The 57,671-nt window shown below is 73.2% G+C and carries 43 protein-coding genes and 1 pseudogene (1 of these 44 running past the window's edge); 27 read left to right on the forward strand and 17 right to left on the reverse strand.

The genetic code is table 11. The annotated features are described in order from the left end of the window. Nucleotides 1-127 precede the first annotated feature (127 nt). Nucleotides 128-421, forward strand: a complete 294-nt coding sequence (locus tag RM445_RS20045) for a hypothetical protein (RefSeq protein WP_311558293.1) — start codon at nt 128-130, stop codon at nt 419-421. On the opposite strand, the gene RM445_RS20050 is transcribed toward RM445_RS20045, so the two are convergent. From RM445_RS20050 to RM445_RS20070, 5 genes are all read right to left on the reverse strand, one after another. Next, entirely contained in the window at nt 346-3,204 is a 2,859-nt protein-coding gene (locus RM445_RS20050; protein WP_311558294.1) for a helix-turn-helix transcriptional regulator, read from the reverse strand. The two genes, RM445_RS20045 and RM445_RS20050, sit on opposite strands and share 76 nt — an antisense overlap. A 66-nt stretch (nt 3,205-3,270) precedes the next feature. Continuing rightward, entirely contained in the window at nt 3,271-3,906 is a 636-nt protein-coding gene (locus RM445_RS20055; RefSeq protein ID WP_311558295.1) for an RNA polymerase sigma factor, read from the reverse strand. A 144-nt stretch (nt 3,907-4,050) separates the two neighbouring features. Next, nucleotides 4,051-6,465 (reverse strand): phosphoketolase family protein, encoded by a 2,415-nt coding sequence (locus RM445_RS20060; protein ID WP_311558296.1) that lies wholly within the window; start codon nt 6,463-6,465, stop codon nt 4,051-4,053. Between the two features lies 1 nt (nt 6,466). Then, a complete protein-coding gene (locus RM445_RS20065) occupies nt 6,467-6,862 on the reverse strand; it encodes a DUF6401 family natural product biosynthesis protein (RefSeq protein WP_311558297.1) in 396 nt (131 codons plus the stop codon). Nucleotides 6,863-7,048: 186 nt separating this feature from the next. After that, complete coding sequence (locus RM445_RS20070; RefSeq protein ID WP_311558298.1) at nt 7,049-7,300, reverse strand: hypothetical protein; 252 nt, start codon at nt 7,298-7,300, stop codon at nt 7,049-7,051. A 206-nt stretch (nt 7,301-7,506) separates the two neighbouring features. On the opposite strand from RM445_RS20070, the gene RM445_RS20075 reads away from it, so the two are divergent. Both RM445_RS20075 and RM445_RS20080 read left to right on the forward strand, forming a co-directional pair. Then, entirely contained in the window at nt 7,507-8,946 is a 1,440-nt protein-coding gene (locus RM445_RS20075) for an MFS transporter (protein WP_311558301.1), read from the forward strand. A 57-nt stretch (nt 8,947-9,003) separates the two neighbouring features. Continuing rightward, entirely contained in the window at nt 9,004-9,366 is a 363-nt protein-coding gene (locus RM445_RS20080) for a hypothetical protein (RefSeq protein WP_311558303.1), read from the forward strand. 19 nt (nt 9,367-9,385) lie between these two features. Here the strand turns inward: RM445_RS20080 and RM445_RS20085 are convergent, their stop codons facing one another. After that, nucleotides 9,386-9,841, reverse strand: a complete 456-nt coding sequence (locus RM445_RS20085) for an STAS domain-containing protein (RefSeq protein ID WP_311558304.1) — start codon at nt 9,839-9,841, stop codon at nt 9,386-9,388. A gap of 375 nt (nt 9,842-10,216) precedes the next feature. Between RM445_RS20085 and RM445_RS20090 the strand changes: the two genes are divergently transcribed. Further along, nucleotides 10,217-11,809: an alpha-amylase family glycosyl hydrolase gene (locus RM445_RS20090; protein WP_311558305.1), complete on the forward strand. Its 1,593-nt coding sequence runs from the start codon at nt 10,217-10,219 to the stop codon at nt 11,807-11,809. Between the two features lie 80 nt (nt 11,810-11,889). On the opposite strand, the gene RM445_RS20095 is transcribed toward RM445_RS20090, so the two are convergent. Further along, the gene (locus RM445_RS20095; protein WP_311558306.1) at nt 11,890-13,881 is read right to left on the reverse strand and encodes an APC family permease; all 1,992 of its coding nucleotides are present in this window, start codon (nt 13,879-13,881) and stop codon (nt 11,890-11,892) included. A gap of 234 nt (nt 13,882-14,115) precedes the next feature. Here RM445_RS20095 and RM445_RS20100 point away from each other — a divergent pair, with 234 nt between their 5' ends. Together RM445_RS20100 and RM445_RS20105 are read left to right on the forward strand one after the other, a co-directional pair. Beyond that, a complete protein-coding gene (locus tag RM445_RS20100) occupies nt 14,116-14,772 on the forward strand; it encodes a glutathione S-transferase family protein (RefSeq protein ID WP_311558307.1) in 657 nt (218 codons plus the stop codon). A 108-nt stretch (nt 14,773-14,880) separates the two neighbouring features. Next, on the forward strand, nt 14,881-16,536 hold the full coding sequence (locus RM445_RS20105; protein ID WP_311558308.1) for a VWA domain-containing protein: 1,656 nt from the start codon (nt 14,881-14,883) through the stop codon (nt 16,534-16,536). Between the two features lie 13 nt (nt 16,537-16,549). Here RM445_RS20105 and RM445_RS20110 read toward each other — a convergent pair whose 3' ends face one another. Beyond that, on the reverse strand, nt 16,550-17,788 hold the full coding sequence (locus RM445_RS20110) for a polyhydroxyalkanoate depolymerase (RefSeq protein ID WP_311558309.1): 1,239 nt from the start codon (nt 17,786-17,788) through the stop codon (nt 16,550-16,552). A gap of 240 nt (nt 17,789-18,028) precedes the next feature. Here RM445_RS20110 and hutH point away from each other — a divergent pair, with 240 nt between their 5' ends. From hutH to hutI, 5 genes are all read left to right on the forward strand, one after another. Continuing rightward, nucleotides 18,029-19,597, forward strand: a complete 1,569-nt coding sequence (gene hutH / locus RM445_RS20115; protein WP_397469375.1) for a histidine ammonia-lyase — start codon at nt 18,029-18,031, stop codon at nt 19,595-19,597. Then, complete coding sequence (gene hutU, locus RM445_RS20120) at nt 19,594-21,258, forward strand: urocanate hydratase (RefSeq protein WP_311558310.1); 1,665 nt, start codon at nt 19,594-19,596, stop codon at nt 21,256-21,258. Before hutH ends, hutU begins: the two co-directional genes overlap by 4 nt. 126 nt (nt 21,259-21,384) lie before the next feature. Next, a complete protein-coding gene (locus tag RM445_RS20125) occupies nt 21,385-22,596 on the forward strand; it encodes an allantoate amidohydrolase (RefSeq protein ID WP_311558489.1) in 1,212 nt (403 codons plus the stop codon). After that, nucleotides 22,593-23,912: a formimidoylglutamate deiminase gene (locus tag RM445_RS20130; protein WP_311558311.1), complete on the forward strand. Its 1,320-nt coding sequence runs from the start codon at nt 22,593-22,595 to the stop codon at nt 23,910-23,912. Before RM445_RS20125 ends, RM445_RS20130 begins: the two co-directional genes overlap by 4 nt. Continuing rightward, on the forward strand, nt 23,909-25,066 hold the full coding sequence (gene hutI, locus RM445_RS20135) for an imidazolonepropionase (RefSeq protein WP_311558312.1): 1,158 nt from the start codon (nt 23,909-23,911) through the stop codon (nt 25,064-25,066). Before RM445_RS20130 ends, hutI begins: the two co-directional genes overlap by 4 nt. A gap of 171 nt (nt 25,067-25,237) precedes the next feature. Here hutI and RM445_RS20140 read toward each other — a convergent pair whose 3' ends face one another. Beyond that, a complete protein-coding gene (locus tag RM445_RS20140) occupies nt 25,238-25,576 on the reverse strand; it encodes a DUF1330 domain-containing protein (protein WP_311558314.1) in 339 nt (112 codons plus the stop codon). 112 nt (nt 25,577-25,688) lie between these two features. On the opposite strand from RM445_RS20140, the gene RM445_RS20145 reads away from it, so the two are divergent. Both RM445_RS20145 and RM445_RS20150 read left to right on the forward strand, forming a co-directional pair. Next, a complete protein-coding gene (locus RM445_RS20145; protein ID WP_311558316.1) occupies nt 25,689-26,528 on the forward strand; it encodes a helix-turn-helix domain-containing protein in 840 nt (279 codons plus the stop codon). Nucleotides 26,529-28,997: 2,469 nt separating this feature from the next. Continuing rightward, nucleotides 28,998-30,683 (forward strand): annotated as a pseudogene (locus tag RM445_RS20150) (HAD-IC family P-type ATPase); the annotation flags it as partial. Between the two features lie 563 nt (nt 30,684-31,246). Here the strand turns inward: RM445_RS20150 and RM445_RS20155 are convergent. Beyond that, nucleotides 31,247-32,548: a S8 family peptidase gene (locus RM445_RS20155; protein ID WP_311558317.1), complete on the reverse strand. Its 1,302-nt coding sequence runs from the start codon at nt 32,546-32,548 to the stop codon at nt 31,247-31,249. 233 nt (nt 32,549-32,781) lie between these two features. On the opposite strand from RM445_RS20155, the gene RM445_RS20160 reads away from it, so the two are divergent. The 10 genes from RM445_RS20160 to RM445_RS20205 all read left to right on the forward strand — a co-directional run bounded on the left by RM445_RS20160 (nt 32,782) and on the right by RM445_RS20205 (nt 44,928). Continuing rightward, nucleotides 32,782-34,158, forward strand: a complete 1,377-nt coding sequence (locus RM445_RS20160; RefSeq protein ID WP_311558319.1) for an MFS transporter — start codon at nt 32,782-32,784, stop codon at nt 34,156-34,158. 95 nt (nt 34,159-34,253) lie between these two features. After that, complete coding sequence (locus RM445_RS20165) at nt 34,254-34,637, forward strand: DUF6394 family protein (protein ID WP_311558321.1); 384 nt, start codon at nt 34,254-34,256, stop codon at nt 34,635-34,637. Between the two features lie 46 nt (nt 34,638-34,683). Beyond that, a complete protein-coding gene (locus tag RM445_RS20170; RefSeq protein ID WP_311558322.1) occupies nt 34,684-36,501 on the forward strand; it encodes an NAD-binding protein in 1,818 nt (605 codons plus the stop codon). A 127-nt stretch (nt 36,502-36,628) separates the two neighbouring features. After that, complete coding sequence (locus RM445_RS20175) at nt 36,629-37,039, forward strand: GAF domain-containing protein (RefSeq protein WP_311558323.1); 411 nt, start codon at nt 36,629-36,631, stop codon at nt 37,037-37,039. Between the two features lie 73 nt (nt 37,040-37,112). Beyond that, nucleotides 37,113-38,003: an SMP-30/gluconolactonase/LRE family protein gene (locus RM445_RS20180; RefSeq protein ID WP_311558324.1), complete on the forward strand. Its 891-nt coding sequence runs from the start codon at nt 37,113-37,115 to the stop codon at nt 38,001-38,003. A gap of 27 nt (nt 38,004-38,030) precedes the next feature. Next, a complete protein-coding gene (locus RM445_RS20185) occupies nt 38,031-39,074 on the forward strand; it encodes a Gfo/Idh/MocA family protein (RefSeq protein WP_311558326.1) in 1,044 nt (347 codons plus the stop codon). Between the two features lie 56 nt (nt 39,075-39,130). After that, the gene (gene araD, locus RM445_RS20190; RefSeq protein WP_311558328.1) at nt 39,131-40,867 is read left to right on the forward strand and encodes an L-arabinonate dehydratase; all 1,737 of its coding nucleotides are present in this window, start codon (nt 39,131-39,133) and stop codon (nt 40,865-40,867) included. Between the two features lie 82 nt (nt 40,868-40,949). Then, complete coding sequence (locus tag RM445_RS20195; protein WP_311558329.1) at nt 40,950-42,386, forward strand: aldehyde dehydrogenase family protein; 1,437 nt, start codon at nt 40,950-40,952, stop codon at nt 42,384-42,386. A 135-nt stretch (nt 42,387-42,521) separates the two neighbouring features. Continuing rightward, nucleotides 42,522-43,370: an alpha/beta fold hydrolase gene (locus tag RM445_RS20200; protein ID WP_311558330.1), complete on the forward strand. Its 849-nt coding sequence runs from the start codon at nt 42,522-42,524 to the stop codon at nt 43,368-43,370. Between the two features lie 343 nt (nt 43,371-43,713). After that, a complete protein-coding gene (locus RM445_RS20205; RefSeq protein WP_311558332.1) occupies nt 43,714-44,928 on the forward strand; it encodes an FUSC family protein in 1,215 nt (404 codons plus the stop codon). A gap of 92 nt (nt 44,929-45,020) precedes the next feature. On the opposite strand, the gene RM445_RS20210 is transcribed toward RM445_RS20205, so the two are convergent. The 5 genes from RM445_RS20210 to RM445_RS20230 all read right to left on the reverse strand — a co-directional run bounded on the left by RM445_RS20210 (nt 45,021) and on the right by RM445_RS20230 (nt 51,479). Beyond that, entirely contained in the window at nt 45,021-45,887 is an 867-nt protein-coding gene (locus tag RM445_RS20210) for a sugar phosphate isomerase/epimerase family protein (protein ID WP_311558334.1), read from the reverse strand. A gap of 3 nt (nt 45,888-45,890) precedes the next feature. Then, nucleotides 45,891-46,928, reverse strand: a complete 1,038-nt coding sequence (locus tag RM445_RS20215) for a Gfo/Idh/MocA family oxidoreductase (RefSeq protein ID WP_311558335.1) — start codon at nt 46,926-46,928, stop codon at nt 45,891-45,893. Between the two features lie 32 nt (nt 46,929-46,960). Next, a complete protein-coding gene (locus RM445_RS20220; RefSeq protein WP_311558336.1) occupies nt 46,961-47,911 on the reverse strand; it encodes a TIM barrel protein in 951 nt (316 codons plus the stop codon). Continuing rightward, entirely contained in the window at nt 47,908-49,806 is a 1,899-nt protein-coding gene (iolD, locus tag RM445_RS20225) for a 3D-(3,5/4)-trihydroxycyclohexane-1,2-dione acylhydrolase (decyclizing) (RefSeq protein ID WP_311558337.1), read from the reverse strand. Before iolD ends, RM445_RS20220 begins: the two co-directional genes overlap by 4 nt. Nucleotides 49,807-50,027: 221 nt before the next feature. Beyond that, the gene (locus RM445_RS20230; protein WP_311558339.1) at nt 50,028-51,479 is read right to left on the reverse strand and encodes an FUSC family protein; all 1,452 of its coding nucleotides are present in this window, start codon (nt 51,477-51,479) and stop codon (nt 50,028-50,030) included. 145 nt (nt 51,480-51,624) lie between these two features. Between RM445_RS20230 and RM445_RS20235 the strand changes: the two genes are divergently transcribed. Together RM445_RS20235 and RM445_RS20240 are read left to right on the forward strand one after the other, a co-directional pair. Beyond that, complete coding sequence (locus RM445_RS20235; RefSeq protein ID WP_311558341.1) at nt 51,625-52,617, forward strand: LacI family DNA-binding transcriptional regulator; 993 nt, start codon at nt 51,625-51,627, stop codon at nt 52,615-52,617. Then, nucleotides 52,614-53,405 carry a DeoR/GlpR family DNA-binding transcription regulator gene (locus RM445_RS20240; RefSeq protein ID WP_311558342.1) on the forward strand — a complete coding sequence of 264 codons (792 nt, stop codon included), beginning with the start codon at nt 52,614-52,616 and terminating at the stop codon, nt 53,403-53,405. Before RM445_RS20235 ends, RM445_RS20240 begins: the two co-directional genes overlap by 4 nt. 10 nt (nt 53,406-53,415) lie before the next feature. Here the strand turns inward: RM445_RS20240 and RM445_RS20245 are convergent, their stop codons facing one another. Both RM445_RS20245 and RM445_RS20250 read right to left on the reverse strand, forming a co-directional pair. Then, nucleotides 53,416-54,240, reverse strand: coding sequence for an IclR family transcriptional regulator (locus RM445_RS20245; protein ID WP_311558343.1), 825 nt, complete (start codon nt 54,238-54,240; stop codon nt 53,416-53,418). A 156-nt stretch (nt 54,241-54,396) separates the two neighbouring features. Continuing rightward, nucleotides 54,397-55,380: a LacI family DNA-binding transcriptional regulator gene (locus tag RM445_RS20250; protein WP_311558344.1), complete on the reverse strand. Its 984-nt coding sequence runs from the start codon at nt 55,378-55,380 to the stop codon at nt 54,397-54,399. 342 nt (nt 55,381-55,722) lie between these two features. On the opposite strand from RM445_RS20250, the gene RM445_RS20255 reads away from it, so the two are divergent. Further along, nucleotides 55,723-56,481: an RraA family protein gene (locus RM445_RS20255; protein WP_311558345.1), complete on the forward strand. Its 759-nt coding sequence runs from the start codon at nt 55,723-55,725 to the stop codon at nt 56,479-56,481. A gap of 64 nt (nt 56,482-56,545) precedes the next feature. Continuing rightward, nucleotides 56,546-57,671, forward strand: the 5' portion of a protein-coding gene (locus RM445_RS20260; protein ID WP_311558347.1) for an NAD(P)/FAD-dependent oxidoreductase. It continues 338 nt past the right edge of the window; 1,126 of the gene's 1,464 nt are visible here — the first part of the coding sequence; the start codon lies at nt 56,546-56,548; its stop codon lies off the right edge, out of view.

Consider the following 57,671-nt stretch of genomic DNA (forward strand, 5'->3'; position numbering starts at 1 on the left):
GCCGTCGCCGCGGCGCTCAACGGCCGACCCCGCAAGACACTCGGCTGGATGACCCCCGCCGAAGCCCTCGACGGACACCTACGCTCAGCTCAACAAGCCGGTGTTGCGAGGACCGGTTGAGTCCGGGATGTCCTTCCCTGTCCACTTCCCCGAGCCGGCCCGAGCAGGTCAGACCCGCGCCCCATCATGCGGAGCGGCCGGTCCCGGTGAGGCCGCCTCGGGGTTCGACCGCGGCGACTTTGTGCTCGTCGCCGGCACGCATCTCAACTCCTGCCTCATCCGGTTCGGCCAGAAGCTGCGGATCCGCGGCGCGGACGACCTGGCCAAGTACTTCTACTCCGATGCTCAGGCCGGGGCGGGAGAGGCCGACAGCACGGTCCGCACGAGCTCGGCCCGGGAACGGATCCCGAGCTTGCGGTAGGCGTTCGACAGGTGGTACTCGATGGTCTTCGGCGACAGGAACAGCTGGGCGCCTGCCTCGATGTTGGTCGCCCCGCCGGCGACGACGAGCGCCACCTGCAGCTCCTGCGGGGTGAGCTGCAGGGGCGCGGGCCCGCGGCGCGGTGCCGTCGGGGTGCCGGCCGGTCCGGTGGACGCGCGGGTCTCCCGGGCGCGCAGATCCGGACGCCGCCGTCCGGGTGTGCGCGTGCCCGCGGCCCGCAACTCGGCCTCGGCCCGCTCCACCCAGGCCGTCGCACCCAGGCGCGTGAACCCTCGCAGCGCACCTGCCAACGCCTCGCGTGCGGCGCCGAGCCGGCGGTGCCGTCGGAGGTACTCGCCCTGGTGCAGCCGCGTCCGCGCCTCCTCGAACGGCCGACCGGCCTCGGCGTGCCGGCGCAGCGCCTCCGTGAAGGCCGGTTCGGCGGCCTCGTCGTCGCCGAGGAGCAGGGCCGAGGAGCGGAGAACGATCGCGTCCGCCAGCGGCCGCCCCGGCGCCGCCGCCTCGCGTTCCAGCACCGCCAGCGCCCGTTGTGCCCGCTCCGGCGTCCCGGCGCGGACGTGCGCCTCGACGAGGTCGCCCGCCCAGTCGAGGAGCACCGGGCTGCCGAGGCCGTGCGCGAGGGCGAACTCGGCGGTCACGGTGAGGTGCGCCGCGGCGACCCGGGGGTGCCCGGCGCCCAGTTCGAGCAGGCCGAGCGCGTGCTCGGCGCGCGCCTCCACGATCCGCAACCCGGTCGCCGCGCCGAGCCGCAGCGCACGGGCGGCGTGCTCGCGGCAGGCGGCGTCCATCCCGAGGCCGGCCTCGATCGTCGCCAGCATCGCGAGTGCCTGGGGTTCCTCGGTCGCCCAGCCGGTCTCCTGCGCGAGCTCGACGGCGGCGTGGGCGTGGGTCAGCGCGGCCCTCCAGTCGCCGCCGCGCCAGCAGGCCGCCGCCAACCACGTCAGCAGGAACGGCAGCAGGCCGACGGCCCCCGACGAGCGGGTGCTGCGCACGCCGGCCTCCAGCCACCGACGCGCCGCCGCCGGCTCCTCGATCGACGCGTAGGTGTTCGCGGCGACGACCGGTAGCTGGTCGACGGCCAGCGGGTCCGCCGCGGCGAGCAGGGGTTCGCACGTGGTCAGCAGGGCGCGCGCCCCGGCGGAGTCGTTGGCCAGCGCCAGCGCGAGGGCGTGGACGAGCACCACCGGCAACCGTTCGACGTCCGGCAGGTCGGCGACGTCCCTGGCGGCCTGGGCCGCCGCGGCGAGGCCGAGCTGCTGGTCACCGATCGTCAGGCTCAGCAACGCCGCCTGACTGCGCATCGCCGCCGACCGCACGGGTTCGGCGGTGCGGGTCCGGTCGGCGAGGTGGAGCAGCTCGTCGCGCGCCTCGGTCGGCTGGCCGCTCCACATCTGCACGCGGCACTGCAGGTGGCAGGCCGTGGTGATCAGGGCCGGGTCGTCGGTCTCCACCAGGGCCAGGTCGAGCAGCGGGGTCGCCGCGGCGACGTTGCCGGCGGTCTGGGCGGTCAGCGCGGCCTCCAGCAGCCGCCGGATGCGGGCGGGCCCCGACGGGGTGAGCCGGGCCGCGCGCTCGAGCAGCGCCAGCGCGGTGACGTGGTTGTTGCGGGCGGCCGCGCTGCGAGCGGCGGCGGTGAGCTGCGCAGCTACGTCCTCGTCGGTCCCGGGGGTCGCCGCCGCCAGGTGGAAGGCCCGCCGCTCGCCGGCGCCCGGACCCTCGCGGCGCCCGTGCACGGCCGCGAGCGCCCGGTGCGCCGCGCGCTTCCGGCCGGGAGTGGCGGCGTGGTAGACCGCGCTGCGGATCAGGGGGTGGCGGAAGAGCGCGCCGGTGCCGCGCGAGCGGTCGTCGTGGTCGTCGCGGCCCAACAGGTCGGCGGCCTCGGCCGGCTCGAGGTCGCCGACGTCGAGCCCCTGCTCGGCGAGCGCCTCGGCGACGGCGTCGTCCGCGCTGCCGGCGACGGCCACCAGCAGCAGGGCCTGCCGCGTGGCATCGGGCAGCCCGGAGAGACGCCGCTCGTAGGCGCGCACGAGACGGGTGCTGAGCCGGACCGGCTCGACCGGTAGCGGGGACGCCCCGGCCACCGGCAGCTCGAGCAGCGCCAGGGGGTTCCCGGCGGTGGCCTCCCAGGTCGCACGGGACAGCGGCGACGTCGGTCCGAGCAGCTGCCGCGCGGCGGCGAGGTCGAGGCCGTCGACGGGCACCTCCGGCAGTGCCCCCAGCCAGCGCTCCACCGCGGGTGAGGTGTCGGCCCGCGACCGGGCCGTGAGCAGCACGGCGATCGGCTCGGCGCGCATCCGCCGCACCGAGAACACCAGCGCTTCCAGCGTCGGGAGGTCCAGGTTGTGCGCGTCGTCGACCGCGAGCAACAGGGGCCGCTCCTCGGCGGCCTGGGCGAGCAGGCCCAGCGTCGCCACCGCGACACCGAGCCGGTCGCCCGCCCCCGGACCGAGGTTCAGCGCCCCTTCGAGGGCGGCGGCCTGCGGCCCGGGCAGGGTCGCGATGCCGTCGAGCAGCGGGCCGAGCAGCAGCGAGAGCGCGGCGTACGGGATCTCGCTCTCGGCCTCGTGGCCCTCGGCGCGGATCACGCGGAACACATCGCCCACCGGATCGGCGAGCACCGCGTCGAGCAGCCGGGTCTTGCCGACGCCCGGGTCGCCGCGGATCGCCAGCGCCCGCGGTGCGCCGCCGGCCGCGTCCACGAGCGCCGCCCGTAGCCGGTCGCGCTCGGTGTCGCGGCCGACGAGGACGGTCACCGCGGCCATGCGGGAAGCCTAGTCAGACCGAGACATCCGCCAGGCGTCTTTTCGGCCGTACCGCGTCCGGCAGCCTCATCCGGCGAGCAGCGGGCGCAGCTTAGCGAGGCACCGGGCCCGGGTGGGGCCGATGCTGCCGATGGGGACGTCGAGTGCACGGGCGATGTCGGTGTACGAGTGCTCGTGGGCGTCGCTGAGGAGCGTCATCAGCTGCTGCTCCCGGGCCGACAGACGTTCGCGCACGGCCTCCCGCAGCGCCGCGATCTGTGCCCGCCGGATCGCCTGGTCCTCGGGCGCCTGCGGCGGGGCGCCGCGGAGCGTGACGTGTGCGGCCGAGACGGGCTCGCCGAGATGCTGCTCGACGACCGGGATCTCGCGCTTCGCCCGGTTCGCCGCCTTGAGGCACTCCCGGTGCAGGATGCTGCGCAGCCAGCCGGACAGCGCCGCCGGCTCGCGCAGCGCGGCCAGGTGGGTCACGGCGGACAACCACGTCTGCTGGACGGCGTCGTCGACGGTCGCGGCGTCCAGGCCGTAGCCGCGGCCGATCGCGTGCAGCCCGTCGTCGAAGCGCTCGACGACGGCCCGCCAGGCTCCGGGGCAGCCGGCCCGGGCGGCGTCGACGAGCCGGGCGAGAGGGACGTCCGCCGGACGGCGGCAGGCGGCGTGGTCGGTCGGGTGGTCGGAGATGGCGGCGACCTGGCTGCACGGCACTGTAGGGCCCTCCCGGCGGCGTTACGGATGGTGACAGCCACCGTAGGAAGGCCCATCTGGAGTCGTATCCAGGAAACCCCCGGTCGATCCGGGCCGGGGGAACCCCCGGGGTGCGCGCGCACCCCGGGGGTTCCCCTCGTCCGCTCAGCCGGGCCAGACCCAGTCGGCCACGTCCGGCGCGTCCTCGCCGTACTGGCGCGTGTGCCGCCGGCACCGCAGTCGCTCGTCCACCATGAACTGACGCAGCTCGGCGTGCTTCACCGCCAGCCCCGGCACCCGGTCGATCACGTCGATCACCAGGTGGAAGCGGTCGAGGTCGTTGAGCATCACCATGTCGAACGGCGTGGTGGTGGTGCCCTCCTCCTTGTAGCCGCGCACGTGGATGTTCGCGTGGTTGGCGCGCCGGTAGGTCAGGCGGTGGATCAGCCACGGGTAGCCGTGGTAGGCGAAGATCACCGGCCGGTCCGTGGTGAAGATCCCGTCGAACTCGGGGTGCGAGAGCCCGTGCGGGTGCTCCCGCTCGTCCTGCAGCCGCATGATGTCGACGACGTTGACCAGCCGGATCTTCAGCTCGGGCAGGTGCCGACGCAGCAGGCTCACCGCCGCGACGGCCTCCAAGGTGGGGACGTCGCCCGCGCAGCCGAGCACCACGTCGGGTTCCTCGTTGCCGCAGTTGCTCGCCCAGTCCCAGATGCCCAGGCCGCGTGTGCAGTGCGCGACCGCCTCGTCCATCGTCAGCCACTGCGGGCCCGGCTGCTTGCCGGCCACCACGACGTTGACGTAGTTCCGGGTGCGCAGGCAGTGGTCCATCGTCGACAGCAGAGTGTTCGCGTCCGGCGGCAGGTAGGCGCGCACGATCTGCGGCTTCTTGTTGAGCACGTGATCGATGAAGCCGGGGTCCTGGTGGGAGAACCCGTTGTGGTCCTGGCGCCAGACGTGGCTGGTGAGCAGGTAGGTCAGCGAGGCGATCGGGCGCCGCCACGGGATGTCGCGGCACGCGTCGAGCCACTTGGCGTGCTGGTTGAACATCGAGTCGACGAGGTGGATGAACGCCTCGTAGCAGTTGAACAGCCCGTGCCGCCCGGTGAGCAGGTAGCCCTCCAGCCAGCCTTGGCACAGGTGCTCCGACAGCACCTCCGTGACGCGGCCGACCTGGGAGACGCCCTCGTCGGTCGCCGCCGACTCGCCGACGAACTGCCGGTCCGTGGCCTCGAACACGGCCTGTAGGCGGTTCGACGCGGTCTCGTCCGGAGCCATCATCCGGAAGTTGTCCGGGTTCATGCGGATCACGTCGCGCAGCCACGTGCCGAGCACCGCGGTGGTGCCGACGGGGCCGGAGCCGGGCTCGGGGACGTCGACGGCGTAGTCCGTGAAATCGGGCAGCCGCAGGTCGCGCAGCAACTCGCCGCCGTTGGCGTGCGGGGTGGCGCTCATCCGCTTCGCGCCCCGCGGGGAGAGCGCGCGCAGCGCCGGGACCAACCGGCCCTCGCCGTCGAACAGCTCGTCCGGCCGGTACGACCGCAGCCACTGCTCCAGCTGGGCGCGGTGGGCGTCGTTGTCGCGGGTCTCCGACAGCGGCACCTGATGGGCGCGCCACGTGCCCTCGACGAGCTTGCCGTCCACCTCGTGCGGCCCGGTCCAGCCCTTCGGGGTGCGCAGGACGAGCATCGGCCAGCGGGGCCGGTCGACGCGCCCCTCGGCGTCGAACTGCTCCTTGGCGTCGGCGCGGATGCGGGCGATCTCGGCGACGATCTCGTCCAGCGTGGAGGCCATCCGCTCGTGGACGGCCATGGGGTCCTCGCTCTGCCCGTTCTCGTCGGCGAACCCGCCCTCCACCACGTACGGGCGGTGGCCGTGCCCTTCGAGCTGCCGGAGCAGCTCGTCCTGCGGGATCCGGGCCAGGACCGTCGAGTTGGCGATCTTGTAGCCGTTGAGGTGCAGGACCGGCAGCACGGTGCCGTCGTTGACCGGGTGCAGGAATTTGTTCGCCTGCCACGAGCCCGCCAACGGTCCCGTCTCGGCCTCGCCGTCGCCGATCACGCACGCCACGAGCAGGTCCGGGTTGTCGAACGCGGCACCGTAGGCGTGCGAGAGCGCGTAACCGAGCTCGCCGCCCTCGTGGATGGAGCCCGGGGTCTCCGGCGCGGCGTGGCTGGGGATGCCGCCGGGGAACGAGAACTGCCGGAAGAGCGCCTGCAGACCTTCGGCGTCGTCGGTGATGTGGGCGTACCGCTCGGTGTAGGTGCCCTCGAGGTACGCCGTCGCCACGACGCCCGGGCCCCCGTGTCCCGGCCCGGTGACGTAGAGAGCGTCGAGATCGTCGCGGACGATGACGCGGTTCAGGTGCGCCCAGAGGAAGGTCAGACCGGGGGTGGTGCCCCAGTGCCCCAGCAGCCGGGGCTTGATGTGCGCGGGGACGAGCGGTTCCCGCAGGAGCGGGTTGTCCATCAGGTAGATCTGCCCGACGGCCAGGTAGTTCGCGGCCCGCCACCAGGCGTCGAGCGCGCGCAGGTCGGTCCCGGACGGCGGTGCGGCCCCGCGGGGGGCGGTGGTGGACATGTCAGTACCGGACGGTCGACCGGTCCAGCTGCGCCCGGCCCGCCCGTGACCGGCTCGGGCACGACCGGCTGAGTGCACACACCGCGAGCAGTCGCAGGGTGAGCCAGTCGGCCTGCCGCCACCGGCCCGCCGCCTCGTTGCGCAGCTGCTTCGTCGACACGCCCGCGCGGGCGAGCAGGCCGCGCCCGTAGCCGGCGAGCAGCACGCGCTCGGTCAGCGCCGTGGAGCCGTAACCCGCGAGGACGCCGTCACGCACCGCGGCCGCGTGCTGGTCCACGGCGGCGGCCAGGCCGGGCATGACGGCTGCCACGGCTAGCCCGTCCGTGCCGAGCCGGGCACTGAGGGTGGACAGCCAGCGCCGCGCGCGCCACTCGGTCAGGGTGTCGACGGGTCCCACGCCGCCCATCGTAAGCGGGGGGTGAGCATCGCGGACCCCCGATAGGGGGGGTGCAGTAGTCCGAACGGCGTCGTCCCACGTCAGAAGTGGTCTGCCGGAACAAGACGACCCACCCGGGTCGCGCGTTGCGGACGTGACGCACCGGAGCCGGCGCGCGACGAGCCATGCCGACCAGGCGAGGCGGAGTCAGGCCCCGCGCAGGCGGTACTCGCCGCCGTGGCCCGCGACCTCGTGCAGGTCGTACAGGTGGACGATCTTCGGGCCGTCGTGCAGGTGGGTGTGCCGGACGACGGGTGGCGGCGGGTCGTCGGGCTCGCGGGTGTGCACCCGGCCGTCGAGTGGGCCGCCGACGAACCAGTACACGTCGCGGCCGTCGAGCTCGGTGCCCGACTCCGGCGGTGCCTCCCGCGAGGTGACCTCCTCCGGGCCGTCGGTCATGACCGATGTCCCGTCGGGCGTGCGATCGCCGGCGTCGTCTCGCCGGGCGCGGGGGCCGCCCCCGCGCCGTCGGTGTCCCGGGCGTTCACCCCTACACCGTACGACCGTGCACGCGAGCCGCACGTCGGAGCCCGGTGTAGCAGCCCGTCGTAGCACTGCGCGGAAAGACGCGGTGTGACGCCGGATCCGGCGGCGATACTGCCCAGGTGATCGGGAAGCGGCGCGATCCGGGCGGCCCGGCGGCGTCGGGCGGAGGGCTGCCGCGCGGGCTCGCCCTGCTGGTCGCCGGCGCCTTCTTCATGGAGATCCTCGACGGCACCGTCATCGCCCCCGCCGCACCGCTGATCGCCGCCGACCTGGGCATCCGGGCGGTCGACGTCAACATCGCGATCTCGGGCTACCTCGTCACCGTCGCGGTGCTCATCCCGATCAGCGGGTGGGCCGCCGAGAGGTTCGGCGCCCGCAGGGTGTTCGCCACCGCGATCACGGTGTTCACCCTCGCCTCGGCGGGCTGCGCGCTGGCTCCCGACCTGGCCACCCTCACCGCGACCCGGGTGCTGCAGGGCGTCGGCGGTGCGCTGATGGTGCCGGTCGGCCGGCTCGCCGTGCTGCGCGCCACGGCCAAGGCGGACCTGATCAAGGCGATCGCCTACCTGACCTGGCCCGCGCTGCTCGCCCCCGTGCTCGCGCCCGCGATCGGCGGGGTGCTGGCCGAGTACGCCTCCTGGCGCTGGATCTTCGTGCTCAACCTGCCCCTCGGGGTCGCGGGGCTGCTGCTCGTGCGCAGACTGGTGCCCGACCTGCGCCACGAGGGTGCGCCGCCGCGGCTGGACCGGCGCGGGTTCCTGTTCGTCGCGGCCGGCATCGCGGCGCTGATGGTCGCGGTCGAGAACGTCGGCGACGGCGCGATCGAGGTGCCGTTCGTCGCCGGGGGAGCGGTGCTGGCGCTCGTCCTGCTCACCGTCGCCGTCGTCCACCTGCTGCGGGCCTCGACCCCGTTGCTCGACCTGCGCATCCTGCGGATCGCGAGCTTCCGCGTGACGGCAGCGGGCGGTTCGGTGTACCGGATGGTGATCATCGCGATCCCGTTCCTGCTGCCGCTGATGTTCCAGCTCGGGTTCGGGTGGAACGCGGCGCAGGCCGGGTTGATCGTCATCGCGCTGTTCGCCGGCAACGTCGGCATCAAGCCGGTGACGACCCCGCTCATGCGTCGCTTCGGGATCCGGACGGTGCTGCTCGCCGCGATCCCGGCGTCGGTGATGTGCCTGCTGGGGATCGCCGCACTCACGCCGTCGACGCCGTTGCCGCTGCTGATCGCCCTGCTGGCGGTGAGCGGGGTGTTCCGGTCGATCGGCTTCTCGGCCTACAACAGCCTGGCGTTCGCCGACGTCGAGCCCGGCCGCATGACCCCGGCGAACACACTGATGACCACGGTGCAGGAGCTCGGCGGCGGCCTCGGCATCGCCGTCGGGGCACTGCTGCTGCGGCTGGGTGAGCCCGTGACCGCCGTGATCGGCCTGGCCGACAACGCCACGAGCCCCTACCGGGTGGCGTTCGTGCTGCTGGCGGTGCTGCTGCTCGTGCCGCTCGCCGGGGTCGTCGGCCTGTCGCGCTCGGCGGGGGAGGCGGTCACCGGCCGAGGATGACCGCCACGACGGGTGGACCGACCGGTTCGCCATCGCCGCGTCGGGTAGACAGGGCACATGACCGACCCCTCGGCACCCACGCCTGATCCGACCGAGCACGACCTCGAGCTCACCGTCAGCGCGTTGAAGGACGGCCCTGCCGCACTCGGGATCCAGGGCGCGCTCGTGGAGATCCGCCGGTGGCAGGAGCGCCTCGACGGCACGGACGCTCCGGCGCTGGAGGAGATCGGGGCCGCGCTGGCGGAGCTGCGCGGCGAGGTGGAGAGCGACGCCCCGGACGACGCGGTGATCACAGACCTGATGCGACGGCTCTCGACGATGACCCTGACCGCGGCGGCCGATCAGCCCGCGGGCAATCTGCGCAGCCGCCTGGAGGAGCTGGGGCATCTCCTGGGGGAAGGCGCAGCCGAGAACGGCTGAGCCGGCATCGGGGCCGGCCCTACGCCGAGCGCTCGGTCCCCATGGCGAGGGTCTCGTGCAGTCCGAGCGTGACCGTGAGGTCGAGGAGCGCAGCGGTGCGGGCGACGGCGCGGCCGGCACGAATGTGCAGCTGGATGCCCTGACGGCGGGCCTGACAACGGGCCCGGGTGAGGAGGCCGATCCCGGTGCAGTCGATGAACGAGACCTGTCGGAGGTCGACCACGACCGTCCGCCGGCCGCTGGCCAGGCCGGCGTCGAGCGCGCCGTCGAGCAGTGGCGCCGTGGAGAGGTCGACCTCGCCGTCGGCGTGCACCACGAACACCCCGCCCCGGTCGTCGACCGCGACGGCGAGTGGGGTGCCGGCTTCATCGAAATCGGCGTCGAAACCGCCGTCGAAATCGGCGTCGAAACCGGATTCGAGATCGCCGAGGTAAGTGGGGGAACGGTCGCGGGGCCCGCGCGGTGGCGGTAGCACGAGGCTCGGGCGATCGGGTCGACGAGACATCAGAGGAATTGAGAACACGGGCGACGACATCGCGGGCTCCTCCCGGGGCGGCCGGGCTTTCGGGGCACTCGACCACCGGACCGATGGTGTCGCCGAGCATACGGTTGATCACCGTTTGTCGGAGGTCGATCGATCGGGTGCAGTAAGGGGTGGTTGTACACACTTCAGGGTGGTGGTACCCCGAGGATTTCCGGGGTTTCTATCGGCTTCGGAAAATGGATTCAGGAAGGCAGTGTTCTGCTCAACGGATTGAGGGCAGCCCGGCACGTGATCCGACGAGTGGCCCGTTCGTCGGATAGGTTGCAACGAACGGGCCGCTCGTCCGCGGCCGGGACGAGGGGGACGGTGGACGGCGACGCCGAGTGGTGGCGGGACGCCGCGGTCCTGCAGATCTACCCCCGCTCCTTCGCCGACGCCGACGGTGACGGGGTCGGCGACCTCGACGGCGTCACCGCACGCCTGCCCTACCTCGCGGCGCTGGGCGTCGACGCGGTGTGGCTGACCCCGTTCCAGCGCTCCCCGCAGGCCGACCACGGCTACGACGTCAGCGACTACTGCGACGTCGACCCGCTCTTCGGCGACCTCGGCGCCCTGGACCGCCTGCTCGGGCTGGCACACGACCTCGGTCTGCGGGTGATCGTCGACCTCGTGCCGAACCACTGCTCGTCGGCGCACCCGCTGTTCGCCGCCGCGCTCGCGGCGGGACCGGGCAGCAGCGAACGGGCCCGCTTCCACTTCGCGCCGGGCCGCGGGCCCGACGGGGCAGAGCCCCCGAACAACTGGCCGAGCGTCTTCGGCGGCCCGGCGTGGACTCGGGTGCCCGACGGCGAGTGGTACCTGCACCTGTTCGCGCCCGAGCAACCCGACTGGAACTGGCGCGACCCGCGGACGCCGGCGTTCTTCGACGCCATCCTGCGGTTCTGGTTCGGCCGCGGCTGCGACGGGGTGCGCATCGACGTGGCGCACGGGCTGTTCAAGGCGCCGGGCCTGCCCGACCTGTCGCCTGCGGACCTGGCGGCCGCCACTCCGGGCCGCCTGCGTGCGGTCCCGCCCGCGTGCGACCAGGAGGAGGTGCACGCGCTCTACCGGCGCTGGCGGGAGCTGGCCGACTCGTACCACCCGGGACGCGCGCTCATCGGCGAGGTCAACCTCGACCCGGACCGCGCGGCCCGCTACACCCGCCCGGACGAACTGCACCAGGCCTTCGCGTTCGGCTTCCTCGCCGCGCCTTGGGACGCCGCAGCCTGGCGGGACGTCGGCGAGGAACTGCTGGCGGCACGGGTGCCGGGCGGTGGCGCGGTGACGTGGGTGGTCGAGAACCACGACGTCGTCCGCACCCCGACCCGTTACGCCCCCGGCGGTGCCGCCCGGGCGCGCGCCGCGCTGCTGGCCGTGCTCGGGCTGCCCGGCGGGGCCTACCTCTACCAGGGCCAGGAGCTGGGGCTGCCCGAGGTCGACGTCCCGGAGGCCGCGCGCCAGGACCCGGCCTGGGCGCGTAGCAGGCACTCGCGCGACGGCTGCCGCGTGCCGATCCCGTGGCGCCGCGACCCGGCCGGGACCCACGGCTTCTCCCCGGACAGCGGCGCACCGCCGTGGCTCCCCGTGCCGGAAGGCTGGGGTGCGTTCTCCGTCGAGGCCGCCGAGGCCGCCGAGGCCGCCGAGGCCGACCCCGCGCCGACGCTGCACCTGTGCCGCGCCGCCGTGGCGCTGCGGCGCCGGCTGCACGCCGAGAGTGTGCTCGGCGCGGACGACGACGTCGCCTGGGAGGTCGACGACGACGGGCGGCTGACGGCGCGCCGTGGGCGGTTCGCGGTGGTCGTCGCGATGGGCGACCAGGCGGTTCCCCTGCCCGACGGCGACGTTCTGCTCGCGAGCGCGCCACTCGACGCCGGTCGGCTCCCCGCGGACTCCGCCGCCTGGGTGCGGGCCCGGATGTAGCGAAAGCGGCTTTCGGTGCGTTGAGTGCACTCAACGCCGCTTTCGCTACATCCACGCCGGGACGCCTGACCCCGGAACGCTCAGCCGCCGACGTGCACCACCGGACGCCGGGTGACGTCCGGCTCGGCCTGGCGGAGCACCTCACGCGTCACCGGCGCCGTTTCGCCCTGGCCGAACAGGACGTAGCGCGCGAGGTGGGCCAGCGGGTTGCCCTCCGACCACTGGAAGTACAGGTGCGGGCGCAGCCCCGAGTCGTCGCGCAGCCGCAGCATGATCGCGGCCAGCGCGTTGGGCACCGCGGTGCTCTCCGCGCGCAGGACGCAGTAGTCGTCGACGGTCTCGCCCCGCACCAGGAGCTTCTTGGAGAACTCCGACGGATCGTTGACCGCGACCTCCACGAAGAGGATCTTGGCGTTCTCGGGGATCGGGTTCAGCGCCCGCTGCTCGGCCTCCTTCTCGCGGTACTCGTCGACGTCGCCGGCCTGGATCTTGTTGGCGATGACGTGCAGGTTGCCCGCGTCGTCGGCCTCGTCGATCATCCGGAGCGCGGCCTCGTCGAACTCGATGCCGTCGGCCCGCAGCTCCGTCGCCCGCGCCAGCCGCGACACGAACGAGATCGCGACGATGCCGGCGATGAACGCCAGGGAGATCACGATGCCGTCCGGCTTCTCGACGACGTTGTCGAAGAAGGCGTAAACCAGGATGAGCGTGACGAGCCCGAACCCGACCGTCCCCACCCGGCTGCCGCGCCGCCGTGCCGAGACCGTCACCGCGAACGCCGCGGACATCATCATCGCCAGGACCCCGGTGGCGTACGCGCCGGCCTGGGCGTCGACGTTCGCGTCGAACAGCCAGGTGATCAGCACGGCCACGCCGGTGAAGACGAGCACCACCGGCCGCACCGCCCGCGACCACTCCGGCGCCATGCCGTAGCCCGGCAGGTACCGCGGCACGATGTTGATCAGGCCGGCCATCGCGGACGCGCCGGCGAACCAGAGAATCAGGATCGAGCTGACGTCGTAGACGGTGCCGAAGGCGTTGCCGAGGAACATGTGGGCGAGGTACGCGAGCGCTCGCCCGTTCGCGGGGCCGCCCGGCGCCACCGCCTCCGGCGGCACGAAGATCGCGGTGACGAGCGTGGTGGCGATGAGGTAGCCGCTCATGATCAGGGCGGCGGTGGTGAGCAGCTTGCGGGTGTTGGCGATCCGGTTCTTCAGGTAGGTCTCGTCGTCGGTGTCGTCTTCACCGCCCTCGGCCCTGATCAGCGGCATCATCGACACGCCGGTCTCGAACCCGGAGAGCCCGAGCACCAGCAGCGGGAACGCCAGCACCGCCGCGAACGCGATCTGGTCGAGGCCGCCGACGGCGAAGAGCGCGTCGACCCAGCGCCCGACGTCGACCGGCTGGCCGATCGCGTGCACGGCGACCACGACCACGACCACGAGGTTCAGGGCCAGGAACACGGCCACCAGCGGCACCGCCACCCCGACGGCCTCGGAGAACCCGATCAGGAACACCGCGCCGAGAACGAGCAGCAGCCCGACGGTGACGACCACGGGGTGGCCGGCCATCCCGCGCGGTGCGAACGGGTTCTCGGCGAAGTGCGCGGTCGCGTCCGCCGCGGACAACGTGATCGTGATGATCCACGACGTGCAGACGAAGCCGAGCAGCGTCAGCACGAAGAACTTGCCCTTCCAGAAGGGCAGCAGCCGCTCCAGCATCGCCACCGAGCCCTGCCCGTACGGGCTCTCCGCCGCGACCCGCCGGTACATCGGCAGCATCCCGCAGAGCGTGAGCAGCACGATGAGCAGCGTGGCCAGCGGGGACACCGCACCGGCGGCCAGCGCGGCGATGCCGGGCAGGTAGCTCAACGTGGAGAAGTAGTCGACGCCGGTCAGGCACATCACCTTCCACCACGGGTGCTCGTCGTGGTGGTCGTGCTTGGCCGCCCGTCCCGGGACGGACTCGACGCGGTGATGGAGCAGCCACTGCCGCATTCCCCGACCGTTGGGGTGCGGCGCGGAGCCGTCGTGCTCGTCCCCGACTGCCGCCTGCTCGCCGACCGCGCTCATGCCGTTCCCTCCCCTCCACCCACGTCGTGCCGCAGCGACGCGTCCACGGGCCCGATCAGGATGCAGGACGGAACCTCCCGGCGCGCTGCACTGTCGGGAATGCACTGTTCCGCAGGTCGATGCCTCGGATCGGCTGACGCGCGGCCTGTGCCGGGCTACCCTCGGTACCGCCGGACTCGACCGGCGCCGGCAGCGCCGCTGATTCCATTCGCCGAGCCCGCGGAGGCACTCGCCATGGCACCGGCCACCCTGACGATCAACAGCCGCAACTACGGGTCGTGGTCCCTGCGCGGCTGGCTGCTCTGCCGGATGGCGGGCCTCGACTTCGTCGAGGAGGTCCTGCCCGCGGGCGATCCGGCCACGCGTGCGGAGCTGCTGCTGCTGTCGCCGTCGTTTCTCGTGCCCCGGCTCGAGCACGCGGGCGTGACGGTGTGGGACGCCTTAGCGATCGCCGAGTACCTGCAGGAGCGGTTCCCGCACGCGGGCCTCCTGCCCGAGGAGCCGGTCGCGCGCGCGCACTGCCGCTCGATCAGCTGCGAGGTGCACGGCGGGTTCGTGAACCTCCGTTCGGCACTGCCGATGAACATGACCGCCCGCCACTCCGGATTCCCGGTGTTCTCGGGCGCCAAGGCCGACATCGTCCGGATCACCGCGATCTGGCGCGACTGCCTGGGCAAGTCGGGCGGCCCCTTCCTGTTCGGCCGCCGCCCCACGATGGCCGACGCGATGTTCGCGCCGATCTGCTCACGGTTCGTCACCTACGACATCGCCGTCGACGCCACGTGCGCCGCCTACCGCGACGCGGTGCTCGCGCTGCCGGACGTCGCCGAATGGGCGGAGCTCGCCGCGGCCGAGCCGCAGGAGCTGCTGGAGCTCGAAGCCGAGTTCTGACACCCCGATCCCTCGGATGGGGGAGCAGTCGTTACAGTGCGTTCCCGCACCCGGCCCGTGACCCGCGCCGGTGCGCCGAGAGGGTGACTCGGGGCGAGGGGAACACACATGGGTCGACACCTGAAGCAGCGCCGGAGGCCGACGGTCGCACCCGGGGTGGTGCTCGGTTCGCTCCTCGTGGTGGGCGTGTCCGCGCTCGTCGCCGGACTGGCCCTGACGACACGTGACGGCAGCCCGGCGACCGTGGCGCAGTCGTGCCCGACGGCCCTGCGCGTGGTGACCGCGGCCTCGTTCGCCCCGGTGCTCGCCGGCGTCGCGCCGACGCTGGCCGAGGGAGCGGACTGCGTGCGGCTCGACGTGACCGTCGCCGACGGGCGGACCGCGGCGGGCCGTGTCGCGGAGCTGGCCGCGGACGTGTGGATCCCGGACGACGCGGGATGGGCGGGCAACCCCGGTCCCGCCCGGCTCGCCGCGGCGCCGGCGGCCGGGGCGGGGACGGTGCTCGCCGAGAGCCCCTTCTACCTCGTCACCGACCGGGCCACGGCTGCCCGGGTGATCGACGCCGGCGGCGGGTGGCTGGGCCTGGCGAAGCTGGTGACCGGTCCGGCCGCCGACCCGGTGCGGCTCGCGGTGCGCGACCCTGCGGCGTCGGGCGACGGCATGCTCGGCGCGGGGGCGTTCGGGGAGGCGGTCTGGGTGGAGTCCGGGATGGACGCCTCCGCCGAGGCGCTCGCCGCCGCTCTGCCGCGCACCCGCACGCTCGACGGCGACGCCGCCGCGCTCCCGGAGACGTCCGGCGAGGTGGGGCTGGTGCCCGAGTACGCCCTGCTCCCGGTGTCGGCGAAGGTGCGCGACGAGGGGGCTGCGGTGCTGGCCCCGCGCGACCACACCGCGGCCCTGCGCTACAGCTGGCTGCCCGGCGCGGCAGCGGCCGCCGATCCGGTTCGGGCTGCGGCGCTGGACCGGGTGGCCGCCGCGCTCACCGGGCCTGCGGGCGACGGACCACTGGCGCAGGCCGGCCTGCGCCGTCCCGGCGGCGGTCCCCCGTCGGGAGCCGAGGGGCTGCCGGCCGTGCACGCGCCGTTGTTCGACGTGCTGGGCCCGCACCACGTCGACCACGTGCTCGCCAGCTGGTACGCCGCCGACCGCCGGTCCGACGTGCTCGTGGCCGTCGACGTCTCCGGCTCGATGCAGGCCCGGGCGCCCGGCTCCGACCGGAAGCTGATCGACGTCGTCCGCGACGGCATCGGCGGGCTCGCCTCGCTGCTCCCCGACGACTCGCAGCTCACGCTGTGGCGGTTCGGGAGCAGGCTGGACGGCGAGCGGGACTTCGATCCGGTGCTGCGCGGCACGACGCTCGACGGCGAGGGCCGCGCGGCCGTGTCACGGGCCGTCAGGGAGCTCGACCCCCTGGACACGGGCACCGGCCTGCACGACACGATCCTCGCGGCGTACGAGGCAGCCCGGGACTCGGCCCGCCCGGACGTGCCCAGCCACGTCGTCGTGTTCACGGACGGCCGCAACGAGGCCGACCAGCCCACGATCAGCCTCGAGCAGCTCGGGCAACGGCTGGTGGCGGCGAAGGACCCGCAGCGGCCGGTCGAACTCACCGTGGTCGCGTTCGGCGGTCAGCCGCAGGCTCCCGAGATCAAGGCGCTGGCGAAGGCTCTCGAGCCGGTCGACGGCTACCTCGACGCGTTACGGACCGCGGACGAGGTCAAGGCGGCGTTCATCCACGCCGCCGCGGGCGGCATCCACGAGTGACCGTGCCGGTCCGTCAGCTGTTCGCGGCGATGAAGCTGCGCACCACGGGATAGACCTGACCCGCCCAACGCCGCCCGCTGAACACGCCGAAGTGCCCGACGCCGGCCTGCAGGTGGTGCCTGCGGCGGTACGCAGGGATGCGGGTGCACAGATCGTGCGCGGCCATGGTCTGGCCGGGACCGCAGATGTCGTCGCGCTCGCCCTCGATCGTCAGCAGGCCGGTGCGGGTGATCCGCTCGGGATGCACCCGGCGGCCGCGCCACGTGTACTCCCCGCGGGCGAGCCGGTTGCCCTGGAAGATGTGCGCGATCGTGTCGAGGTAGACCTCGGCGGGCAGGTCGGAGACGGCGAGGTACTCGTCGTAGAAGTCGCGGGTGGAACGGGCCTGCACCTCGTCGCTCGCGACCAGCGCCTCAATCAGGCCGAGATGCGCGTCGACGTGCCGCTTCGGGTTCATCGCGACGAACCCGGCGAGCTGCATGAACCCCGGGTAGACGAGGCGGCCGGCGCCGTCGTACGGCGGGGGGACCGGGGTGACCACGGTGTGGCGGAACCAGTCGGGCGGACCGGAGCGGGCCAGGGTGTTCACCGAGGTCGGGCTGAGCTCGACGTCGACCGGGCCGGCCACCAGGGTCATGCTCGCCGGCTGGGCCACGTTGCGGTCTTCGGCCAGCACCGCGACCGCGGCCAGCACGGGGACGCACGGCTGGCAGACCGCGAGGACGTGCGAGCGAGGTCCGAGGACCTGCAGGAAATCGACGACGTGGTCGACGAGCTCGTCGAGCCCGAACGGGCCGTGCTCGACGCCGACGTCGCGGGCGTTGTGCCAGTCGGTGATGTGAACGTCGTGGTCCGGCAGCATCGTGCGCACGGTGTCGGTCAGCATGGTCGCGAAGTGGCCCGACAACGGCGCAACCAGGAGCACGCGCGGCTGCGGCGGCGCGCCCTCGGGCAGGTCCTTCGCGAAGCGCAGCAGCGTGCAGAACGGCGTGCGCGCCACGATCTCCTCGTGCACGGCGACCACCTGCGCACCCGCGGGCGTCTCGACACCGATCTTGTCGATGGCGAAGGGAAGCCGTTCGTGGGTGATCGCGCTGTCGACGAAGACCTGGTGGGCCGCGCGGAGGCGCCGGACCGCGTCCAGGTCTCCGAAGGGCGACGGGAGCAGGTCCATGGTCTCCAACGCGACGCGCGATGCGGCACGCGCCCCGTCGAGCGTGAGGCGCTGTGCTTCATAGGCGGCATACAGCATGCGGACTCCCCGTACCGGCCGCAGACCGCCGTCGAGCGGTGCACGGCGACGTCGGCGATCACACGATAACCCGCGCGGCGGTCCCGCGTCCGTGCTCGTCGACAGTATGTGCAAGGGATTGCGCTGGGTGATGGTTGTCTCATCACGGATCTGACCGGTCGGCCGTCGCGGACACGGGCCGGACGGGTGTCCCATGAGGTGATGCAGGACTTGACGACCGACACCCGCCCTTCCCCGCGCGTGACGGACAGTGACGACGTCGTGGCCGGGCTCCCGCGTGTAGCGGTCGGCGTAGGGGCGCTGTCCCGGGCCGCGGTGGTCGCCGTCGCCCGCGACGGCGCGGGTGTGGAGCTGACGGCCGAGGCGGAAGACGCCGTCCGCGCCAGCCGGAAGGTGGTGGAGGCGCTGGCCGACGATCCGGTGCCGCACTACGGCGTGTCCACCGGATTCGGCGCGCTGGCCAACCGGCACATCCCGGCGGGCCTGCGGGCCGAGCTGCAGCGCAGCCTGGTGCGCTCGCACGCGGCGGGCTCGGGCCCTGAGGTCGAGCGGGAGGTCGTGCGAGCCATGCAGCTGCTGCGGCTCTCGACCCTCGCGACCGGTCGGACGGGCGTCCGGCTCGGCACCGCCCGCGGCTACGCGGCGCTGCTCACGGCCGGGATCATGCCCGTCGTCGCCGAGTACGGCTCCCTCGGCTGCTCGGGCGACCTGGCACCGCTGGCCGCCTGTGCACTGGCGTTGACCGGCGAGGGCCTAGTGCGCGACGTCGACGGCGTGCGCCGGCCGGCCGCGGAGGCGCTGGCCACGGCCGGGATCGAGCCGGTGACGCTGCGCGAGAAGGAGGGGCTCGCGCTGATCAACGGCACCGACGGCATGCTCGGGATGCTGGTGCTGGCCTGCCACGACCTGGAGATGCTGCTGCGCACCGCGGACATCACCGCCGCGATGAGCGTGGAGGCCCTGCTCGGTACGGACGCCGTGTTCGCCGCGGACCTGCAGGCGCTGCGCCCGCACCCCGGTCAGGCCGCGAGCGCCGCGAACCTCCGGGCGCTGCTCGCCGGCTCCGGGGTGGTCGCCAGCCACCGCCATCCGGGCTGCACCCGCGTCCAGGACGCCTATTCGCTGCGCTGCTCCCCGCAGGTGCACGGCGCCGTCCGCGACACCGTGGCGCACGCCGTGACGGTCGCGGAGCGTGAGCTCGCCGCCGCCGTCGACAACCCGGTGGTGCTGCCCGACGGGCGGGTGGAGAGCAACGGCAACTTCCACGGCGCACCCGTGGCCTACGTGCTGGACTTCCTCGCAATCGCGGTCGCGGATCTCGCGGGGATCAGCGAACGGCGCACGGACCGTCACCTCGACGTCGCCCGCAGCCACGGTCTGCCGGCCTTCCTCGCCGACGACGCCGGCGTCGACTCCGGCTACATGATCGCCCAGTACACGCAGGCCGCGCTGGTGTCCGAGCTCAAGCGGCTCGCTGTGCCGGCGTCGGTCGACTCGATACCGTCGTCGGCCATGCAGGAAGACCACGTGTCCATGGGCTGGTCCGCGGCTCGCAAGTTGCGGAGGGCGGTCGACGGGCTGACCCGGGTCATCGCGATCGAGCTGCTCACCGCCGCCCGCTCGCTGGACCTGCGCCGCCCGCTGGAGCCCGCGCCCGCGACGGCGGCCGTCCGGGCGGCGCTGCGCGGCACCGTGCCGGGGCCGGGTCCGGATCGGCATCTCGGCCCGGAGATCGACGCCGCCGTCGAGGTCGTCGCCTCGCGCCAGGCGCTGGCCGCCGCCGAGTCCGTCCTCGGGCCGCTGTCGTGAAGGGGTCCCGGCCCGTACGCGCGGCACGGGGGACCACGCTCACGGCGCGGTCGTGGCAGACCGAGGCCCCGCTGCGGATGCTCCAGAACAACCTCGACCCGGACGTGGCCGAGCGGCCCGACGACCTGGTCGTCTACGGCGGGACGGGGCGCGCGGCGCGCGACTGGGCGTCGTTCGACGCGCTCGTGCGCTCGCTGACGACCCTGGAGTCGGACGAGACGCTGCTCGTGCAGTCCGGGCGCCCGATCGGGGTGCTGCGGACGCACGAGTGGGCGCCGCGCGTGCTGATCGCGAACTCGAACCTCGTCGGCGACTGGGCGAACTGGCCGGAGTTCCGGCGCCTGGAGCGGCTCGGGCTGACGATGTACGGGCAGATGACCGCGGGATCGTGGATCTACATCGGGACGCAGGGGATCCTGCAGGGCACCTACGAGACGTTCGCCGCCGTCGCGGACAAGCGGTTCGGCGGGAGCCTGCGGGGCACGCTGACCGTCACCGGCGGGTGCGGCGGCATGGGTGGCGCGCAGCCGCTGGCGGTGACGCTCAACGGCGGGGTGTGCCTGGTCGTCGACGTGTCGGAGTGGCGGCTGCGGCGGCGGGTGGAGACGCGGTACCTCGACGAGCTGGCTTCCGATCTCGACGTCGCCGTCGAGCGGTGCCTGCGCGCGAAGGCCGCGGGGGAGGCGGTGTCGGTCGGGCTGGTCGGCAACTGCGCGTCCGTGCTGCCTGAGCTGTTGCGCCGGGGGGTCGAGATCGATGTGGTCACCGACCAGACCTCGGCGCACGACCCGCTGGCGTATCTGCCCGACGGCGTCGACGAGGGCGACTGGGACGACTACGCCCGCACCAAGCCCGACGAGTTCACCGACCGGGCGCGGGAGTCGATGGCCCGGCACGTCGAGGCGATGGTCGGGTTCCTCGACGGCGGCGCCGAGGTGTTCGACTACGGCAACTCGATCCGCGACGAGGCCCGCCAGGGCGGCTACGACCGGGCGTTCGCCTTCCCCGGCTTCGTCCCGGCCTACATCCGGCCCTTGTTCTGCGCAGGGAAGGGGCCGTTCCGGTGGGCGGCGCTCTCCGGCGATCCGGCGGACATCGCGGTGACCGACGACGCCGTGCTCGAGCTGTTCCCCGACGACGACAAGCTGCAGCGCTGGATCCGGGCGGCGCGGGAGAAGGTGGCGTTCCAGGGTCTGCCGGCGCGGATCTGCTGGCTGGGGCACGGCGACCGCGACCGCGCCGGGCTGCGGTTCAACGAGCTCGTCGCCTCGGGGGCGATCACGGCGCCGATCGTGATCGGCCGCGACCACCTCGACGCCGGGTCGGTCGCGTCGCCGTACCGGGAGACCGAGGCGATGGCCGACGGTTCCGACGCGATCGCCGACTGGCCGCTGCTCAATGCGCTGGTCAACACGGCGTCGGGGGCGACCTGGGTGTCGATCCACCACGGCGGCGGGGTCGGCATGGGCCGGTCGATCCACGCGGGCCAGGTGAGCGTGGCGGACGGGACGGCGCTGGCGGCGGAGAAGCTCGCACGGGTGCTGGCCAACGACCCGGCGATGGGGGTGCTGCGGCACGTAGACGCGGGCTACCCGGAGGCCGAGGCGGCGGCGGAGGAGGGGGGCCTGCGGGTGCCGATGACGGAGCACGGGAACCTGTGACGCGTGCCCGATCCCGCTGATCCTGCGCGCCGGGGATTGCAGCATGGTGGCTTTGCTGCACTCCCACCGCAGCAAAGCCACCATGCTGCGGTCCCGGTCGCCCACGCCGAGGCCGGCTTCGACCGCATGTGGGCCGACCTCGCGCCCCTCGGGCGGCACCCCGGCACGGGTGGCTACCGCCGCTTCGCCTGGACCCGCGAGGACGCCGACCTGCGGGAGTGGTTCGCGGGCGAGGTGGCCGCGCGGGGGATGGAGCTGGTCGACGACCGGGCCGGCAACCTCTGGGCCTGGTGGGGCGACCCGGATCGGGACGGTCCGGGCGTCGTCCTGGGTTCGCACCTCGACTCGGTGCCCGACGGCGGCGCCTTCGACGGCCCGCTCGGCGTCGTGTCCGCCCTGGCCGCGGTCGACGCCCTGCGGGCCCGCGGGTTGCGGCCGGCCCGCCCGCTGGCGGTCGCCGTGTTCGGCGACGAGGAGGGCGCCCGGTTCGGCGTCGCGTGTGCCGGATCGCGCCTGCTCACCGGGGCGATGACGCCCGACCGGGCCCGCGGGCTGACCGACGGCGACGGCGTGAGCATGGCCGAGGCGCTGACCCGCGCCGGCCGCGACCCCGGGCACGTCGGCCGCGACGAGGAGACGCTGCGCCGGGTCGGGGTGTTCGTCGAGCTGCACGTCGAACAGGGCCGGGGGCTCGATCAGTTGGACCGCGCCGTGGCCGTCGGCACCGGGATCTGGCCGCACGGCCGCTGGCGCATCGACCTGCCGGGCGAGGCCAACCACGCGGGCACCACCGCGCTCGACGACCGGCACGACCCGATGGTCACCTTCGCCTCCGTGGTACTCGCCGCCCGCGGCGCCGCGGCCTGGCACGATGCCCTGGCCACCTGCGGGAAGGTCGCGGTCGTGCCCAACGGCGTCAACGCGGTGCCGTCGGCCGTCACCGCATGGCTCGACGCCCGCGCACCCCGTGCGGACGCGGCCCGGGCCGTCGTTGAGGAGGTCGCAGGGGTGGTCGAGGTGCACGGAGGGACCGTCACGGTGGAGTCGTGGACGGACCGGACCAGCTTCGACGCGCCACTCGCCGCCCGCCTCGCCGCGTTGCTCGGCCCGCCCGGGAGCCCGGCACCGCGGCTCGCGACGGGCGCCGGGCACGACGCCGGCATCCTCGCGGCGGCGGGCGTGCCGACGGCGATGCTGTTCGTCCGCAACCCGACCGGTGTCTCCCACGCGCCGACCGAGCACGCCGAGCGCGCCGACTGCCACGCCGGCGTGGCGGCGCTCGCCGAAGTCGCCGCCGACCTGAGCGGCGACCTCGCCGCTGCCGAGCCCGCCCCGTGAGGTTCTGGGCGGCGCACGCGCTGCTCCCGGGCGGCCCGGCCACCGACGTCACGTTCGTGGTCGCACCCGACTCCGCCGGGGTCGACCGGTTCACCGCCGTCACCCCCGGCACCGCGCCCGGCGACGCGACCCGGCTTCCGGGCGTCGTGCTTCCCGGCTTCGCCGACGTCCACTCCCACGCTTTCCACCGCGCCCTCCGGGGCCGCACGCATGATCACGGGGGCACGTTCTGGACCTGGCGCGAGCGGATGTACGCCGTCGCCGCCCGGCTCGACCCCGACTCCTACCTCGCGCTGGCCCGCGCCGCCTTCGCCGAGCGCGCACTCGCGGGCGTCACCGCCGTCGGCGAGTTCCACTACCTCCACCACGGGGCCGACGGCCGTCCCTACGCCGACCCCAACGCCATGGGCCACGCGCTGGCCCGGGCCGCCAAGGAGGCCGGCGTCCGGCTCACGCTCCTCGACACCTGTTACCTGACCGCGGACGTCGACGGCAGCCCGGTCGAGGGCGTCCAGCGACGGTTCTCCGACGGAAGCGTGCAGGCGTGGGCCGAACGGGTCGCCGCGCTGCGCGACGGACCGGGGCTGCAGATCGGGGTGGCCGCGCACTCGGTGCGGGCGGTGCCGCGGGCGGCGCTGCCGGTCGTCGCGGCGGTGGCAGACGGACGCCCCCTGCACGTCCACCTGTCCGAGCAGCCCGCCGAGAACGCCGCCTGCCTCGCGGCGCACCGGCTCACCCCCACCGGCCTGCTCGCCGCCGAAGGCCTGCTCGGCCCCGCCACGACGGCCGTCCACGCGACCCACCTGGCCGCCGCCGACGTCGCACTGCTCGTCGGCAGCGGCACCACCGTCTGCCTGTGCCCGACGACGGAAGCCGACCTCGCCGACGGCATCGGCCCCGCCCGGGCCCTGCGTGACGCGGGGTGTCCGCTCGCGCTCGGCGGCGACCAGCACGCCCTCTCCGATCCCTTCGCCGAGGCGCGGGGGCTGGAGATGCACGAGCGGCTGGCGACGGGGGAGCGCGGCCGCTTCAGCCCTGCGGCACTGCTCGACGCGCTGACGGCGCACGGGGCGATCGGCCGGCCCGACGCCGGTCGGCTGGAGCCCGGGGCGCCCGCCGACCTGGTGGCCATCCGGCTCGACACCCCCCGCACGGCAGGCAGCGACCCGGCCCAGGTGGTGCTCACCGCGAGCGGCGCGGACGTCGACACGGTGGTGGTCGAGGGCCGCGTCGTCGTCAGCGGTGGCCGGCACGTGCTCGGCGACGTCGGCGCGATGCTGCAGGCCGCCATCGAGCCCTTGTGGGAGGACCCGTGAGCAGCGTCGTCGTCACCGCCATCGGTGAGCTCACCACCCACGATCCCGAGCTCGGCACCCTGCACGGCGCTGCCGTCGTCGCCGAGGCCGGGGCGATCACCTGGGTCGGCCCGGCCGCGCACGCGCCCGCCGCCGACCGTCGGATCGACGTCGGCGGCCGCGCCGTCGTGCCCGGGTTCGTCGACTCGCACACCCACCTCGTGTTCGCCGGCGACCGCGCCGCCGAGTTCGCCGCCCGGATGCGTGGCGAGCGCTACGACGGCGGCGGGATCGCTTCGACCGTCGCCGGCACCCGCGCCGCCGACGACGCGACGCTGCGCGCCCTGCTCGCCGCCCGGGTCGCCGAGTGCCGCGCCCAGGGCACGACGACCGTCGAGATCAAGAGCGGCTACGGGCTCACCGTCGCCGACGAGGAGCGCGCGCTGCGCCTGGCCTCCGAGGTGACGTCCGAGGTGACATTCCTCGGGGCGCACGTCGTGCCCGCAGGCGCCGCCCGCGACGACTACGTCGCGCTGGTCACCGGCCCGATGCTCGCCGCCTGCGCGCGGCACGCACGGTGGATCGACGTGTTCTGCGAGCCCGCAAGCCCGCACGCCTTCGACGGCGACGAGGCCCGCGCGGTCCTCGATGCCGGCCGTACCGCGGGCCTGGAGTTGCGGGTGCACGGCAACCAGCTCGGCCCCGGCCCCGGCGTCGCGCTGGCTGTCGAGCTGGGCGCGGCGAGCGTCGACCACTGCACCTACCTGACCGACGCCGATGTCGACGCGCTCGCGGGCGGCGACACCGTCGCCACCCTGCTGCCCGGCGTCGAGTTCTCCACCCGCTCGCCCTACCCGGACGCCCGCCGGTTGCTCGACGCCGGCGTCGCGGTGGCGCTTGCGTCGGACTGCAACCCGGGTACGTGCGCCTCGTCGTCGATCCCGCTGATGATCGCGCTGGCGGTCCGGGAGATGGACCTGACGCCGGCCGAGGCGCTGTACGCGGCCACCGCGGGCGCGGCGCGGGCGCTGCGGCGCACGGACGTCGGTGTGCTCGCACCCGGGAACCGCGCCGACCTCACGGTGATCGACGCCCCGAGCCACCTGCACCTCGCGTACCGCCCGGGCGTCCCGCTCGCCCACGCCCTCGACCTGATGCCCGACGCCCGCCGATGACCGGCGGGGAGTGCAGCATGGTGGCTTTGCAGCGGTCCGAGTGCAGCAAAGCCACCATGCTGCACTCCCACGCGGGGCCGCGGGGGCAATGACGGCGGTCCGGGGCCGCTGTGGTGCCGCACGATCAGCCTCGTTGATCGTGCGGCGGGTCCGGCGTCCGCCTGAGCGCCGTCAACCCCCCGACACCAGCTTCTCCGCGAACGCCGCCGCCCGGTACCCCTCCGGCACCCCGTCCACGAGCAGGGTTACGCCGTCGGAGTTGCGCGTGCGCAGCGGCAGGATCTCCTGGTAGGCGGGGGAGTCGTACCAGGCCCGCGCGGTGGCGAGGTCCGGGAACCCGATCACCACGAGGACCCCGGGCCAGTCGCCTTCCAGGACCTCCGGCAGCACCCCGTGGACCACGAACCGGCCCTCGAACGGGTCGAGCGTGGCGTCGATGCGGCGCAGGTAGTCGACGATCTCGGCGTTCTGGTCGACGGAGCGCAGATGGGCGACGGCGTAGGCGGTCATCGGATTCCTCTCCTCGGGCTGGACGGGAGGAACTCTGCGGGGCCGCAGGGAAGCACGTCGATTACCTCGGACGTCATCGCGACGGTTCCCGCGCCGCACTACCGTCGCAGACATGACCGCGACGGCACCCCAGGAAGCGGGCGACCTCCTGCGGCAGTGGCGCCGCCGCCGCGGCCTGAGCCAGCTCGCCCTGGCCGGCGTAGCCGGTGTCTCGGCCCGGCACCTCAGCTTCGTCGAGACGGGGCGGTCCCGGCCGTCGCGGGCCATGCTGCTGCGCTTGGGTGAGCACCTCGACGTACCGCTGCGCGAGCGCAACGCCCTGCTGCTGGCTGCCGGGCTCGCCCCCGTCTACCCCGAGCGGCGGCTCGACGACCCGCCGATGGCCGCCGTCGCCGACGCCGTCACCCGCATCCTCGCGGCGTACGAGCCGTTTCCCGCGCTGGTCGTCGACCGGCACTGGGAGCTCGTCGACGCGAACGACGCGGTCGCGGTACTGACCGCGGGCTGCGCGCCCGCCCTGCTCGAACCGCCGTGCAACGTGCTGCGCCTCTGCCTGCATCCCGACGGGCTCGCCCCGCGCATCCTGACGCTGGGCTCGTGGCGGGCGCACCTGCTGGCCCGGCTGCGCCACCAGATCGCCACCACCGGCGACGCGCACCTGCAGGAGTTGCTCGACGAGCTGCGCACCTACCCGGCCCCGCCGGCCGAGCCGGCTCCGCACGCGGCGCCGGTCGTGCCGATCAAGCTGGCCGCACCCGACGGCCGCGAGCTCGCCTTCCTGTCCACGACGACGCTGTTCGGCACACCCGGCGACGTGACCGTCGACGAACTGGCGATCGAGGCGTTCCTGCCGGCGGACAACGCCACCGCGGCGGCGTTGGGCGCACGCCCGCAGCCGCCAGGCTCGCCGGTATCTGCGCAACATGACGGTTCGCCGAGGGGCTCCGCCTGACGGCTACGTCCCGTTCAGCCCTGCACCAGGTGGAAGTTACGGCGTAAGGTCCGACGGGCACGGCCCCGACGACCCCGGGAGGAGCACCTCGTGGGATTGCCCGGACCTGCCCGGCTCGCCCGCCTCGCCGCGGGAACGGCTCTGCACGTCACCGCCACCGGCATCGGTCTCGCCGCCGGCACCGCCTCCCTCGCCGGTTCCCTGGTCGCGCCCCCTGTCCGCCAGGCGCGCGTGACCGCAGGCGCCGTCGCGGAGTCCACTGCGTACACCGCCACGGTGCTGGCCAAGGCCGGAGCGCGGGCTGCCGGCGCGCTCGTCACCGGGATCGACGACGCCACGGACGGCAACCTCGAGCGGCTCACCGAGGCGGGCAAGGCGATGTTCGAGCCGCCGTCGGCGCGGCGGAGCCGCCGGGTGTGGGTCTCCCGCGGTCGTGCGCACCTGGAGCTCGCCACTCCCGCGGTCGAGGGCGGTCCGTCGGTGCAGCGGACGCTGCGGCGCCAGCTGGAGCGCCTCGACGGCGTCGAGTGGGCCGCGGTCAACGACGCCGTCGGCCGCGTGCTGGTGACCTTCGACGAGCGCCGGATCCGGGTCGACGACGTCGTCGAGGTCATCACTGCGATCGAGCAGGCCCGCGGCGGCAAGCAGGTCTTCCCGCTCAACCCCGACCATCCGGCCGACCTGGAGCCGCTGGTGGCGGCACTGGTCACGCTCGCCGTCGACACGGTCGGCATCGGCGTCGCCTACGCGGGCCGCATGCTGCCGGTGCCGCGGCTCACCCGGCATTCGACGCTCGTGCTGGCCTTCCTCGACAGCCAGCCACGGGTCAAGAAGGCGCTGGTCGCCCGGATCGGCGTCACCGGCAGCGAACTGACGTTCGCCGGGGCCAGCGCGCTGCTGCACGCACTGACGCAGAGCCCCACGGTCCCCGCACTCAACGCCGCGGCGGCCGCCGCGCGGGTGTGGGAGATGCGGGCGCGCCGCGGCGTGTGGCAGCGCCGCGAGCCCGAGCTGTGCCACCCCGGCGTCGAGGCGGTCTCGGGGCCGCTCACCCCGCCCGGCCCGCGGCCGTGTCCGCTGCCGGACGGCCCGATCGAGGGCTACCGGGGGAAGCTCGGCCCCACGGCCCTGGTCTCGGCGCTCGGCCTCCTGCCGCTGACCTTCGCCCCGTCGCGCTCCGCGGACCTGCTCAAGGCGCTGACGCCGAAGGCGGCCGTGCAGGGGCGGGAGTCGTTCGCGACGGTCCTCGACGTGCGCATGTGTGGCCGCAACGTGCTGCCCATGGACGGATCGGCCTACCGCCGTCTGGACCGGGTGGGCGCCGTGGTCGTCGACGGCGCCACGCTGTGCACCGGTCCGCCCGTGGTCGTCGAGGTCGGACTCGAACCCGCCGCCGAGACCGCCGGGTGGGACGCCGTCGCACTGTGGACCGGAGTGTCCCGGCTGCTCGGGTCGGAGATCGAGGGCGAGGCTCCTGCGCGCCTGCGGCTGGGGCCCGCCGGCGCCGACCCGGAGCGTCCCGGCGCCCGGGTGCACGCCGTGCGCGACGCCGAGGGCGAGCGGATCGGCACCGCCGTCGTCACCGACGAGCTCGACCCGCACGCGGAGGCCCTGCTGCGCGCGGTGACCGACGCGGGCCACCGGCTCGTGCTCACCGCGCATGCCGGAACCGTCGACGTCGCCGGCCTCGCCGACGAGGTCGCCGAGCCCGACGAGAGCCTGCTGGAGACCGTCCGTCGCGTGCAGGCCCAGGGCCACGGGGTGCTCCTCGTCGCGTCCGGCGAGGGCAGCGTGGACCTGCCGGGGCGCGAGGGCGCGGGAGCCGGTGCCGCGGACGCCGGGCCGGCGCTCATCGCCGCGGACGTGTCCGTCGCCCCGGTCGTTGCCGGTCGGGCACCGTCGTGGGGCGCCGACCTGGTCACCGGGCCGGGGCTGGCCGATGCCTGCCGCATCGTCGCCGCGACCGCGGCCGCCCGCACACTGAGCCGCCAGTGCGTCGAGACGGCGCTGACCGGCAACGTGCTCGGCGGCCTGCTCGCGTCCGTCGGCAGCGCGGAACGCGGACAGCGGCGGGCGACCAGCCCGGGGAAGTCGGCGACGGCGTGGAACATGGTGTGGGGAGGCTGGACGGCGCTGCGGGTCGACGCCCGGCCCGAGCCGGCCGCCACCGTGCACACGCCCTGGCACGCGCTGGACCCGGACCAGGTGCTGCGCCGGGTCGCCGGCCCCGCCGCGAACGAGCGCACCGGGGACGCCGCCGATGTCAGGAAGGCCACCTTCAGGACACCTGACGCCGTGAAGGTGGCCTTCCAGGCGCTCGGCGCGAGCCCGGCGGTCGCAGGCCCGGTGCGCTACGCCCGCACCGTCGCCGCCGAGCTCGCCGACCCCCTCACCCCGCTACTCGGCACGGGTGCCGCCGCCACCGCCGTCCTCGGCGAGGCCACCGACGCGGTGCTCGTCGGCGGCGCCATGGTGGGCAGCGCGCTGATCAGCGGTTTCCAGCGGCTGCGCGCCGAGACCGTGTTGGAGTCGCTGCTGCTCGAGCAGGAGGTCGTGGCGCACCGGGAGATCCGCGGCGGCGCCGACGACGGCGGACGGGAGGAGGTCCCGGCGGGTGCGCTGCGGGTCGGCGACGTGATCTGCGTCGAATCCGGCGACGTCGTCCCCGCCGACGCCCGGCTGCTGGACTGCGGCGACCTCGAGGTCGACGAGTCGGGGCTGACCGGCGAGTCGCAGGCCGTCGCCAAGGACGTGCCGGCGACGCCCGGGGCGGTCCTGGCCGACCGGACCTGCATGCTGCACGAGGGCACGTCCGTGGTCGCCGGGCACGGCCGGGCCGTGGTGGTGGCCGTCGGTGCGGCGACGGCGGCGGGCCGGGCGACGGCCGCGGCCGGCGTGGCCGCGCCCCCGGCCGGGGTGCAGGCCCGGCTGGGTGAGTTGACCCGATCGGTGCTGCCGCTGACGCTGGCCGGTGGCGGCGCCGTCGTCGCGCTGTCCCTGCTCTGGGGTCGTCCCCTCAAGGACGCGGTCAAGTCGGGTGTCGCGGTGGCGGTCGCGGCGGTGCCTGAGGGGCTGCCACTGGTGGCGACGGTCGCCCAGCAGGCGGCCGCACGGCGGCTGTCCCGCCGCGGCGCCGTCGTGCGCAGCGCGCGGGTGCTCGAGGCGCTGGGCCGGGTCGACACCGTCTGCTTCGACAAGACCGGCACGCTGACCGAGAACCGGCTGCGGGTGGTGCGGCTCGTGCCGCTCGGACCGGACGCCGGCGACGGGGACGCCCTGCTCGCGCGCGCCGTCGTCGCCGGGGACCCCGCGGACACGCACGTCCACGAGGTCGACCGGGCCGTCGCGGCCGCCGCAGGCGATCACCCGGAACCGGAGAGCTGCCTGCCGTTCACCGCCGGTCGCGGGTTCTCCGCGGGCGTGCGCGACGGCCGCCTCGTCGTCAAGGGGGCGCCGGAGGTCGTGCTCGACCGCTGCGTGGACGCGGGCGACGCCCGGGACCGCGTGGAACGCCTCGCCACCGAGGGGCTGCGGGTCATCGCGGTGGCGGACCGCGCGGTCCAGAGCACTCCGGACGATCTCGACGACGCGGCGCAGGGCCTCACCCTGCGCGGGCTGGTCGCGCTGGCCGACGGCGTCCGGGAGTCGACGGTGGAGGCGATCGCGCAGCTGCGGGCGTCGGGCGTGCGGGTCCTGGTCGCCACCGGCGACCACCCCGAGACCGCGTCGGCCATCGCCGCCGAGGCCGGGATTCCGGACGCGGACCGCGTGGTCACCGGGGCGGAGTTCCTGCGGGCGTCGGACGCCGACCGGGTGCGCATGGTCTCGGAGACGGCGGTGTTCGCGCGATTGTCGCCGGAGCAGAAGGTGGCGCTCGTGGCCGCGCTGCGCAAGGCCGGAGCGACGCTGGCGATGACCGGCGACGGGGTGAACGACGCCGCGGCGATCCGGCTCGCCGACGTCGGCGTGGGCGTCGGGGGAGCGGGTGGCGCCGAGTCGCCTGCGGCCCGCCGCTCGGCGGACCTCGTGCTCACCGACGCCGACCTGACCCGCCTCGTCGACGCCCTGGGCGAGGGCCGCGCGATGTGGGCACGCGTGCGCGACGCGGTCGCGGTGCTCGTGGGCGGCAATGCGGGTGAGGTCGCGTTCACGGTCGTGGGCACGGCGCTGGGTGGCCGGTCGCCGCTGGGCACCCGCCAGTTACTGCTGGTCAACCTGCTCACCGACATGTTCCCGGCGCTGGCCGTCGCGGTCGCGGCCCCGCGCCGCACCGCCGACCCGGGTCTGCACCCCGACGACCCGCTGGCCGGTCATCCCCTCGCCGACGAGCTCCGTGCCGGCCCGCACCGCGGCTTCACGGCGTCGGTCCGGCAGCTGGTGCTGGTCCGGGGCGCGGCCACGGCGGCCGGTGCGACCGGGGCGTGGGCGACCGGCCGCGTCACCGGCACGCGCAGCCGCGCGGGGTCGATGGGACTGGCCGCCCTGATCGGCACGCAGCTCGTGCAGACGGCCTGGACGGGCCGGCGCAGCCCGCTGGTACTGGTCACCGCCGCCGGGTCGTTCGCGGTGCTCGTCGCCGTGGTGCAGACCCCGGTCGTGAGCCGCTTCTTCAGCTGCCGCCCGCTCGGCCCGTTCGCCTGGGCGACGGTGCTCGGCTGGTCGGTCGCCGGCGCGGCGGGGGCGGAGCTGGTGCCGCGGTGGCTGGCGGGCCGCGCGCCTCACACGGGCCGGGCGGCCGAGCGGCCCGCGGATCCCGCCGAGGAGGAGCCGGTCGAGGCCTTCACGATCACCGGGGCCGGGGTGGAGCGCGGGCCGTCGGTGCCCGCGGGCGGGGCGACGTAGAGCAGCCGGTCCTTGGTGTCGCTGCGCCCGCCGACCACCTCGGCCGTGGCGGTCGAGAGCAACTTGTCCGCCACCTGCGCAGGCTTGAGGCCGGGATCCGCTCCCAGCATCAGCGCGGCGGCCCCGGCGACGTGCGGCGACGCCATGGAGGTGCCCGAGAGCTCCTTGGTCGCGGTCGGGCTCGTGTACCAGTCGGAGACGATGTCGACGCCCGGGGCGAACAGGTCCACGCACTTACCGTGGTTGGAGAACGACGCCCGCCGGTCGTCGCGCCCGGTCGCCGCAACGGTCAGCACGGACGGTTCCCGGGCGGGTGACGAGCCGCAGGCGTCCTCGTCCTCGTTCCCCGCCGCCACGGTCACGGTCACGCCGTCGTCGACCAGCCCGCGGATCGCGGCGTCGACGCTGTCGCTCGCCGATCCGCTGAGGCTCAGGTTCGCGACGGCCGGGGTGCCCGCGGCGTGGTCGCGGGCGACCCAGTCGATCCCGGCGATCACCCCGGAGATCTCACCGCTGCCCTCGCAGTCCAGCGTCCGGACGGCCACCAGCGAGACGGCGGGCGCCACCCCGTAGGCGTCGCCGCCGATCGTGCCGGCCACGTGGGTGCCGTGCCCGGCACAGTCGCGGGTGCCGCGGCCGTCGTCGATCGACGTGAAGCCCGACCGCACCCGGCCGCCGAGGTCGCGGTGGTCCGCCGCGACACCGGAGTCGATCACGTAGGCGGCGACGCCCTTGCCCGCCCGGTCCGCCGTCGGCGGGGTGTAGCTCCCCGACAGGGGTAGCGCGTGCTGGTCGATGCGGTCGAGTCCCCACGGCGCCTGGCCCGCTGCCTGCAGTTTCTCGTCGTGGCCGTCGATCCGGAGGCGGACGGGCTCGTCCGGGTCGATGGCGACGATCCCCGGCCCGCCCTCGACCCCGCGCAGCCCGCCCGGCGGCAGCACGGCGGCGTAGCCGGGGAACACGTCGTGGTAGACGAACCGGATCTCCGCGCCGCGGGCCGCCGCGTCGTGGGCGGCGGCGTCAGGGTCACTGCCCGGGTCCAGCCGGACGATCACCGGCTCCCCGGGATCGGGGGCGGCCGACGCAGGGGTGGCGGCGGTCAGCGTGACCCCGGCGGCGATCGCCACCGTGAGCCCGGCCCGGAGAACGGGCCCGGTCTCGTTCCTTCGTTCCTGCATGCCCTGCCTTCCACGGTGCCGGGGAGCGCTGCCGAGGATGGCGGGACCCGCGATACGGCTTCCAGCGGAGCCGCGTTACACCACCCGGTGGGGTGGAACGACCACGCTGTGGCGTACCGGCGCACCCGGTCGTCGACGGCACCACCCGTCCGGGGTCGGCGCGACGCCGCCGGTCACCCGTTGCGGCGGATTCCGGTTGCTCTGCACCGTGGTCGAGGTTGCAGCATGGACCCATGAGCGAACCCACCGCGCCGGTCGCCGGCCTCGGAGCGGCCGACGTCTCCGAGCCGGCGCGGGCCGCCCTGTTCGGCCCCGGCCGACGCGCCACCACCGTCGGGCTGGTGCTGCTGACCCTGGTCACCGCCTTCGAGGCGATGGGGGTCGGCACCGCGATGCCCGCCGTGATCGCCGATCTCAGTGCCGTGTCGGCCTACGGTTGGCCCTTCACCGCGTTCCTCGCGGCGTCCGTGCTGGGTACGGTGCTGGGCGGCCGTTGGTGCGACGTCGCCGGGCCCCGAGCCGCGCTGCTCGTCACGCCCCTGGTGTTCGCCGCCGGGCTGGTCGTCGCCGGCACCGCCGGCACGATGGCCCAGCTCCTGATCGGCCGCGTTCTGCAGGGCGGGAGCGCCGGAACCCAGTTCGTCGCGGTCTACGTCGCGATCGCCGCGGTGTACCCGGAGCGGAGCCGACCGGCGTTGTTCGGGTTGATCTCGGCCGCGTGGGTGCTGCCGTCGCTGATCGGCCCGCCGGTGGCGGCGCTGGTCACCGAGCAGTTCTCGTGGCACTGGGTGTTCCTCGGGCTCGTCCCGTTCGTCGTGGTCGCGCTGGCCCTGGTGGTACCGGGTGTGCGTCGGCTGCGACGGTCCGGTCCGCCTGCGGGCACCGGACGCGGCCTCGTCGCCGCTGCGGCCGGTGCCGCGCTCGGGGTCACGGCGGTGAGCTGGGCCGGTCAGCACCCCGACCGGATCGGTGGGATCACGGCGGTGGCCGCGCTTGCGGTACTGGTGCCCGCGCTGCGCCGGTTGCTCCCCGCAGGGGTCTTCCACGGTGGTCGCGGCATCCCGACCGTCGTCGCGGCCCGCGGGCTGATCGCCGGCGTGTTCTTCGCCGGCAACTCCTACCTGCCGCTGATCCTGACGGCCACGCACGGCTGGTCGCTGACCGCGGCCGGCGTCCCGCTCGTCGTCGCGGCGCTGGGCTGGGCCGCGGCCTCGGCGTGGCAGGGACGCCACCCCGACCTGCCGCGGACGACCCTGTTGCGCGTCGGGTTCGGCGCGCTGGCCGTCGGGGTGGCCGGGCTGCTGGCCGTGACGCCCGCCGCAGGTCCAGCCTGGGTCGCGGTGCCGGCCTGGACGGTGGCCGGCGTCGGCATGGGTCTGGGCTACTCGGCGGTGTCGTACCTGCTCCTGCACCACTCCCAGGTGCACCAGGTCGGAAGCCACACGGCCGCGGCGCAGGTGGCCGACCAGCTCACCACCGCGACGCTCGTCGGCCTCGGCGGCGCGCTGCTCGCGGTCCTGGCGACCCCGGCGACGGCGCTGACCGTGCTGCTCGTCCCGCTGGTCGTCCTGGCTGTGCTCGGCGCGCTGCTGGCGCCCCGGGCGGGCTGACCGGGCGCCGTGCACCCGGCCGGGTGATCGTCCGGTGGGCCGCGCGGGCCGGGAGGAACTACGGTTGACCCGCAGGCCCGTCGGTGGGAGAACGGATGAACCTCGAGAAGGTCGTCTTCGGCTTCTTCGTGCTGCTCGCCGCCACGTTGAACTTCGGTTTCTTCATCGGCGACCTCGGCGACGCCGAGCTGCACAACAGCTACGAGCTCTACGCGGCCGTGGTCGTCAACCTCATCGCCACCGTGCTGAAGTTCGGCGACCGGACCCAGATCGGCGCGGTGCACCTGGCCACCAGCCTCGTCGCGGACCTGCAGCTGATCGCTGCGGCGCTCGTGTGGGGTTACGCGAGCTACGTGGGCGACGGGCTGACGCGCGAGGCGACCGCCAGCGTCGTCTCGCTGTCGGGCGGCGCGCTGCTGGCCAACATCGTGTCGGTGGTGCTGCTCGTCGTCGAGACCGTGTCGTTCCACCGCCGCTGAGAAATCGCTCCGCTGAGCATCACCACCGACGGAACCGGGGGACCTCGTGGGCAACCCGCTGCTGGTGTTCTGGGTCCGCCTGCTCACCGGCGAGGAGCAGGGCCAACGCCGGACTCGCCGCTGGCGCGTGCCGATGGCGTCGGCCACCCAGGCGTCGGCGACGATCTTCCTGGTCATGCGCCGCATGCGGACGCCGCTGATCGTCCTGATCGCCATCTTCGCCGTCGGCACGCTGGGGCTGACACTGATCGACGGCCAGGACGCCCAGGGCCGGCCGTGGCGCATGGGCTTCTTCGACGCGTTCTACGTGATGAGCTACACCGCCTCGACGATCGGCTTCGGCGAGATCCCGTACGCCTTCACCTACAACCAGCGGATGTGGGTGACCATCTCGATCTACCTCACGGTGGTCGGCTGGGCGTACGCCATCGGGTCGCTGCTCGCGCTGGTGCAGGAGCGCAGCTTCCGTCAGGCGCTCGCGCTGCAGCACTTCACCCGCAAGGTGCGGCGCCTCGGCGAGCCCTTCCTGCTGATCGCCGGGTACGGGCAGACCGGTGAGCTGCTCGCGCGTTCGCTCGACGCCCTAGGGCGCCGGTTCGTGGTGATCGACAGTGACAGCGGCCGCATCGACGACCTCTACCTCGCCTCCTATCACGCCGACGTACCCGGGCTCGTCGCCGACGCGGGCGACCCCGGCCACCTGGCCATCGCGGGCCTCGGCCACCCCTACTGCGAAGGGGTGCTCGCGATCACCGACAACGACGAGGCCAACCTCGCCGCCACCCAGGCCGCGGCGCTGCTGCGCCCCGACCTGCCAGTGATCACGCGGACCGTCTCCCCGGTGATGGAGGCGCGCATGCAGGTGTTCGGTTCGCCCACCGTGGTCAACCCATTCGACCGGTTCGGTGACCACCTCCGCCTCGCTCTGCGTGCTCCGGCGTCGTTCCAGCTGCTGACCTGGCTGGAAAGCGGGCCGGGCGAGCCCCTGCCGAAGCGCGGCGATCCGCCGTCGGGCGGCCACTGGATCGTGTGCGGCTACGGCCGGTTCGGCAAGGAGGTGACCCACGACCTGCGCGCCGAGGGGTACGACGTGACGATCGTCGAACCCGGCGACGCAGCCGAGAACGACCCCGACGCGATCGTCGGCCGCGGCTACGAGCCGCACGTCCTCACCGCGGTGGACGTCGAGCGCGCCGCCGGCTTCGTGGCCGGCACCGACAACGACACCACGAACCTGTCGCTGGTCGCCGCCGCGCACCGTGCCAACCCGCGAATGTTCATCGCCGCGCGGCAGAACAGGCCGTCCAGCGCCTCGCTGTTCGCCGCCGTCGACCTCGACGCGCTGCTGGTCCCCGCGGAGGTGGTCGCGCACGAGGTGTACGCGCAGCTGTCGACGCCGCTGCTCTGGCGGTTCCTGCGGGAGATGCCCGCCAAGGGCGACGAGTGGGCCGACAGCGTGGTGGGCAAGCTGACCAACCTGTGCGGCAAGCACCTGCAGTCGTTGTGGAAGGTCCGGCTCAGCGCGGTCGAGGCGCCGGCCCTGCGTGGCGTGCTCGAGAGCGAGCGCGTGCCGTTGGGCGATCTGCTGCGCAGCCCGGACGACCGCGAGGAGCGTCTGCACACCGTCGTGCTGCTGGTCGCCCGGGGCGACGAGGCGCACCTCGCGCCGTCCGACGACTTCGCCGTCACCCTCGACGACGAGCTGCTCCTGGTCGGCGAGCCGGCCGCGCGGCGCCTGCTCGACTCGACGCTGCTCATCGACGCCACGCGGGAGTACGTGCTGCACAACCGGCACGTGCCCTCGAGCTGGATCTGGCGGAAGCTCACCCGCCGGACCGCCGGATCGCCTGATCGACTGCCCTGAACGAGCGGTCGGCTTTCCGGTGGCCGGGATGTCGCCGCCGAACCGAAACGTCACGGCACATCGGTGCGTTCTGCTCTGCACAGCACGTGTCGCGGTGACGCCGCGACACCGCGGGAGGGGGACGGACGTGACCGGTACCGGACCGGGCGGGTCGGAGAGTGCGATGCTCGCCGCGCCGGCGGTGATCACGCTGTGCCACGAGTACGCGGCCCTCGCCGGAGCGGCCGTCGCGGGCCTCGCCGAGTTCCTCGCCGACGCCGCCGCCCTGGCGGTTCGAGTGCTGCCGACCGCGCAGTCGGCCTGCATCCGGGTCCGTGTCCCCGAGGTCGTCACGGCGGTCGCCGACGCGGACGAGCCACCCGGGCCACCGGCCCGGTCGAGCCGTGAGGTGCTGGCGATCCCTCTGGTCGGTCGGGGGGACCTGGCCGGGATCCTGGAGCTCGACTCCGCCGGCCGCGGCGACTTTCCGACGGACGAGCGTGAGCTCGCCGAGGTGCTGGCCGTTCTGCTCACCCTGAGCCTCGGCAACGCCGCCTGATCGCCCGCCGGCTGCATCTCGCTGGCCGGAACCGGCCTGCGTCACGGCGAGCGTGGTGGCTAGCGTTCGATGAGTGACCCTCCCTGCTACCGGCGAGCCGACCGTCGTCCTCGACGCCCGCGCCGAGCTGGGGGAGTGCCCGGTATGGGCCGCTGACGAGCAGGTTCTGTACTGGGTCGACATCAAGGGCAGGGCGCTGCACCGCTTCGACCCCGCCACCGGCGACGACCGTGCCTGGCCGCTGCCTCAGCAGTGCGGGTCGTTCGCGCTGCGCGAGTCGGGTGGCGCGGTGCTCGCGCTCGTCGACGGGTTCTACGCGTTCGACTTCGCGACGGGTGAGGCGACCTTCCTTGTCGGGCCCGCCGACCAGCCGCCGGGCACCCGGTTCAACGACGGCAAGGTCTCGCCGGACGGCCGGTTCTTCGCCGGCACGATGGACGAGAAGACCCTCCGGGAGCCGATCGCCACGCTGTACCGCCTCGACCCGGACGGGAGCCTGCACGAGGTCGTGCAGGGACTCATCGTCTCCAACGGCCTGGCCTGGAACGCCGACGGCACCACGATGTTCCACTCCGACAGCAAGGGCCAGGTCGTCTGGACCTACGACTACGACCCGGCCACCGGCACCGTCGGCGACCGCCGCGTGCTCGCCCGGCCCACCGAGGAGATCGGGCGTCCCGACGGAGCCGCCGTCGACGTCGAGGGCTACTACTGGAGCTCCGGCATCTCGGCCGGCGTGCTCAACCGCTGGGCTCCCGACGGGTCGCTCGACCGCAGCATCCCGCTGCCCGTGTCCAACCCGACCTGCCCCTGCTTCGGCGGGCCGGATCTGAGAACGATCTACGTCACCTCGCTGCGCCACGACCTGCCCGCCGACGTGCTCGCCGCGAAGCCGGCCTCGGGCGGCATCGTCGCACTGCAGGTCGACGTCGCCGGGGTACCGGTCTCCCGCTTCGCGGGCTAGCCCGCCGTCACCGCAAGGAGAGGAACCATGCTCAACGTCTGCATGATCGGCCACGGGATGATGGGCATCTGGCACTCCGAGGCCCTCCAGCGGACGCCGGACGCCGTGCTGCACACCGTCGTCGGCCGGGCGAAGCCGGCGTCCGCGGAGACCACCCCGGCCGCCGGCCGCGCGCAGAGCTCCACGGAGACCTTCGCCGAGAAGTACGGCTACAAGAAGTGGACGACGGACCTCGACGAGGCGCTCGCCGACCCCGAGGTCGACATCGTGATCATCGCCGGGCCCAGTGAGACGCACGCCGAGATGGCGCTCAAGTCCATCAACGCGGGCAAGCACACGCTCGTCGAGATCCCCATCGCGATGAACCTGGAGGGGGCCGAGGCGGTCGTCGCAGCGGCGAAGGAGAAGGGCGTCGCACTCGGCGTCGTGCACCCGATGCGCTACCGCACCGACCGCCACGACATGGTGCGGCGGGTGAAGGCGGGCGAGGAGAAGATCCACAGCGTCCAGGGCCGGTTCTTCATCCACCGCCTGCAGAACGTCGGCGCCACGGGCCTGCAGCGCAGCTGGACTGACAACATCCTCTGGCACCACACCACGCACCTCGTCGACATCGGGCTGTGGACGGTGTCGGGCGGTGACATGAGCACGGCCGAGGACCGCATCCGCAACGTCTACGCCGCCTACCCGGCGATCGAGCCGCGCACCGGCATCCCGATGGAGCTGGTGGTCGTCATCGAGACCCACGACGACCAGACCATCCTGACCAACGGCTCGTACTACGCGCACAACCGGATCTACGACGTCCTGCACGTCACCGACCGCGACGACTACTACGTCGACGAGCTCACGTCGCTCATGACCACCTCGGAGGGGGAGCGACCGATCCCCACCGAGCAGGAGAACGCGGAGCTGATCGCGCCGGAGTTCGTCGAGGCCGTGCGCGACGGCCGGGAGCCCTTCGTGCCGGGCTGGTCTGTGCTCCCGACCATGCGGGTCCTGCACCGCGTCCAGGAGCAGTGGGACGCCAAGCACGGCAAGCAGCTCATCCCGGGCCGGACGGTCACCTAGAACGGCCTGCCACCCGGACGCGCCGCCACCTCCTGCCAGATTGCGAGATCGAACCAGTGCCTCCCGAGAACAAGCGACGTGAACCCGAGGAGCTTCGCTCCCACCGCTGGTACGGGGTGAAGGACCTGCGGTCCTTCGGCCACCGTTCCCGTACGGCCCAGATGGGCTTCGACGCCGCGGACTACCGCGGCAAGCCGGTGATCGCGATCGTCAACACGTGGTCGGACATCAACCCGTGCCACACGCACTTCAAGCAGCGCGTCGAAGACGTGAAGCGCGGGGTGTGGTCGGCGGGCGGGTTCCCGCTCGAGCTGCCGGCGATGTCGTTGTCGGAGCCGTTCCAGAAGCCGACGACCATGCTCTACCGCAACCTGCTGGCGATGGAGACCGAGGAGCTGCTGCGCTCCTACCCGATCGACGGCGCCGTGCTGATGGGCGGCTGCGACAAGACCACGCCGGGCCTGCTCATGGGCGCCTCGTCGATGGACCTGCCGTCGATCTTCCTGCCGGCCGGTCCGATGCTGCGCGGGCACTGGGGCGGCACGACCCTCGGGTCGGGCTCCGACACCTGGAAGTACTGGGCGGACCTGCGGGCGGGCGCGATCACCGAGGACGACTGGCAGGAGATCGAGAACGGCATCGCCCGCTCGCCCGGGCACTGCATGACGATGGGCACCGCCTCGACGATGACGAGCGCGGTCGAGGCGCTGGGCGTCACGCTGCCCGGGGCGGCGTCGATCCCGGCCGCCGACTCCCGCCACGCCGTGATGGGCGCGCACACCGGCCGGCGGATCGTCGAGATGGTGTGGACGGACGTGAAGCTGTCCGACGTCTGCACCCGCACCGCCTTCCGCAACGCGATCGTCTGCGTGCTGGCCCTCGGCGGGTCGACGAACGCGATCATCCACCTCATCGCGATGGCGCGGCGGCTGAACGTGGAGCTGGCGCTGGCCGACTTCGAGGAGCTGGCCCGCGTCACCCCGCTGCTGGCGAACATCCGCCCGTCGGGCAAGTACCTGATGGAGGACTTCTTCTACGCCGGCGGCCTCCCGGCGATGCTGAACAACCTCGGCGACCTGCTCGACACGTCGGCCTGCACGGTCAACGGGTTCACCCTCGGGGAGAACATCGCCCGCGCGAAGACGTTCAACGAAGACGTCATCCGCACGGTGAACGACCCGATCGTCGCGAACAACACTCTCGCGGTGCTGCGCGGCAACCTCGCACCCGACGGCGCGGTGATGAAGCCGGCGGCCGCCGAGGAACGCCTGCACCGGCACACGGGGCCCGCGGTCGTCTTCGAGAACTACGACGACATGGCCGCCCGGATCGACGAGCCGGACCTCGACATCGACGAGAACTCGGTGATCGTGCTGCGCAGCGCGGGCCCCCAGGGCGCCCCGGGCATGCCGGAGTGGGGCCAGCTGCCGATCCCGAAGAAGATCCTGGAGAAGGGGATCCGCGACATGGTCCGCATCTCCGATGCGCGCATGTCCGGCACCAGCTACGGCGCCTGCGTGCTGCACGTCGCGCCGGAGAGCCACGTCGGCGGGCCGCTGGCGCTGGTCCGCTCCGGCGACCTGATCGAGCTCGACGTCCCGGGGCGCCGCCTCGAGCTCAAGGTGACCGACGAGGAGCTGGAGAAGCGCCGCGCCGACTGGCAGCAGCCGCCCCCGAAGTACGGCCGCGGCTACGGCGCGCTGTACCTGCAGCACATCACGCAGGCCAACGAGGGCTGCGACTTCGACTTCCTGGAGGCCGGCCCGCCGGTGCCGGAGCCGGAGATCCACTGATGGTGCGCTCGTGTCAGGAAGGCCACCTTCAGGGCACGAGGCGTCAGGAAGGTGGCCTTCCTGGCACCGGGGTGAGCACCTGATGAGCGCGACGATGATCATCGGCGGCGAGCGTCGGGCCGCGGCGTCCGGCGCCGTCGACGAGATCACGTCGCCCTGGGACGGCCGCGTCGTCGGCACCGTGCCCCGTGCCGGGCCGGCCGATGCCGACGCCGCGGTTGCCGCTGCCGTCGAGGGTGCGGCCGTGTGGCGGCGCACTCCCGCCCACGAGCGGCTGCGCATCCTGCTGCGCGCCGCCGACCTCGCCGACGAGCGCGCACCCGCGGTCGCCGACCTGATCAGCGCGGAGAACGGCAAGTCGATCCGCGAGGCGACCGTCGAGGCGTCGCGCTGCGGCGACGTCATCCGCCTCAGCGCTTTCGAGGGCGCCCACCTCTACGGCGAGACGTTGCCGCTCGACGCCGCCCCCGGCACCGGCTTCGACAAGATCGGGTTTACCGTCCGCCAGCCGTGCGGGGTCGTGCTGGCCATCACGCCGTTCAACTACCCGGGCCTGCTCGCCATCCACAAGATCGCGCCCGCGCTCGCCGCGGGCAACGCCGTGGTGCTCAAGCCGGCCGAGCTGACCCCGCTCACCGCCCTGGCCCTAACCGACTGCTTCCTCGAGGCCGGGCTGCCGGGCGCGGTGCTCTCGGTGGTCACCGGCCACGGCACCGAGATCGGCGACGCCCTGGTGGCCGACCCGCGCGTGCGCAAGGTGTCGTTCACGGGCTCGACCGCGGTGGGGGAGCGGATCTCGCGGACCGCCGGGGTGAAGAAGCTGTCGCTGGAGCTGGGCGCGTCGTCCCCGGTGGTGATCCTGCCGGACGCGGACCTGGAGCTGGCTGCGAGCGCCGTCGCTGCGGGCGGCTACGCCAACGCGGGCCAGGTCTGCATCTCGGTCCAACGGGTGATCACCCATCCCGCGGTGACTGGCGACTTCCTCGACGCGCTCGTCCCGCGCGTCACGGCCATCCGCACCGGCGACCCGGCGGGGCACGACACGACGATGGGCACGCTGATCAGCGAGACCGAGGCCGTCCGGGTGCAACGCATGATCGACGACGCCGCCGCGTCGGGTGCGCGCGTGCTCGTCGGCGGGTCCCGGGAGGGCGCCGTCGTCGAGCCGACCGTCGTCGCGGACGTCGACCCGTCGTCGCCGCTGCACCAGCAGGAGCTGTTCGGGCCCGCGGTGGCGGTGAGCAGCGCCGACGACTGGGAGTCGGCGATCGCGCAGGCGAACGGCACCCCGTACGGCCTGTCGGCGGGCATCTTCACCGGCGACGTGGCGGGGGCGGTGCGCGCCATCCGCGAGATCGACGCCGGGAACGTGCACATCAACTGGACGCCGCTCTGGCGGGCCGACCTGATGCCCTACGGGGGGCTCAAGGGCAGCGGGATCGGCAAGGAGGGCCCGCGACGGGCGGTCGCGGAGATGACCGAGGAGAAGACCGTGGTGCTCCACGGTCGTCCCTGGTGAGAGCCTTGCGCCCGTTTGAACCCGCCGTGACACCTCTCTCAAGAACGCGTCGCGGGGAACGGGCTACTGCTTGGGATAGTTAACTACTTCGAGAGGCGCGTCGTCCATGGTGCGCCCCGACGAAGGAGTGAACGGATGTCCCCCGTACCGGAACGACGCGAGCTGGTCCGCCCCGACGCGACGATCAGCTACCGGATCGCGGGCCCCGAGAGGGCCCCGTCCGTGGTGTTCCTGCACGGCGCCACACTCGACTCCCGCGCCTGGGCCGCGCAGTTCGATGCGCTGGCCACCCGCTACCGCGTGGTCACGCCCGACCTGCGCGGGCACGGCTTGTCGACCATGGACGGACGGTTCCGCTTCGACGACGCCGTCGCCGACATCCTGGCCCTGCTCGACGAGCTCGGCCTGCACGCGGCCGCGGGTGTGCCCGTGGTGCTGGTCGGCCTCAGCCTGGGTGGCAACATCGCCCAGGAGATCGTCCACCGCGAGCCGGGCCGGGCGACCGCGCTGGTCGTCGCCGACTCGACCTGCAACACCGCCCCGCGGCACCCGCTGGCGGCGCCGATGACCATCGCCTCGCTCACGGCGATGACACTGGGCGGGCGTGCGAAGTTCATGCGTCAGGCCGCCGAGGCCACGTCGCCGAACGACGACGTGCAGCAGTACGTCCTGGAGGCCAACGACGACCGCACGACCGGTGAGGTCGTGCAGATCCTGGCGTCGCTGCTGGAGCACGCGCTGCACCCCGAGCCGGCCTACCGGCTGCCGGTGCCGACCCTGCTCCTGCACGGCGACGGTGACCGCATCGGCGACATCGTCGACGGCACCCGGGACTGGGCCGCCCGCGACGAGCACGCCGAGTACGTGGTGGTGCCCGACGCCGGGCACGTCAGCAACCAGGACAACCCCGAGGCGTTCACCGCGGCGCTGTCGGAGTTCCTCGGCCGCGTCCTGCCGAGGCGCCGGGCCCGCTGGGCCGCGTGACCACCGCCCTGCTCCGGTCCGACGCGAGCTGATCGTCCGGGATAATTCGGGCCCAGGCCGGCCGAATACCGTCGCATGATCAGCCTGGTTGATCGTGCGGCGGCTAATCGGGCCCCGGCCGGCCGAAAACCGCCCGGACGATCAGCCAAGTTGATCGTCCGGGGCGGCGAGTGCTGCCGGAGAGCCCTAGTGAGTCGGCTCTCACTCAGCCCCGTTCTGACACGATTCAGTGATCGGGATAGTTAACTTCTCTACAGTGGCTCGTCGATTCACGCGACCCCGAGACCCGCCCGCCGGACGACGCCGTCCCTCTCGAGACCCGTCCGACGCCCGGAGGTTCCCCATGTCCCGCCTGGCCGGTTCCGTTCTGGACCGCCTGCGCTCGACCCTGATCCGGCGCGGCCGCACGCCCGGCCTGCGCACCGCCAAGGTGACGCTCGCCGTCGTCGCCGCCTACATGCTCGCCGAGGTGCTGCACCTGAGCGAGCACCCGATCGTCGCGCCGTTGGTGGCGCTGCTGGTCGTCCAGTTGACCCTCTACCAGAGCCTGGTCCACGGCCTCGGCCGCGTCGGCGGCGTGCTCGCCGGCGTGGCGGTCGCGGTGCTCGTGGCGCACTTCGTCGGCCTGACGTGGTGGAGCCTCGGTGCCGTGGTCGCCGGCTCGATCGTCGTGGGGAAGGTGCTGCGACTGGGGCCGCACCTCTTCGAGGCGCCGATCAGCGCGATGCTGCTGCTGGAGGTCGGCGGGGGAGGTACCCTCGGCCTCGCCCGCGTCGAGGAGGCGATCCTCGGTGCCCTGGTCGGCATCGCGGTGAGCATGCTCGTCGCGCCGCCGCTGTACCTCCAGCCCGCCGGCGAGGCCATCGGCGAGCTCGCGGAGCGGATGGCGCGGTTCGCCCGTGGATTCGCCGACGGCGTGCGGGACCCGTGGTCCCGCCCGGCCGCCGACCACTGGATGGGGGAGGCCCGCGCGGTGCGCGACGAGGTGTCGCGCGCCGAGCTGACCGTCACCCGAGCGGAGGAGGCGGCGCGGATGAACCCGCGCGGGCGCCGCGGCCGCGACGCCCATCCGCGCTTCCGGAGCACGCTGACCGCGCTGGAACGCTGCCACCTGACACTGCGCACGCTGGCTCGCGCCGTCCTGGACCGCACGTACTTCGTGCCCGAAGGCGAGCAGGCCGCGGCCTACACGCCGGTGCAGCGCGACGCGCTGGGCGACGTGCTCGCCTCCGCGGCGACGGCGATCGCAGCCGTCGCACCCATCGCGGCCGGCGGCGAGCCGGCAGCGGCCGCCCGGCTGCAGGTCGAGGAGTGCCTGGCCGAGCTGGACGACCGCCGCACCCGCCTCGCCGGGCTGCTGGCCGTCGACCCGACGGTCGACGAGGCGGCGTGGTCCCAGCACGGCTCGCTGCTGGCCGCCGTGGACCGGCTGCGGGTGGAGATCGCCGCGGCCGCCCGCGAGGTCGAGCCCACCGTGCACTCCGAGGCCCCGCTCGCGAAGCAGGTCCGCCGCTGGGTCGACTCGATGGAGGCCGCGACCTCGCGCCTCGCCGACTGACCGCTCCCGGGTCGCCCAGGGCGGGTCGGGGACCGCAGCATGGTGGCTTTGCTGCACTCCGACCGCAGCAAAGCCACCATGCTGACAACGCCTCAGACGCGGAGCTCCGACTTCACCCGCTCCAGCATCCGCCGGTGGATGTCGTCGGCCTCCTCCTCCCAGCCGAACACGCAGACCGTCGCCACCCCGTCGAAGTTCACGTCGCGCAGGGTCGAGAAGAACTCGTCCCAATTGACCTCGCCGTTGCCGATCTCGTTGTGCTGGTGGATCCGCGCGTCGACCCCGGGCGGGTTGATGATGTAGCGGTTGCCGATGTTCGCCCGGTGGTTGAAGCAGTCGGCGATGTGCAGGTGCTGCAGCTGCGGCCCGGCGTACTCCATCATCCGCCGCACGTCGCCCGCCCCGTCGGAGAGGTGGAAGGCGTGCGGGGCGCAGAACACGTAGTTCACCCAGGGCTTGTTGATGCCCCGGATGATCTGCACCGCGTCGTCGTTGGTCTCGGAGAAGTCGTACGGGTGCGCCTCGAGGTTGAGGCCGATCCCGTGCCGCTCGAAGTCCGGGATCAGCTCCTCCATCGACGCGTAGAACGCGTGCTCGGAGGCGCCGGGCCGGTTCGGGTCGCCCGACAGCTCGGAGTTGACGATGGGGCACTCCAGCTCCGCGGCGACCTCCAGCAACCGCCGCCAGTTCCGCACGTGGGCGCGGCGCTCCTGCTCGTCCGGCGACGACCAGTTGTAGACGGGCACCAACGTGTGGATCTTGACGCCGGTCTCCGCGATGGCCTTCTTCGTCTCCGCGATCAGCGCGTCGTCGGCCTTCGGGTAGCGGTGCCAGAAGAACCAGTCGGCGCGGGGCGAGAGCTCCACGTACTCGTACCCGAGGTCGGCGGTCTTCCGCAGCTGGTCCGCCACCGACATGGTGGCGTGGTACATGTGCGTGTCGAGCGCGATCTTCACCATGGGTCAGTCCGTCCCGGTCGGGCCCTGGGCGGTGACCTTATAGAGGTCCGGCTGCTCGCGCAGCGACACCTCGACGCGCTCGCCGCTCTCCATCGCCTGCAGGCCGGCCGCGCACACCACCGTGGCGGCGTAGCCGTCCCACGACGACGGGCCGGTCGACTCGCCCTTCGACGCCGCGACGATCCACTCCTGGAACTCGGTGTCGTAGGCGCGGATGAACCGCTCCCGCCAGTCCTCGGCGACCCGGCCGCCCCACTGGCCGCCCTTCTTGACCACGACCTTGTTGGTCTCGGCCAGCTCGACCGTGCCGCTCTCGCCGACGACCTCGCCGCGGATGTCGTAGGCGTACTGGATGTTGATCGACGCCTCGACGTCGACCAGCGCACCGCCCGCCATCTCGAAGATGAACAGCACCGGGTCGGTCAGGTGGTCGCTCGCGAGCGAGTTCTTCCGCGGAGTCAGCACACGGGCGGAGACGATCTCGTCGTCGAGCAGGAAGCGGGCGACGTCGACGTCGTGCACGCACGTGTCGTTGATGATCATGTCGCTGGTGTAGTGCGGCGGGACGTTCGGGTTGCGGTGCCCCGAGTGGAACATCAGCGGTGCGCCGATGTCCCCCGAGGTGATCGTGGCCTTCATGGCCCGGTAGGCCTCGTCGTAGCGGCGCATGAACCCGACCATGACGTGCCGCTTGCCGGTGGCGACCTCCGCGTCGAGGATGCGTTCGCACGCCTCGCGGGTGGTGGCCAGCGGCTTCTCGCAGAACACCTGCTTGCCCGCCGCGATGGAGGCGAGCACGTACTCCTCGTGGGTGGGGCCCCACGAGGCGACGACGATCGCGTCGACCTCGGGGTCGTCGATCAGCTCCTGCCCGGTCTGCAGCGCCTTGGCCGCCGGCAGGTCCGCCGCGACCGCCTTGGCCCGGTCGAAGTCCACATCGGTCACCGCGGAGATGCGGGCGCCCGAGACGACGTGCGTGATGCGCCGGATGTGGTCCTGGCCGATCATGCCCACGCCGATGACGCCGACGTTGAGGGTCATGGGAAGTCCTTTCAGCTCAAGGGAAGTGGGATTCAGTAGGGCCAGCGCCGGACGGGACCGAGCCCGCAGGAGCGCATGTAGCCGGCCGCGCGGGCCTGGATCGGCAGCGGGATGTGCGGTTCGACGGGGTAGAGGTCCTGCTCGATGACCGTGTAGATCTCCCGGTCCAGCTTCGCCAGCGCCTCCAGCAGCGGCGGGAAGGCCGGCTCGCCGAACGGCGGCTCGCACATCACGCCGAGCGGGACGGCCTCCGCGAGCGAGAGCTTCTCCTGACGGACCCGCTCACGGACCGCCGGCTCGACCTGCTTGAGGTGGACGTAGGTGATCCGCTCCGGGAACCGCTCGATGATCTCGATGTTGTTCCCGTCGCAGTACGAGATGTGGCCCGTGTCGAGGCAGAGGTTCACCAGCTCCGGGTCGGTGTCGGAGAGGAACCGCTCCACCCGCTCCTGGGTGTCGACGTGCGTGTCGGCGTGCGGGTGGAACACGAGCTTGATGCCGTGCTCCTCCAGCAGGTAATTCGCCAGCTCGTTCGTCCCGGAGATCAGGTTCTGCCACTGCTCGGGGTCGATGTCCGCCGACTCGGTCAGGGCCCCGCCGTGCATGTCGGTGTACTGGTCGGGCAGGTGCACGAGGTACTCGGCGCCGACCTCACGCAGGAGCTTCGCCTCGCGGCCGAAGTCCTCCTTGGCCTTGTCGAGTGCCTCCTTGCCCTTGTGCAGGCCGGCGAAGACGGTGCCACCGGTGACGGTGAGGTTGCGCTTCGCCAGCTCGTCGCGCAGCTGCCCCGGGTCCTGCGGCAGGAAGCCCTGCGGGCCGAGCTCGGTGTAGAGGTAGCCGGCCAGGGCGACCTCGTCGAGGTACTGCTCCCAGCCGACCTGGTGGTCGTCGCGGGGGAACCAGACGCCCCACGAGTCGGGCGCGGTGCCCAGGCTCAGCTTGGCCAGGTTCGGTGCCGACGGTGAGTGGTTCGGCGCGGTCATCGGTCACCCTCCGAAGGAGTCAGGTAGGGACGCTGGCGGGCCTTGTGGCCCTCGTAGGTCTTGTAGGCGGCCTGGGTGCTGTCGATCTCGGACACCTGCGAGACGGGGACGTCCCACCAGCTCTCACTGCTGGGCACGGGCGCCAGCGGGTCGCTCTCGATGTGGATCGCGACCGTGTGCGGGATCGACTTGACCCGCTCGATCGCCTCGCGGAACTCGTCGATGCCCTTGCACCGGATCACCTCGGCGCCCAGGCTCTCCACGTTCGCGGCCAGGTCGATCGGCAGCTTGTCGCCGTTGAGCAGACCGGACTCGTTGTTGCGGTAGCGGTAGTAGGTGCCGAACCGCTGCGACCCGAGGGACTCCGACAGCGAGCCGATCGAGGCGAACCCGTGGTTCTGCACGATCACCAGCACCAGCTTGACGCCCTCGGACACCGCGGTGACGATCTCCTGGGCCATCATCAGGTATGACCCGTCGCCGACGAGGGCGTAGACCTCGCGTTCGGGCGCGGCCATCTTCACGCCGAGCGCGCCGGCGATCTCGTAGCCCATGCAGGAGAAGGCGTACTCCACGTGGTACTGCTTCGGGTCCTGCGCGCGCCAGAGCATCTGCAGGTCGCCGGGCATGCTGCCGGCCGCCTGGACCACGACGGCGTCCGGTCCGACCTGCTCGTTGAGCGCCCCGAGGATCTCGGTCTGCGCCGGGAGCGGCTGGTGGTCGAGGTGGTAGGCCTCGTCGACGACGCCGTTCCAGCGGTCCTTGTGCTCGCTGTAGGCCTGCACGTAGGAGTCGTCGACCCGGTGGCCCGACAGACCTTCCGTCAGTGCCTCGAGCCCGAGGCGGGCGTCGGCCACCAGCGGGACGGCGGAGAGCTTGAAGGCGTCGAGCGAGGCGACGTTGAGGTTGACGAACCGCACGTCCGGGTTCTGGAAGGCAGTCTTGCTGGCGGTCGTGAAGTCGCTGTAGCGGGTGCCGATGCCGAGGACGACGTCCGCGTCGCGGGCCAGGGCGTTGGCGACGGGGGAGCCCGTGGACCCGACCCCGCCGACGGCCTGCGCGTGCTCCCAGAGGATGGAGCCCTTGCCGGCCTGGGTGTCGGCCACCGGGATGCCGGTGGCCTCGGCGAAGCGGCGCAGCTGCTCGGTGGCCTCGCTGTAGAGCAGCCCACCGCCGGCGACGATCAGCGGCTTACGCGCCGAGCGCAGCACCTCGACGGCGCGGGCGACGGCGGCCGGGTCGGGCGCGGGGCGGGTGATGTGCCAGACCCGCTTCGCGAACAGCTCCTCCGGGAAGTCGAACGCCTCGGCCTGCACGTCCTGCGGCAGCGCGATCGTCACTGCACCGGTCTCGGCCTGGTCGGTGAGCACCCGCATCCCGCCGAGCAGGGCGTGCGCCAGCATCTCCGGTCGCCACACCCGCTCGAAGAACCGGCTCAGCGGGCGGAACGCGTCACTGGCCTGGATGTCGTACCCGGTCGGGTGCTCCAGCTCCTGCAGCACCGGGCTGCCGACCCTCGTAGCGAAGATGTCGCTGGGCAGCAGCAGCACCGGCTGGCGGTTCGTGGTCGCCACCGCGGCGCCGGTCAGCATGTTCGTCGAGCCCGGACCGATCGACGCGGTGCAGGCCATGGCCTGGAGCCGGTTGAGCGTGCGGGCGTAGCCGGTGGCCGCGTGCACCATGCCCTGTTCGTTGCGGGCCAGGTAGTAGGGCAGGTCCGCCTCACCCGTGGTGGCCGCCTGCAGGAGCGCCTGCCCGACGCCCGCCACGTTGCCGTGGCCGAAGATCCCGAAGGCTCCCGTGATCAGTCGTCGTTCCACACCGTCGCGCTCGCTGTACTGGTTCGCCAGGAACCGCACCACCGCCTGCGCGACGGTCAGTCGCACCGTTGCCACCTGCCTGACCTCCTCGGGTCGTCGTCCCGCCCGGGCGGTCCGCCCGGGTCGGCCTGCTTCTGGGCGTGTCCCGGCACGCGCCGTGCCGCCTGTCGCCGGCCCGGTAGGCGCACCGATGTGCGCGCTGTGAGACCCGGATCGGACCGACAGTCGCACCCGGTGCACCTCGTAACCGGTTGCACGTCAGCGCTTCCCGCTGAGCGAGAAGGCGCTCCGTGAGGTCACGGTGCCTCCTCGTCACGGGACGATCTCTGCTCGCCCGGGTCGTCGCTCTGCGGATGTCCCGCCTCACCTGCGGGCGCCTGCCCCTCGGACCTGCGCCGCTCCGCGCGCCGGGTCCGCAGCCGGTCGAACAGCTCGCTCGCCCGGTGCCGATCCACGACGTCGCGACGGTGCTCCTCGCTCGACCGGGCGTGCGCGGCGGTGTCGAGCTCCAGCAGCATCCGGTCGACGAGCGTGACGAGGGCGCCGTCGAGCTCCCACAGATCGGGATGTTCGCGTGGGTCTGCGAGCAGGGCCTCAACGTGGCGCAGCCGGCCCAGGCGCAGCCGGTCCAGGGCGTCGTCGAGTTCGGCCTCTTCTGCTTTCGCCGAGCCCTCGACCTCGGCCCGCAGCAGGGCGCCGAAGGCGCGCACCGCCGCCGCCAGCTCGGTCAGCAGCTCGGTCCAGGCGACCCGGGCCCGCGCGGCGTACGCGGAGTCCGGTTCCACCATCCCGCCGCGGACCCAGTCGTCGATCGCCCGGAAGAGGGTGCGCACCGCCACCGAGCCCATCTCGAGTGCCTCGAGGCCGGCCCGCAGGCTGCGGGTGCTCTCCGGAGTGCCCAGCGCGCGGACATTGAGCCGCCGGCTCTCCTCCGCGTGGGTGAGCGCACGGTCGACGCCGGGGACGTGCCGGTTCAGTCGGCGCGCGTCGTCCAGCCAGCGGCGCGTGGCATCGGCGGTGAGTCCGAGGTCGCCGGACGTGCGGTCCACCGAGGGGATCGTGAACCAGCCGGTGCCGGTGGGGAAGAAGTTGCCCGAGTCGGTGACCGACCGGGTGGGCAGCGTCCCGGGAGTCGGTCCGATGCCCTCGGCGGCCTCCTCGAGCAGCGCCGCAATCTCTTCGGCGAGCCGCTGCACGGCCTGCCCCCCGTAGCGGCTGCGCACCGAGGGCGGGAACAGGACGTTCACCAGCACCCCGACGACCGCACCGATCAGTGTCTCGACGGCCCGGCTCGTCGCGGCCGCCTCGGCACCCGCGGTGAACCCGACGCCGAGCACGAGCATCGCGCTGATCGGCACCTCGATGAGGTTCGGTCCCAGGCGCATCAGCTGGCCGATGACGATCGAGACCGCGACGAGGATGCCGAGGCTCCACCAGGTGAGGCCGACGACCGAGGCGAACCCGAGCGCCAGCGCCACGCCGAGGACGACGGCGAACACCCGCTCGACGCCACTGAACAGCGTGCTCGACGCCGTGGCCTGCACGACCAGCAGCGCCGTCAGCGCGGCGACCAGCGGGGGCGGGTTGACCAGGCCGAGCCCCTCGGCGGCCAGATACGCCGCGACGGCGGCGCCGGCGAGGCGAGCGGCGCGGAAGGCCGCGGAACGCCAGCGACGGCGAATACGGAGAGCAGCCGTCGAGAACCGGCCCCGCAGCCGGCGTCCGAACGAGCGCCAGGTGGTGGCCACGGCCGCATCATTCCCCGCCACGACGGTGGACGGAAGAACGATCTCCGCGCCGTGTGGACCCGGCGGAACGTTGGGCTGCACCACATCCCCCTTGACTGTTTCTGAAACCGGTTTCATACTCTAAGGGTCCCCACCGAGGAGTGCAATGACTATTCGCGATGTCGCCGCACGGGCCGGCGTGTCGGCTGCCACCGTCTCCCGTGTGTTCTCCCGGCCGGAGTCGGTCACCGTCGAGACGCGGCGACGCGTGCTGACCGCTGCGGACGCCCTGCGCTACACCCCGCACCCCGTCGCCCGGTCGCTGGCCAGGGGGAACACGGGCAACCTCGGCCTGGTGGTGCCCGACATGGCGGTCGCCTTCTGCGCGGTCGTCACGAAGGCGGTGTCGCACCGGGCCCGGCGCGACGGCTACGCGCTGTTCGTCGCCGATTCCGACGACCCGTCGGCGCGGCTGGCGAGCGACGGCGTCCGATCGGCGCACGCCATGGCCAAGCAGGTCGACGGGCTCCTGCTGCTGTCGCCGACGACGGACGACGACGACCTGCGCGCCCTCGCCGACGTGGTCCCGCTCGTCGTGATCAACCGCGATCTGGCGGACGTACCGGCCGTGCTGATGCCCAGCGCGGACGGAGCGGTGGCGGCCGTCGAGCACCTGCACGCCCTCGGACACCGGCGCCTCGCCTACCTCGCCGGCCCCGCCAACTACTCCAACCGGGCCCGGTGTGAGGCGTTCACCCGGACCTGCGCCCGGCTCGGCGTCGCCGCCGTCGTGCTGGGCCCGTTCGAACCGACGTTCTCGGGCGGCGTGCGTGCGGCGGACCTCGTGCTGGCCGACGGGGCGAGCGGGGTGCTGGCCTATAACGACGACGTCGCGGCCGGGGTGGTCGGCCGGCTGGCCGACCGGGGCGTTCCCGTGCCGGACCGGCTCAGTGTCGTCGGGTTCGACGACACCTCGCTCGCCTCGATGATCACCCCGCGGCTGACCACCGTCCGGCTGCCGATGGCGCAGGCGGGGGAGGTCGCGGTCGGCCTGCTCCTCGACGTCCTGCGCGGAACCCCGGCGCGCGGCGCGGTGGAACTTCCGGCCGAGCTGATCGTGCGGGCCAGTACCGGTCCGGCACCGGAGGTGACCCCGTGACGGACGCCCTGCACGGCTCCGAGGGTGGGACGCACCGTCGCGCCCGGGTCCTCTCCCGTCTGCGGGAGGTCGGTGTCCTCTCCGTCGCCGACCTGGCCCGCGAGCTCGGCGTCTCGCACATGACGGTGCGCCGCGACCTGCAGCGCCTCGAGATGACCGGCCACGTCCGCACCGTGCACGGGGGAGTCGGGCTCGCCGTCGGCGGTTCCGACGTCCGCAGGCCGGGTGCGGCCGAGGACCGGGCCGGGGCCCGCCGCGTGGCGCGCCGGGCGGCCGAGCTGGTGGGCGCCGGCGACAGCGTCGCCCTCGACGCAGGCCCGGTGGCCTACGAGCTCGCCCGGGCCCTGCCTGAGGACTTCACCGGGTCGGTCGTCACCCACTCCATGCCCGTCATGCACCTGCTCGCCGAGCGTGCCGGGGAGCCGGCCGGTCCGCGGCTGGTCGTCCTGGGCGGTGAACTGACGGGCCGTCGGCAGGCGCTCGTGGGCCCGGCCACGACCGACGCGATCGCCGGGCTGCGGGTGCGGACCTTCTTCCTCGACGCCGCCGCGGTCGACCTGCGCGGCACCTACGCCTGCACCACCGCCGAGGCCCGGGTGGAGCGCGGGCTGGCCGAGATTGCCGACGAGGTGGTCCTGCTGGCCCCGGCCACGGCCTACACCGACTCCGCACCCGCGCTGGTGGCCACGTTGAACCGGCTCACCGCTGTGGTGTCCGACGGATGGCCGCCGGCCCCCGTCGCCGCCGCACTCGACCGTGCCGGTGTCGCCCTGCACATCGCGAACTGACGCGGGTCGCTCACGCCCGCATCCGGGTCGGAGCCGCCGCGGCGAGCGGATGACCGTGTGGCTCGACCGCGCGGCGCAGCGACACGGTGGACGTGAGTTCCCGGCGGAGGCAGCGCGCGGCCGTCAGCAACGGAGGGAGAGCGACCTCGACCGCCTCCAGTCCGGGGCTCGCGACGTCCACCTCGATGGCGGCGACCGCCCGCCCGTCGACGTCGAACACCGGCACGGCGACGGCGCCGGCACCCGGATGGAGCTCGCGGTCACTGAGTGCGAAGCCGTGCGTCCGGACCTTCTGCAGCGCGCGCTCCAGGTCGATGGGGCAGGACAGCGTTCTGGTGGTGTACCGGGGAAGATCGCAGCCACTGATGACCCGGCTCAGGGATCGTGGACCGAAGGCGAGCAGTGCCTTGCCCATGGCCGTCGCGTGGAGGGGCAGCCGTGCGGGATTGGGGAACAGCGTGCCCGGCTCCACCCCGGCCTTCTTCTCGACGTAGGCGACCTCGACGCCCTCGACCACACCGAGGCGGGCGGTGGTGTGCAGCGAGGCGGCGAGATCCTCCACGACGAACGGCCCACGCTCGCGCAGCGTCGCTGCCTTCGCCACGTACGGCATCTCGCGGAGGCAGGTTCCGGGCCGGTAGGTGTTGGCGTCGGATCGTTCGACGAGGGAGGTACGCACGAGATCGTTGAGCAGCCGGTGGACCGTCGACACCGCCAGGTTGGTGTGCATGGCGAGCTCGGACAGCGTGTAGTCCCGGCCGTTCGCGAACGCGACCAGGATGGCGGCGAGCTTGCTCGTGACCGTCCGACCCGGCTCGTTCGAGTTCCCCGCCATCCATTTCCTCCGTCCGCAGTGACGCGGCGACTTTAGGCGAAGAAAGCCGGTCGGCGCAGATTCGAGTCACCTTTGGGCTCGATGAGTGACGAAATGTTCGGCATTCGACAGCGGTTGTGCGATCGTGAACACCTTTGTGGTGTGCAGGCCCCGACGTCAGGTGGATCGGGCAGTCACGGGCCCCGTACTGCCGCGCACGATCAACTCCGACGGGAGCTCGTACCGGCGGACGCCGCTGTCGTCGCCGCGGACGTACCTGATCAGCAACTGGGTGGCCGTGGCTCCGGCGGCGGCGGCGGGGATGTGGACCGTGGTGAGGCGCGGAGTGACCATCTCGGCGAGTGCCGTGTCGTCGTGGCCGACGACGCTGATCTGCTCGGGGACCCGCACCCCCCGGTCCGCGAACCTGGTCAGCAGTCCCGCGGCGATGTCGTCGTTGAAGGCGACGACGGCCGTCACTCCGGCCGCGAGGACGAGGTCGGCGGCGCGGACGCCCGACGAGAACCGCGCCGGAAAGGGGCCGAGGACGACGGGTTCGAGCCCGAGCCGGGCACAGGCGGCCTGCAGTCCGGAGGTTCGGGACTGGTTGGAGTAGCCGTCGGGCCCGGCGAGATACGCCACCTCCCGGTGGCCCAACGCGTGCAGGTGCTCCACGGCGTGCCCCGTGGCCTGGGCCGACTCGGTCAGGACGGCAGGGACGCTGTCGAGAAGCCTGTTGGTCACGACGACGGGCACGATGTCGGCGAGCTCCCGGAGGCATGCGTCCGACGCCTGTGGCGACGTCAGCAGCAGACCGTCCACCTGCGGGGCCAGGGCCCGGGCCTGTCGCTCCTCGTCGTCGACGAGTTCCTCCGACGCCGTCACGAACAGTGCGTACTCGGCGTGCCGCGCCTCCTGCTGGGCCGCCTTGATGATCATCGCGGAGAACGAGTTGGCGATGTCGGGCACGACGATGCCCAGGTTGCCGGTGCGGCGGCGGGCGAGCGAGCGCGCGACCGGGTTCGGCGCGTACCGCAGTTCCTCGGCGGCGGTCAGCACCCGCTGCCGGGTTCCGGGCGCGACGGTCTCGGGCTGGCTGAACACCCGCGACACCGTCGCAGGCGAGACGCCGGCGCGCGTCGCCACATCCCGGATCGTCATGGCCCTCCTTGGTCGCGACGACTGTGTAACCGGTTTCGGCCCGTTACTCAAGTGGGGTGGCGGATGACCGCGTGGCCGACGGGGGCGGAAGGTCGTCGCGTCATGCCTTTCCGGTGGTGTGCGCATGGTGCCGATCGCACGCGGAATGTGCATTCACGCGCACTTCCGGGGTGTCCGGGGCCGGAATGCCGGGAAATGGCCGACGGGAAACGTGAACGGTCGACGAGGCGCTGTCACCCAGCGGGAACCACTGCGGCGGAGCCCGTCGGCGCCCTAGGCTCCGGACCCGACGGTCGGAAAGTCCGACGTGCGCCCCACGGCGCGCACCACGAGGAGGACCGCGTGACCGCTCCCGATCTGGAGCCGCTGCCCGACGGTGTGCTGGAGACCTTGCGGCAGGTGAGCACGTCGACGATCGCGACGCAGTTGTACAAGCGGGGGTTCCGGCAGCCCCAGCTGCTCGGCGTGAAACCGATCAGCGAGGTGGCCGACGGCTTCGTCGGCGAGGCGTTCACGATGCGGTTCATCCCGATGCGCGAGGACGTCGACGGGGTGGATCCCTACCGCAGCGGCAACACATTCCAGTGGGAGGCGTTCGAGGCGCTGCAGCCGGGTCAGGTGCTGGTGGTCGACTCCTACCGGACGGCGACGGCGGCCTCGGGCGGGGACATGTTGATGACCCGCGCCTGGAAACGTGGCGCCGCAGCGGTCGTGACCGACGGCGGCCTGCGCGACGGGCACGTGCTGGCGCAGATGCCGTTCCCGACCTACGCGTCCGAGATCACGATCACGACGCGGGCGGCGCAGCACCACGTGGCGGACCTGAACGTGCCCATCGGTTGCGCCGGTGTGGCCGTCTACCCGGGTGACGTGCTGATCGGCGACCGCGACGGGGTTCTCGTGATTCCGCGGCACCTGGCGGCCGAGGTCGCCGAGCAGGGCCTGGAGCAGGAGAAGCTCGAGGCGTTCGTCAGTACCAAGATCCACGCTGGCGAGCCGCTGTGGGGCAACTATCCTCCGGGTGACGAGGTGAAGGCCGAGTACCAGGCGTCGCTGAAGGAGGCCGACGGTTCCCCCGGCCCGGGCGAGAACCCGTCCTGAGCGGGATGGACGTGCACGTCGTCCCGCGGAGGGGTAGGACGGTGTCGACGAGAAGGAGTGCGGCATGACGATCGAGAGCCCTGCCGGTCAAAGTTCTGCTGGGCAGAGTTCTGCCGGACAGCGGCATCGCGTGGTCGTGGTCGGCGGGGGCTTCGGCGGGTTGAACGCCGTCCGTGAGCTGGCCGACGCGGACGTCGACGTGACGCTGGTCGACCGGACGAACCACCACCTGTTCCAACCGCTGCTCTACCAGGTAGCGGCGGGCATCCTGTCGCCCGGACTGATCGCGCCTGCGCTGCGCGGCATCGTCAAGAACCAGGCCAACGCCCGCGTCCTGCTCGCCGACGTGAAGGAGCTCGACCTCGAGGCGAAGGTGGTCCACGCGACGGGTCCGGACGACCGCCCGCTCGACCTGCCGTACGACACGCTGATCGTCGCGGCCGGGGCGACCCACTCCTACTTCGGCAAGGACGAGTTCGCCGAGTTCGCGCCGGGCATGAAGACGATCGAAGACGCCCGGTTCACGCGCGACGCGATCCTGTCGAAGTTCGAGATGGCCGAGGAGGCCGCCGACCCGGCGGAGCGGGCCGAGTGGCTGACGTTCGTCGTGATCGGCGCCGGCCCGACCGGGGTCGAGCTGGTGGGGCAGATCGCCGAGCTGGCCCACTCGGTGCTGCCGCGCGACTACCGGTCGATCAACACCCGCGACGCGCGGATCGTGCTGCTCGAGGGCGCGCCCTCGGTGCTGCCGCCGTTCGACAAGAAGCTGCAGGCCTACACCCATCGCCAGCTCGAGAAGATGGGCGTGGAGGTGCACACCAACTCGCTCGCGACCTCGATGGACCACGAGTCGATCACCTTCAAGAGCCCCGAGGGCGAGCAGACCATCCGGGCCCGGACACGGATCTGGGCCGCAGGCGTGGCGGCGTCCCCGCTGGCCAAGCAGCTCGCCGCGAAGGCGGGCCTCGAGACGGACCGGGCGGGACGGATCCCGGTCAACCCCGACTGCACCGTCGCGGGACATCCCGAGGTGTTCGCGATCGGCGACATGGTGTCGCTGAACAAGCTCCCCGGGGTGGCGCAGCCTGCGATGCAGGAGGGCAAGTACGTCGGCAAGGTCATCAAGAAGCGCCTGGCGGGGGAGAAGGACACCGCCCCGTTCAAGTACTTCGACAAGGGCTCGATGGCGA

This window comes from Pseudonocardia charpentierae (assembly GCF_031845345.1).
Taxonomy (GTDB): Bacteria; Actinomycetota; Actinomycetes; order Mycobacteriales; family Pseudonocardiaceae; genus Pseudonocardia; species Pseudonocardia charpentierae.

Excerpts from the sequence above, each read along its gene's own strand:
- RM445_RS20045 (WP_311558293.1), top strand. The coding sequence starts at position 128 with ATGTCCTTCCCTGTCCACTTCCCCGAGCCGGCCCGAGCAGGTCAGACC.
- RM445_RS20050 (WP_311558294.1), bottom strand. The coding sequence starts at position 3,204 with ATGGCCGCGGTGACCGTCCTCGTCGGCCGCGACACCGAGCGCGACCGG.
- RM445_RS20060 (WP_311558296.1), bottom strand. The coding sequence starts at position 6,465 with ATGTCCACCACCGCCCCCCGCGGGGCCGCACCGCCGTCCGGGACCGAC.
- RM445_RS20070 (WP_311558298.1), bottom strand. The coding sequence starts at position 7,300 with ATGACCGACGGCCCGGAGGAGGTCACCTCGCGGGAGGCACCGCCGGAG.
- RM445_RS20080 (WP_311558303.1), top strand. The coding sequence starts at position 9,004 with ATGACCGACCCCTCGGCACCCACGCCTGATCCGACCGAGCACGACCTC.
- RM445_RS20095 (WP_311558306.1), bottom strand. The coding sequence starts at position 13,881 with ATGAGCGCGGTCGGCGAGCAGGCGGCAGTCGGGGACGAGCACGACGGC.
- RM445_RS20100 (WP_311558307.1), top strand. The coding sequence starts at position 14,116 with ATGGCACCGGCCACCCTGACGATCAACAGCCGCAACTACGGGTCGTGG.
- RM445_RS20105 (WP_311558308.1), top strand. The coding sequence starts at position 14,881 with ATGGGTCGACACCTGAAGCAGCGCCGGAGGCCGACGGTCGCACCCGGG.
- RM445_RS20110 (WP_311558309.1), bottom strand. The coding sequence starts at position 17,788 with ATGCTGTATGCCGCCTATGAAGCACAGCGCCTCACGCTCGACGGGGCG.
- RM445_RS20125 (WP_311558489.1), top strand. The coding sequence starts at position 21,385 with ATGTGGGCCGACCTCGCGCCCCTCGGGCGGCACCCCGGCACGGGTGGC.
- RM445_RS20140 (WP_311558314.1), bottom strand. The coding sequence starts at position 25,576 with ATGACCGCCTACGCCGTCGCCCATCTGCGCTCCGTCGACCAGAACGCC.
- RM445_RS20145 (WP_311558316.1), top strand. The coding sequence starts at position 25,689 with ATGACCGCGACGGCACCCCAGGAAGCGGGCGACCTCCTGCGGCAGTGG.
- RM445_RS20155 (WP_311558317.1), bottom strand. The coding sequence starts at position 32,548 with ATGCAGGAACGAAGGAACGAGACCGGGCCCGTTCTCCGGGCCGGGCTC.
- RM445_RS20160 (WP_311558319.1), top strand. The coding sequence starts at position 32,782 with ATGAGCGAACCCACCGCGCCGGTCGCCGGCCTCGGAGCGGCCGACGTC.
- RM445_RS20165 (WP_311558321.1), top strand. The coding sequence starts at position 34,254 with ATGAACCTCGAGAAGGTCGTCTTCGGCTTCTTCGTGCTGCTCGCCGCC.
- RM445_RS20185 (WP_311558326.1), top strand. The coding sequence starts at position 38,031 with ATGCTCAACGTCTGCATGATCGGCCACGGGATGATGGGCATCTGGCAC.
- RM445_RS20195 (WP_311558329.1), top strand. The coding sequence starts at position 40,950 with ATGAGCGCGACGATGATCATCGGCGGCGAGCGTCGGGCCGCGGCGTCC.
- RM445_RS20200 (WP_311558330.1), top strand. The coding sequence starts at position 42,522 with ATGTCCCCCGTACCGGAACGACGCGAGCTGGTCCGCCCCGACGCGACG.
- RM445_RS20205 (WP_311558332.1), top strand. The coding sequence starts at position 43,714 with ATGTCCCGCCTGGCCGGTTCCGTTCTGGACCGCCTGCGCTCGACCCTG.
- RM445_RS20210 (WP_311558334.1), bottom strand. The coding sequence starts at position 45,887 with ATGGTGAAGATCGCGCTCGACACGCACATGTACCACGCCACCATGTCG.
- RM445_RS20215 (WP_311558335.1), bottom strand. The coding sequence starts at position 46,928 with ATGACCCTCAACGTCGGCGTCATCGGCGTGGGCATGATCGGCCAGGAC.
- RM445_RS20220 (WP_311558336.1), bottom strand. The coding sequence starts at position 47,911 with ATGACCGCGCCGAACCACTCACCGTCGGCACCGAACCTGGCCAAGCTG.
- RM445_RS20235 (WP_311558341.1), top strand. The coding sequence starts at position 51,625 with ATGACTATTCGCGATGTCGCCGCACGGGCCGGCGTGTCGGCTGCCACC.
- RM445_RS20245 (WP_311558343.1), bottom strand. The coding sequence starts at position 54,240 with ATGGCGGGGAACTCGAACGAGCCGGGTCGGACGGTCACGAGCAAGCTC.
- RM445_RS20250 (WP_311558344.1), bottom strand. The coding sequence starts at position 55,380 with ATGACGATCCGGGATGTGGCGACGCGCGCCGGCGTCTCGCCTGCGACG.